This is a genomic window from Leptotrichia sp. oral taxon 221 (genome assembly GCF_018128245.1).
Lineage (GTDB): Bacteria > Fusobacteriota > Fusobacteriia > Fusobacteriales > Leptotrichiaceae > JABCPH02.
Genome location: NZ_CP072378.1, coordinates 346,029 through 403,699, shown reverse-complemented (window position 1 = coordinate 403,699; position 57,671 = coordinate 346,029). Strand labels below are relative to the sequence as shown.

Genomic DNA, 57,671 nt, shown 5'->3' with positions numbered 1-57,671 from the left:
TATAATTTTTTATCATATATTTTTCTCCTCTTTTATTTTTACTCTATTTTCCAATCGTTCTAACTATATAACCTGCTCCAATTCTACTTTTTACTTGTCTTTCCATCGCACTTAATGTACTTGGATTATCTGTCATAGCTGACATTACAACATAAACAGTACGTCCATTAACCGAAGATTTTTGGTATCTGAAGTTTCCTCCTAATTTTCTTACAGTAGCTTTTGCAGTTGATTCAGAGGCTAGTGATGCTACTTGTAAATATTTTTTTGGTCCTTTTTTAGCAGCGGCAGCTTTCTTAGCGGCTTCGGCTTTTGCTTTGGCAGCGGCTTCTTGTTGAGCTTTTTTAGCAGCAGCAATTTTTGCAGCTTCAGCTTGTTGTTGTGCTTTCTTTTCGGCAGCAGCTTTTGTAGCGGCGGCTTCAGCCTTTCTTTGTGCCTCTTGTTTTTCCCTTTTAGTCTCTAATTCTTGTTGCTCTTTCTTTCTAGCTTCTTCTTGTTTTTTTGCCTCTTCGTTCTTTTTAGCTTCCTCTTGTTTTTTTGCTTCCTCATTAGCTTGTTCGGAATTATTTTTTACTTGTTCAGTCGAATCATCCTTTTTCTGCCCATTATTTACTAAATCAACTTTTTTAGTATCTGAATCTTTAGAAGTTATGACCTGTGCAACATCCTTATTCGTTTGATCAACAGTCTGTTGAGGAACTGTCAAATTATTTTTATAATCTTGTGTCATATAAAAATCTTTTCTTCTAATTTTTATATCTTTTGTTATTTCTGAAGTCTCTTTCACAACTCTACTTTTATAATTAGAATATTCAACACCCGCATATGTTATTACTCCTATTATTCCAACTATTCTCAATATTTTAAATGGATTAATACGAAAACTCATCTCTTTTTAAATTTTTATAAATTTATACTTTTTATCTTCTCTAAAAATAAATCAACTTATTTCTTAAGAATTATTATAAATTATAAAAATTCTCTCTCCTTCCTTTTTATTGTTCTAAATTGCAATATTAAATGCAATATTTTTTTATTTCCTAAAATCTAATTTTATCACAATATTTTTTACATCATCATAAAATTTATCTTAAAATTTCCTTCACTAATTTTTTTGAATTTTTTGCAGCTAATTCTACAAATTTGTTGTATTCCATTCCTGACTCATCTGTTATTGAATCAGAAATCGATCTAATTATTAAAAATCCTTTTCCTAATCTTGTACAAACTTGTGCCACAGCTCCACTTTCCATATCCACACAAAGTGCTGAAAAATCACTTCCCAACGAAATTTTCACATCTTTTTTACTCACAAACTGATCACCTGTCAAAATTCTTCCAAAAAACAATCTTTCCTTGCTCTCCCTAAGCGATTTTACCTTTTCAATTAACTCTTTATCTCCTTCAAATGCCCACTCTTTCATTTGAGGAATTTGCCCTAATTTGTATCCAAACTCAGTCGCATCAACATCATGCTGAACAACATCTGTTCCAATAACAATATCTCCAACATTCAATTCCTTATTAAGCGACCCAGCAACCCCAGAAAAAATAACCTTTTCTACATCAAATATATTAATCAAAAGTGTCGCAGTCAAAGCCGCATTCACCTTCCCAATCCCAGATTGCACAAAAACAATATCTTTTTCGCAAAGTTTTCCTTTATAAAATGATATCCCTCCAATTTCTTCTTGAGTAACATCTGTCATTTCTTTTTTTATCTCAATCGCTTCCTGATCTACAGCACCGATTATTCCTATCATTTCTTCTCCTCTCGTTTTTCCTATTCGTTTTTTCTATGTCATAAACTTTTCTTTAAAATTATTATTTCAATTTTTTTAGTCTAATCTAATTTTATTTTTGAAACTTTTTCATTGTGTATATTATAATAAATATTTCGTTTTTAGTAAACCATAAATTGCAATATTAAATACAACATTTGATAATTTTCTTAAAATTAATTTCATTACTGTATATTTTATAGTAAAACTGCTTTAAAACTAAACTCAAAGAACATGACTATTTTACTAAACTCTTAAATTTACATAATTTAAATAGTTTTGAGTATAAAATTGAAAGAGACTGTACTTCATAAAATCAACTTTATGAAACAGTCTCTTTTTAAATAATTATCTAAATTTTTAATAACTCATCTTAAATCCTAGTCCGCCTCTAATATTTTTACCTTTAGTATCATATCCTAAATTCGCTGTTAATCCAAATCTTACACTATCAATTCCAAAATTTAAGTCAAATTTTCCATTTCCTTTTCTATCTTCCTTTTCATTTCTCAAATTATACCAATCTGCTGTAGTATAACGAACTCTAGCCTGATTTAATCTATTAAGTTTTCCAAGTTCATTTTCATATGCTGCCGAAAGCCCGACTGATAAATTGGTATTTACTGACAATGGTTGAATATATTTAAACTCCGCTCCAATTTCAGGCTTAACTGAGAAATAATCATTTCCTTTAACTTCCAAGTTTATTTGACCATTATCTTCTTTTATGTCTGTAAATCGTCCATATTCCATTTTTAAAGCTCCATAAGGTCGCAAATGAATTTTTTCAGACAATCTTATATCATAGCCTAATTCATTTTTTAAAGCTGCTCCATAGGTGTAATAATTAGCTTTAGACTCAAATGTATCATCTACAACCCAGAATTTACGGTGCATACTATTTATTCCACCAAATACATCTCCTGAAATTATCCATTTTAATGAACTATTTTGATCATTTTTTGGCCATATTGTTTTAAATATTCCAGCTTTAATCATTGTATCTTGTTCAGTCGATTTTCCTAAATCTTTAAACTTAAATTGATTTGTAACTGCTCCAGCATACCATCCAGAATCATTTCCAGTTTTGGATGTTTTGCCTTCGTGAACATAAGCTACTCCATAGGCATCACTGTCATAGTCCACAACTCCAGCTGTATCTGTTTTATACTGATCTCTCATTCCAAATAGATTAATCTTGTCATTTTTGTCAAATGAATTTTCCCAATCTTTCTGTAAATATCCAATTTCCTTGTCTAATTCATTTCCAGTCGCATTAATTCGTTGCTGAGTATTCGAATATTCGTAACCTTTCATTTCATTTACAGCTTGTTTAAATATGTGTGTTTCATCTTTTCTTATATCATTTAATCTATTAAAAATTTGTTTTTCTCTAGAATTGACATCTTCAACACCATATCTTTGTTCAAGTCCATCTAAGAAATTTCTATTATCGGTATCATTTTCATTTGCAAAATTAGTATAAGGAATTTTTATCATATATACAGTTTTTATCGGTGCTGTCACATTTCCTGATTCTACTAAATATGCTTTCCAAGTCAAACTTGCTGAATCTGCATTTACCTTAGCTCCAGTTGGTATATCGCTTCCTAAAGTATTGTTGTATGGTTGTAAAATATTATCTCCTATTTGGATCGCTTTTGCATTTAAAGAATTAGTAACTTCTGTTCCCATTATTAAATTTATGTCTGTAATTCCTGATAAATTACTCAAACCTTGTATAGGATTTGTATGATTTATTCCTGAAGTATCCACATACATTTCTACACTTGAATCATTTATTACATAATTATGATTATCACCTGGTAAATTTCTTCCTGGTACTTGTGGCAAAATTACATTTCCATCATCTATTAATGGTTCAACTTGTACAGCCGGTATCGGTATTGATACTGGACTTGGATGCGCTGGTGTTTTTACTACTGATTTTTCTGCTACTGTCATACTAACTGCCGTTCCAAGTGAAGATGCGTTTGTTGAAGTATTACTGCTTCCTCCTTGAATTTGGTATGCACTGGCTACGTCAGTATACACCCCAGTATTACCACTTCCAACAATTTTTATTATTCCATAATTTTTAATAATTCCTCCATTTTTGACGACTACACCTTTTATTCCAGTTCCAGTTCCACTTGCAGTTGGCGTTGTCTGAATTGTTCCATAATTTTCTCCAGTAGCATGATTGTCAATGTACATTCCAACTGTATCATCGCCTTTCAAATTAATAGTTCCTCTGTTTATTGCTTTTGCACTAGAACCTGAAGCATACATTCCAACACTGTTATTTTCTGTAACATTGATATTTCCATAATTTTCTACTGTTCCACTTCCTGTTGCCATTCCAACTCCATATTTTCCAGTTGCCACATTACTTGGACCAACTTCAATTGTTCCATAATTTTGTCCAATTCCTTGAGATGAATAAATTCCAATATTTCCAGCTCCTGATTTCAAATTAATATCTCCACGATTTACAAAATCTTGAGATGAATAGATTCCATAGCTGTTGCTTCCATCTGTCACAAGTTTTGATTCTGTTTCAATTTTTCCACCTAAACTTTGTGGTGCTTTTGAATAGATGTAAACTGAATTTTCTCCTATATGAATATCATTCGGTGCTTTTGTTTTTATATCCGTCTTAGTATTTGAAGCTGTTATCAAATATCCAACTGAATCCGTCCCAACTTTCATATCTAAATTTCCTTTAACAATCGTAGGTTTTGGAGCTACAGTAGCATCGTCAATGTATATTCCTACTGCATTGTTATTTGCTACAATAATTTTTCCTCCAGTAAGATCGACATCTGGTCCTTGAGAGTAAATTCCTACTCCGTCATTTCCTACATTTATCGTACCACCATTCATTTCTATGTTTCTAGCAAAAATACCATATGAAGATTGTCCAATATTTATTATACTGTCTCTTACTATTCTACTTCCATTCTCAAATTCCAACATATATACTTTTGTTTCTGGATCATCTCCATACATTCCTATCGATTCATTTCCAGGAGAAGTTGGAGCAACATTTATTATCGCAAAATTTTTCAAATCAGTATTATTTGTTCCATACATTCCAAATGATTGTGTACCAAGTACATTAATTATTCCAGATTGAACGACATGGGTATTAGGATCTTCACCTTCATAATTTGTAACAGCACCAAAATTAGATCCCATTCCAATTGCATGATTATTTCCATATATTGTAATAGTCCCTTCATTTACACCGACAAGCCAGGCTTTAGATGTAGATGGAATAGATTTTATTGTCGGATCGATACTGTTATTTTTTGTAAATATTCCAACTGCTCCATCACCATACATTGAAATTTCTCCCCATGGTAAATTCATAATATCTATTTTCCCAAAATTTTCTCGATGTAAAGCACTATTAAAATAAGGTTCATTAGATGGATCTATAGCTAAACCTGTAGAAGAGTCTATTTTATACGAAAGTCCCAAAATTCCAAATGAGTTTTTACCACCAACACGTATTGGACCAGAACTTACCATATTTGAATTATTTGTTCCATACATTCCAACTGCTCCATCATTAGGTGTTACTGTTACACCTGGCACACTACTATACTCTACTTCTAATTTACCAGCATTATAATTATTAAGCCAACCATAATCAGCTAAAAATCCTATTCCACCTTGTCCAGCATCTGTTCTGTCAACAAAAACTTTACCTTTATTACCAATTTCTGTTGTACTATTATCAACTGATTTTGAACTTCCAGCAATTGCAAGTCCCACTGGTGCTAAAAATCTATCGTCTATCGCATTCATTTGAGCCGTATTTAATTCAGCTTTTACTGAACCAAATGCCTCCACATGCAATCTTGAATTTTGGTACAATGATCTTTTTGTAAATACCTCGCTATCTGAATCACTTATTAAATTTGCCTTATCAACTGCTGATTTTATTTGAATTGTAGCATCATCCACCAAAGCATATTTATAATTTGTTTTTCCATTTGAACTTGTAATATTTACATTATTTCCCCTAAGCAACTGACTTTTCAAGCTATCATTACCAGCCTTATTTTCTATATCTATAACAATAGGTGTTACAGAATTTCGTAAATCTGCAATCACTACATCATCAGAAAGCACATCAATATTAGTATTGTTAAAATTTACAACATTTGGTCTAGCTTGATCAAAAACGTATCCAATGGCTTTTCCGTCTAAAACCAATGTCGCATCTTTCATATTAATTGCATTTGTAGAACTACTTGTACTATCAGTATATAGTGCGTACCCCTTTCCTTTATATTCTACTTTGCTACCTTCTAAATCAATTTTTGCATTATTGATTGAAACCGTATTCATTGGACTATCTGTCACTTTTATCCAGTTTTTTTGTGCATTAATGACACCACCATTTTCAGCGAGAAGTCCGAATTTTGTATATTTATTAGTTTGAGAATCTATTCCACCTATTATGGAAACATCTGGCGTTGAAGAGAGGGAAGTTTTGTTCATTGTTATTATTTCACCATTATTTGCATGAACTGCTCCAGCATTACTGTTATCGTTGTTATTAATACTGTTGTTGTTATCATTATTGCTATGATCTGTCACTGTTTTTTTATATAAAGGATCTGTACTCCTAATATATTTAACATCTTTTACTTTATCTCCATGCCCCTTGTAATGTCCTTGCCAATTATTGTAAAATCCATTTATTCCATATTGCCAACCTCCCCAAGTTGTTTTAATTGAAGTATTTCTCGCTATTGGCTGAATTTCAATATCATTTCCTTCTGAAAAGTGATTAACTGACGCACTTCTTCCTATTGCACCAGTTAATAAAAATGTGATAAGTGCTGAATCTGTATATTTAAAATCTTTTACTCTTTTAGCAAACGATTTTAATTCTTTACTAAATTCCTTTAAATTGTTTGTCATCTTTCTTCCTTTCTAAAAATCAAAAAAATTTGTTAAAATTCTACATTCTTTCATTACAGTTCAATTTTTTTAATTTTTAAAGATAAAATACTAACTTTACCTTTATACTGACCTTTCTTTAATTATATAAAAGTTTTTTAAAAAAGTAAACTTTTTTTTACTGATATTTTAATAAAATAAAAAACAGGATGATAAAATACCACCCTGTACCATAATAATATTATTTTTTGAGTTTACACAAAATTTTATACCCTTTTATTTTTTAAAAATTTTACCAGCTTTATCTGCTAAATCTTTTGCACCTTCTGTTGCTTTGTCTGCCAAGTCTTTGGCTCCTTCAGTAACATTTTTTACGATTTTATTATCTTCTAAATGTTTTGCTGCATCTGTTGCTTTATCCGCTAGGTCTTTTGCACCTTCAGCAATATTTTTCACAATTTTGTTATCTCCTAAATGTTTTGCCGCATCTGTTGCTTTATCTGCCAAATCTTTTGCACCTTCTGTTACGTTTTTTACAACATCTCCGTCTGCAACGTCTTTCACTTTGTCTACTGCTTTATCAGTTAATTCTTTTCCTTCTTTTAATAATTTATCAAACATAGTTTTTCCCTCCAAAGCTTAAATTATACAATAATTACCAAACTTTTTAAAATTCAAATATATTACTTGTATAATTAATTATACTATATTTTTCAAAAAAAGTATATAATTATTTTCAATTTTACAAAAAAATTTAAAATGATTCATAAAAAAAGGAGAGCCATTTAGCTCCCTAAAAATTATTTTACAAATGATAAAATTGTCGGTATAACAATTACGAATAAAATTGTACTTGTTGTTACCACATTTGTAGCGTATTTTACATCTCCTTTAGCTTCGTGAACTAAAATTGGCAATACTGCAAATACTGGTGCAGTAGCTTGTATCATGTATGTTTTTCTATCTAAAGCTGTAAAATCATTTGAAACAGCAGCATTTAACATTATTAATGCCATCATCACAGCTGCTGACAAAACAAATCTACAAACTAAAGCTAATATTGTATCTCTATCAAAATGAATACTATGAAGTCCAGCATCTGCCAAAACTATTCCTATATACATCAATGACAATGGTGTAACAATACTTCCAATATAATTCAATGTCGAAGAAATAAATTCAGGAACTGGTATTCTAAATCCTAAAAATATTAATGCTATTACAAATCCTACTAATGGTGGAGATAACAATTTTCTCCAGTCAAATCCTTTTTTCCCTAAATTTTCACTATCATAAATAGGATCGTTTGCAACAAAAAATGCTCCCAATGTCCAAATCGATACCGTATTAGTAATGTAGTACATCAAATAATATGGCATACTTGCTTCACCAAATAAAGCTACGTTTAACGGCATTCCTATAAAAATTGTATTAGCATTAACTACGGCATTTATAAATACCCCTCGTCTACCACTTCTAATTTTAAAAACTTTTATCAATAAAATTGCAACAACATAACCGATAATTACTGAAGCAAAAGTATATATTAATCTATCTGATAATTTTAATAATTCTTCTAACTTTAAATATTTTAAAACTGAATAAAATATTGAAGCAGGTAATGCTACATTTGTTATCAATTTTGAAATATTCGCACTAAAACTGTCATGAAACCAATTTTTCTTTCTTAGAACATATCCTAATCCTATAATAAAAACTATTCCAAATATGCTCGTAAGTGATGTTAAAAATATCATCCGTCACCAACTCTTTCTATATTTTTTAGTAAAAAAGACTGGGAGGATCCCAGCCTATTTATTTTTATATCAACTATTTTTTAATCCAAGGCATTAATTTTCTTAATTCCGCTCCAACTTTTTCCACTCCGTGATTAGCAAACTCTTCTCTTTTTTCTTTTAAGAATGGTTGTCCTGCTTTGTAATCTGCTAAGAAATCATCAGCAAATTTACCACTTTGGATGTCTTTTAAAACACCTCTCATAGCTTCTTTAGTTGCAGGTGTAATAATTTTTGGTCCTGTGATGTAATCTCCATATTCAGCTGTATTTGAAATAGAATTTCTCATTGTCGCAAGTCCACCTTCGTAGATTAAGTCAACGATCAATTTCATTTCATGAATACATTCAAAGTAAGCATTTACTGGGTCATATCCAGCTTCTGTCAATACTTCAAATCCAACTTTCATAAGTTCTACAACTCCACCACATAATACTACTTGTTCTCCAAATAAGTCAGTTTCAGTTTCTTGTTTGAATGTAGTTTCTAGAATTCCTGATCTTCCTCCACCAATTGCTGATGCCCAAGCTTTAGCTACTTCCATAGCATCTCCTGCTGCATCTTTTTCTACAGCTACTAAACAAGGTACTCCACTTCCTTCTTGGAAAGTTCTTCTTACTAAGTGTCCAGGTCCTTTTGGTGCAACCATAAATACACTTATATCTTCTCTTGGAACAATTTTTTTGAAATGAATGTTAAATCCGTGTCCAAATGCAATGTATGCTCCTTCTTTTAAGTTTGGTGCGATATCTTTTGCATAAGTTTCTGCTTGTAATTCATCTGGAATTAAGATCATAACGATGTCAGCACCTTTTACAGCATCTGCAGTTTCTTTTACTGTAAATCCAGCTTCTTCTGCTGCTGACCAAGATTTAGAACCTTTTCTAAGTCCAACAGTTACATCAAATCCACCTTCTTTTAAATTTAATGCATGAGCATGTCCTTGAGATCCATACCCTAAAACTGTAATTTTTTTACCTTCCAATTTACTTAAATCGCAATCAGCATCGTAGTAAACTGTTGTTCCTAAAATATTTCCTGCCATTTTTATAATCCTCCTAAATTTTGTATGTATATATTATACACTTTTTAAAAATATTTGCAAATATTTTTTTTTTAGGTATTAATATATTTTATATATTTTTAATTTTTTTATCCTTTTTATGTAACAATTTATGTTCTTCACTATTCATGTAGTCTTCATGATTATGCTCGTGTCTTTCTTCTGATATAAAATGACTATGACCATGCTCATGAGTAATAACATGCGTATGTATTGTCCCATCATGTGTATGAACTATTATGTGTGAATGGCTATGACTATGATATTTAACCATTGTATCATATACAACAAATGCACTTCCAATTAACATAAAAATAAGTCCAACAAAGTACAGCAAAGTAAGTTTTTCTCCATTTACTACAAACGCTAAGAAAGTACCTACAAATGGAGCTACAGCATAATATGCACTAGTTTTTGCAGCACCTAAATCTCTTTGTGCTCTGATATACATAAAAATACTGAGTCCATATGCTACAAATCCAAGTAACAAAGCAATTGATATATATCTAATTTCAGGAATACTTTCTCCTAAAATGAGAGCAACTATAAACGAACCACCACCAGAAAAAAATCCTTTTAAAGTAACAATTTCATAAGTACTTTTATCTGAAAGTTTTCTAGTACAATTATTTTCAAGTCCCCAACAACAAGTTGCTAATATTACAAATAATGAACCTAAAGAAAATTTGAAACTTTCAGCTCCTTCAAATGAAAGAACTATACTTGATATTGTAATAAAACCAATAGCAATCCATAACTTTGATGTTACTTTTTCCTTAAATACTAGAAGAGCAATAAGGGTTGTTGCTACAATTTCAAAATTACCAAGCAATGAAGCATTTGAAGCTGAACCAATATTTATACCAATCATTAGGAATATAGGTGCCGCAATATCAAGAACAATCATTCCAATAGTATATGGAAGATCTGACTTAGTTAATTTTTCATGCTTTTCCTCATCTTTTCTATGAAATAAGTACATAATACCTACACCAATTCCTGCTCCTAGATATAGAAAAGATGCCATAAATGTAGGCGAAATCTTATTCAAAAGTATTTTAGAAAATGGTGTATTGATTGCATAAAAAATAGCTGCGAGTAATGCTAAAATTACTGCCATAAATTTTCTGCTTTTATCCATCTAAATAAATCAACTCCTTCTAAGTGATTACTGAATTTACTTCACAATCAACCAAGGTCTATCATTTTCCCAAACAACTTTTACTGGCATCTCAAACATTTCCGATAAAACTTCATCTGTCAAAATGTCTTTTTTTCTACCTTTTGCAAAAACTTTACCATCCTTTAAAAGTGTCACATGAGTTATCGCTGGAATCACTTCCTCGATTTGATGTGTCACATAAATAAATGGAATCGCATTTTCATTTTTAGAATTTTTTTCCAAAACAGACAATAAATATTCTCGAGATTTTACATCCAATCCTGAACAAGGTTCGTCTAAAATCAATAAATCTGGCTCATTCATAAATGCCCGTGCAAGTAATGTCCGTCTTTGCTCACCTTGTGACAATGTTGCAAAATATTTATCCTTAATGTAAGTTATCCCAAAATCTTCAATTATTTTTTCAGCTTTTTTCCTATCTTCATCCGTCACTTCTTGATAAATTCCAATCGAATTAAATTTCCCAGAAATTACAATATCTTTTAATTTTTGCGAATTTAATGTACTCAAAAAATTATTCAAAGTAGAACTCACAAAACCAACTCTATCTCGAATTTTTGTCCAAGCATAATTTCCAAATTTATGCCCAAAAACTCGCACTTCTCCTGAAGTTGGAAAAGTGTAGGCTGGAATCATTCCCAAAAGGGTAGATTTCCCAGAACCATTTAATCCTAACAAAGCCCAGTTTTCTCCTTTATTTATGTGCCAGTCAACACCTTTTAAAATTTCTCTTCCTTCTCGTCTGAAAGTTATGTTTTCGTAATGTAAAATTTCTTCCATAAAAAACCATCCTTTCTTTTTTGTTATTGTTTATAAAAATTATTTTTCGATTATTTACATAAAATTAATTTTGAGAAAATTTAAAAAAGTAAATTATATTCTATTAGCAATTTCAGTTCCCATTTCAGCCGTTCCAACTTTTTTCATTCCATCAGTATAAATATCTACTGTTCTGAATCCATCTTCCAACACTTCTTCGATTGCTTTTTCAATTGCATCTGCTTCTTTTGTCAAGTTAAATGCGTATCTTAACATCATTGCTGCTGATAAAATTGTTGCAATTGGATTTGCTATATTTTGTCCTGCAATGTCTGGTGCTGAACCGTGGCTTGGCTCATAAAGTCCAACTTTTCCGTCTCCTAAACTTGCTGATGGCAACATTCCTAAAGATCCTGTAAGCATTGAAGCTTCATCTGATAAAATATCTCCAAACATATTGTCTGTTAAAATTACATCAAATTGTCTTGGATTTGCAATTAATTGCATTGCAGCATTATCCACATACATGTGTGAAACTTCCACTTCTGGATAATCTTTTGCAAGTTCATTTACTGTTTTTCTCCACAATTTTGAAGTATCTAAAACATTATGTTTATCCACACTTGTAATTTTTTTCCCTCTTAATTTTGCAATTTCAAATGCTTTTTTTGCAATTCTTTCAATTTCCCCTTTTGTATATGGCAATGTGTCAACAGCTTTTTCATCAGAATATTCTCTAGGTCCAAAATAAATTCCTCCTGTAAGCTCTCTAACTATCATTACATCTAGCCCTTCTCCAATTATTTCATCCTTCAATGGACTAGCACTTTTCAATTGTTTAAACAAAACCGCTGGTCTTAAATTTGTGTAAACTCCCAAGTCTTTTCTTATCGCAAGAAGCCCTTTTTCAGGTCTTTTATCAGGTTCAACATTATCCCATTTAGGCCCTCCAACTGATCCCAACAAAATCGAGTCACTTTCTTTACAAATTTTCGCAGTTTCTTCAGAATAAGGAATCCCATATTTATCAATAGATTCTCCTCCCAAATATCCTTGCGTATACTCAAATTTATGCCCAAATTTCTCTCCAATTTTATTCAAAACTTTTACCGCTTCATCAACGATTTCTGGACCAATTCCGTCCCCTTTTAATAATGCAATTTTGTAGTTCATTTTTTTTACTTCCTTTCTTTTTATATTTAAAATTTTTATTACTTTTTTTAATTTTTATCAATCTTTTTCATTAACTTCTTTATATGCTTCTCTTATACTTTGTAAATTGATTATTCCCATATTAAAAATTTCTTCTAATTTTTCATTTTTCAATTTTTCATCATCTTCATTTTTTATTTTTTCTATTGGCTTTATTGTTTTAGTCGATATATTTGTTTCTATTCCTCTATTTACAATATTTAATTTATTATCATTTAACATTTCCAATAATTTGTCAATAAAATCAAAATATTTATTATAAACTTTTTCAATAAAATTTAATTCTTTGAAAATCTCAGAATTATTATTTTTGGATATTTCTAACTGTATTTTTAAATTTTCTAGATATTCTTTATAGAATTTTTTTAAAGGATTTCTATTATTATAAATATGGAAATGAAATAAAAATCTTTCCATATTTTCTATTATCTTATATAAAGTATCTTTACTTATTTTTATTTTATCCTTCAAAAAATATTCAATAATTTTATCAGATAATTCTGATTTCTTTATATCACTTTTTAAAAATGCTTCTATGTAAACATTTGATATTTTATCTTTATCATCGTACAAAATCATATCTAGAAACCTTTCCTGTTCTTCTATTGTTCCTAAAATAATAACTGCTTCCATTGCACTAATACCTGGAGGGATTCCTAAATAAAAAAGTGTATTTCCATTACTATCATGATAAAACTCATTAAATATTTTATCAAAATCATTTCTTATTTCTTCAATATGTTCTTTCTTTAAACTTTCCTTGAATTTTCGATAAAATTTTTCCTTAGCAGATAAATATTCTTTATTTCCTAAATATGTCAATTTTTTTATTGCCTTTTCAATTTTATCTATTCTTTCTTTGACTTTATAATCTTTATTATCTAAGTACAAAGGATAATTAAATAATGTATATATTAATAAATTTTCTGTTTCAACAGAATAATTTTCATTATTTTTCAAAAATTGTTCTATTATATCTAATTTTTCTTCAATAAGAAGATTATTACTTTTTTCTCCTATTTTATTTAAATAATAATTTATATGACTATTTCCAAAAAAATTGTCATCAAAAAAAATTCTTTTATCATTTATATCTTTATAATTACCATAATATTTATTCTCATTAGATAGGATATTTGATTTATTTTTAACAATATTTTCTAACAAATCCAAATCCTCTAATGTCAAATTTATATCCTTATTTTCAAAATTTAATTTTATTGGAAATATTTCTACAAAGCTCTTTGAAGTATTTTCTATTTTTTCATAAAATTCATCATAATACAAATTTTTCAAAAAAACATATGCAATAAGTAACCTCTTTTCAATTTTCCATTCAGAATTTAACTTTAAAAAATTGGACACTTCTTCTATAAAATTTTTTATCATTCTCGGAGAAAATTCTAAAGAGCCTATTTCTATTTCCCCTTTTACTAAAATTTCAAAATCATAATTAAATTGAAATACATCCCTCATTTTTTGATATTCTTTTGGATATATATATATATCTTTCTTTTCAATTATATATAAAAATTTGAAATCTTCTTCATTCAAATTATTTGATGTTATTTCTTTTTTTAATAATTCTATAAATGGTATATTTGTTATTTTTCTAGTTACAGGAATATATTTTTCTAAATAGTTTCTATTATATTTTTCATTTATATTTTTTAAATTTTGAGAATTAAATAATACTAATATTTTTATATTTTTAATTGAAAAATCACTTATAAACGATAATATTCTTTCAATTTTTTCTGTATCATTTACTCTATCAATATCATCAAAGACTAAAATTATTGTCTTATTTAGTTTTTCTATAACTTCTTTAAAATACTCTATTTCATCAATTACAATATTTTGTGATAATAATTCACTTATACCTCCAAAAAATTTATTATCTATAGTTTTCAAAAAAGTGTTACTTAATTTTTCAAAACTAACTGTAAATATAGAATTTTTACTCAATATTTTCCTAATTTTTTTTAGAATATATGAATAAATTTCTTCTTTTTCAAGTAACATACATCTAATTTTTATTATTTCAAATTTTTTATAATCTAATTCTTCAATAGCTTTTTCTACAATAAAAGTTTTTCCTGTTCCATATTCCGAATCAATTCCCAATGTGTAAATATTTTTATTATCATTATTCGTTAAAAAATTTAAAACAAATTCTTTATCTTTTTCTCTATTTTTATAAAGTTTTTCATCGCTCTTTTCAATATTTTCAGTTTTTTTATATATTTTAATTACAATTAAAATCAAAAAATAAATTCCTATAATCCCAACAATTAAGTATGTATTCCAATTATTTATTCTTTTCATAAAACTATTTATATCTGATATAAATACTTGTATATTATTTAAAATTTTAATAAGAAAAAATAATAAAGTTGAAATCCCATATAGTATTAATATATTCTTTTTAGATTTTTTATCTACTACATAATTCCATAAAAATATAAATAACATAGTTATTAAGTAGTACCAATCAAAAAAATGTAATGTTTTATTTGTATATGTATAATTAAAAATATATGAGCTTATATAAATAATCAATACTAAAAACAAATTTTTTTTGTACATATTTTTCCCTTTAAATTCTAGTCTTTAATTTCTCTAAACCCTGAATCCTCAAATAATTCTTCAGCACTATTATACCCTTTTCTTTCAATTTTACCACTCAAAATATCATCAGTTTCCTGCATTGCCTTTAAAGTTTCTTTATTAGGAACTTTCAACTCAAACGGAATCCCCTGCTCCAAAATACACTTCTTCAAAAATAAATTCATAGCTGTACTCATATTAATCCCCATTTTCTTAAACAGAGTTTCTGCTTCCTTTTTCACATTTTCATCAACTCTTGCTGTTACTGTAGCCATTTTTACCACTCCTTTGTAATACTTTTGTTATACAATGTAATTATATTACTAAATAGTGCAAAAATCAATATTTTAATTAACTTTTTCAAAAAAAATTTACTTTTTTCATTTTTTAAAATCTATTAATCTATTTTCTATCAAATAATTTATATTTTCAACTAACCAATTCTTATTAAATCTATAAAAAATATCAATTCTAAAAGCTTTACTTTCATTATCTAATTTAAAATATAATTTATATCTCATTATTTTTTTTACTAATTTTAAAACCTTTACTTCTTCCCGTGGAACTATTTTCCTTATTTTACCTATATTTGAAAGTTGTATTCCTGAAGATATTTTTAATGTTACATCACACGAAAATATTTCTATATTGTCTTTCTTAAATAAAACTATAATACTTTCTCTTAAATCCTCGTTAACATCATAAATAAGTTTTTTATCAAAACGCATTTTTTTTTCAGGAAAAAAACACAAATAATTTCTGTCATGCTCAATATTATTTTCATTAAAATAATTTTCTATTATTTTATTCCATTCTTTGATAGTTCGCATAATTTTTTATCTCCTAGTCATCTGAAAATTTTTTGTTAAATCCAAGCATACTGCAACTCATAGCACTTTCTGTAATAATTCCCTTTAACTGAAGTTTCAAGATTTTTATTTCTTCTAAAATTCCGATTACAGCTTTTTTTGTAAAACTGATAAGCTCTCTTACACCAGCCACTTCTTCTCCAGCTGACTAATTCTCCATTTTTTACAAACACATCAAATGGTAAATCTTTTGAACTTATTTTAGAAAATTTTTCTTTTTCTCGCTTTCTATACTCAATTCCTTTTGACCACATAGACATCTCCTTTTTTTCAGATTATATCTGAAACTTGAAATTTATTTTCTAGCTCGTATTTTCTACTTTTACATCCACAATTTCCCAATTTTTCATTTTCAATCAAATTTCTGAAATCAAATTATCTGCTATTTAACAATCCCTTTTGAAATCACATCCAAATCCCCATCACTAAACTGAATATTCGTTTTCGCCCCTGTATCAGCTAGTATTTTTTGTGCAATCATTGTTGTCAACGGATAAATAATATTAAAATGGTTTCCACCAGTTATTTCATATGATTTAAATGGAAGCTGATATTTATCTGCAACTTTTTGCATAACTCTATAAACTGGCTGACTATCATCTTTTCCCTCAAAATGAAATGTTGGACTTGTGATTGAACGCATATATCTTAATGATGAGCGAACCGCTATTTCTCTAGGGTTTGTTCTATCAAATGGAGGATTCATTCCAGCGTAATCATATTTTTCTAATGACATAAGTTCTGTTGCCGCTCCCATTGCAAAAACTGCTCTAAATCCTTTTGAATATTCACTTAATAAGACTGCTTTTGTCCCACCTGTACTATGCCCAACAAGATAAATTCTATTTGGATCAACATAAGGCAGTGAAGCGACATACTTCCTAGCTTCTTCTAAATCTTCAATTTCTCCATAAAACATCTCAAATTTACCAGGATTGTTATTTTCAGCACGTGCACTTGGGACAAATAGAACAAATTCATCTCTTTTAAATGCATCTGCTCTTTGATAATTATCTTTTGGAGCCTCTTTTCCCCAGATTTCCATTGTTCCACCAAATCCACCATTTAAATACATTATTACTGGATACTTTTTACCATCATTTTTTGGAGTGATATATCCTTCCATTTCCCCAATTTTTGTTGGATATTTTACTAATTCCACTCCACTATTTTTAGGCGGTGCAGCCAATTTACCGTCTGGTTCAAATTCCGACTGGCCCTCAATCAAAGTTGTCTTAAAATTTTTATGTGCTTCTTCCAAAGTTTCTCCATATATTTCAACTCCAAAACTGTCATCAATTTCTTTACTATTTTTTTCACTCTTTTGAACTTCTGTATTTGCGTTTGAATTTTTACCTCCGTTCCCGCAAGATACTACAAAAGTTGCTAAAATTAGCAATAAAAGTAATATTTTTTTCATAAAGTCACCTTTCTTTTTTTATTTATTGTTCCAACATTCTTCTTTTGCCCACTCTTTCAGCTAATTTTTCAAAGTATCCACTTTCAATCAAATTATTTCTGTTCTGTATCCACCATGCTTTTCCATTAATTTGGGCAAAATTTATTATTTCTTTTTTTATTTTATCCCCAATTCTTACTGATATTGTCAATTTATAGTTTACGATTCCTTTTTTTAAATCAATTTTTTCTATATCATCAACATCTATTCTTGTTAAAAGCCCTTTAATTCCACCAAGCATCCCAACTTCGAAAAACAATATTTCATTCTCCTTAAAAAGTATATAACACGGCTTCATCCCTGCTTTCATAATCAATCCAATAAGCCCCATCATCAAAAATGAATTCAAATTTCTTTCTCTTTTAATACCATAAATAAAATTTTTATCATATTCTATCCCATTTTGCTTGAAATATTCTTCTACTTTCAACTGTTCTTTTGATTTTTCTGCCATCTTTTAAATTTTCCTTTCTAATTTTTATTCTATTATTTCAATAAACAACTTCCTTCTCAGCAGCATCATTAACCTTTTTAGTCAATTTCCCATCCTCATCATAAAATTCATCATGATATAAGTTTTTCAAAAAGACATATGAAATAAATAGTTTCTATTATATTTTTCACTTATATTTTTTAAATTTTGTGAATTAAGTTGAAATCCCATATAGGATTAACATATTCTTTTTAGATTTTTTATCTACTACATAATTCCATAAACATATAAATAAAATAGTTATTAAATAGTACCAATCTAAAAAATGTAATATTTTATTTGTATATATATAATTAAAAATATATGAACTTATATAAATAATCAATACTAAAAACAAATTTTTTTTGTACATATTTCTTCTTTTAACCTCTAATTTTTCATTTTTAAACCCCTAAATCCTCAAATAATTCTTCAGCACTATTATACCCTTTTCTTTCAATTTTACCACTCAAAATATCTTCAGTTTCCTGCATTGCCTTTAAAGTTTCTTTATTAGGAACTTTCAACTCAAACGGAATACCCTGCTCCAAAATACACTTCTTCAAAAATAAATTCATCGCTGTACTCATATTAAGCCCCATTTTCTTAAACAAAGTTTCCGCTTCCTTTTTCACATTTTCATCAACTCTAGCTGTTACTGTAGCCATTTTTACCACTCCTTTGTAATACTTTTGTTATACAATGTAATTATATTACTAAATGGTATAAAAATCAATTTTTTTATTAAAAATTTATCCTGCAAAATCTCCACCTGAAAATTCTCCATTTATATTTCCGTATACAAACATTATATGTCCGCTAAATATTAATTCATCTATATCAAACAACGAAACATTGAAATTGCCATCTTCATTTAATGTTATAGAATTTACATAAATCAATTTTTTAAATGCTTCTAGCGACAATTCTTCATCATTTACCATTTTTTCAGCTTCTTCTTTTCCAACTATTTCAGCTAAATCTTCAATTAAACCAGGCATATCTTCATCTTCATAATCTGCCGACGGCTCCCACCAATACTGAGCATCTTCAAGAATATATTCTCCTGCCGCATCTTTTATCTTTTTATCCCATTCTTTAGAATTTTCAACCAATATTTTCAAATTCTCCAACTTTTCCCTAATTTCATCAATTTCTTTTTCAAAATCCTCAAAATTCAAATCTACTTCAATATTTTTACCATTCCACAAAACTTTTAAATAACTGTTCTTTTTAGAATCCTTTTTAAGACTTTCCATTATTTCCTCAACATTTATCTCTTTTAAAATTTTATTTTTCAAATTCAAATTCTCCTTCTTGTTATATTTTTTATTTTTTATTCAAATTTTTTCCATTTTAAATTATTAAATAAAATCTCTACTCTTCTATTACTATATTTCCCTTGATCTGTTTCATTTAAATCAACTGGATTTTCTTCTCCTTTACCACTTATTTCTCCAATTGAAATAGTATCTTTTAAACCAAATTCTCTAAATAATCTAGCAACATTTCTAGCCCTTATCAACGATAATTTTTGATTATATTTTTTTGTCCCATTTGAATCAGTGTGCCCTATAAAATCTACAGTTCCACTTTCTCCAAATTCATTTAATACATTCACAATTTCTTTGAGTTCTGATATTTCATTCTCGTTTATTATTTTTCCATCAACTTTAAAACCTCTTAAAACACATTTTTTCTCTGTCGTACTACAAGGTCCTCCTAACATTGAAAAAGAGATACTCACAATTGTAAATATACAAAAAACAATAATTTTTTTCATAAAATTCCTCCAATTTAAAACAAATCCTAATGTGTCTCTATTCTCAAAATATCAAAACCAAGATATTTTTTTCAATTTTATAAATTAAGAGCCAATCAGACTGAATATGACATTCTCTAAATCCTTTGTAATACTTTTGCTATACAATGTAATCATATTCCTAAATATTGTAAAACTTAATATTTCCCATTATTTCTTCTAAAAAAATTAATAAGTGTAACAATTACATATCCAAAACTGAAAATAAAAAGAAAATATTTTAACGCTAAGATTATTACTAAAATTAGAGTAATGAGCCATTTTCGTTCTTTTGGAAGATAATCAAATATTTTTGTTGGTACCTTAAATGGAATTGTACTTATCATTAAAATTGATGCAATTACAATGATTGCAATGAAAAATTTTAGATTAAAAAAATTAATTTCTAAATTTTTTTCAATCGCATTACACACTAAAATATACGAACAAATCATTCCTGCTGCATTTGGTATTGGCATACCAACAAAATCAGACTTTTCGCTAGAAGAAATTGTATCAATATTGAATCTTGCTAATCTAATTACTCCACAAATAGCATAAACGAATGAAATGAGAACCACGAATATGCTTCCGTTCATTTCTTTTTCCAAGAGAAAATATATTAGCAATGCTGGTGCCAAACCAAAAGAAAATGCATCACAAAAAGAATCAAATTCCTTTCCAAATTCAGTAAAAGCATTAAATTTTCTAGCAACTTGACCATCAATACTATCAAAAAACATTGCTAAAATTATAAACCAAATACTTGTAACAAAATTTCCCTTAATTGATTCTAAAATGCTCAAATAACCCATAAATATATTTCCAGCAGTAACAATATTCGGTATCAAAACTTCTTTTTTTATCATATTCTAATCCTCGCTTTATTCAGAAAGTTTTTTCTTTTCTCGTTTCCTCTATTCAATTCCTTTTTACTACATAAACTTTCGTTTCTTCAAAAAAATGTGCCTGAAAACTCAAAATATTGAATTTAACAACTTTTACAAAAATTACATTTTCTTTTTCCAAATTTTTCTATTATTTTACAGTTCCCAAACACATTTTATTCTTTAATCCATAAAAAATTCTTCTATTTCTCCATCAAATTTAAGATTCTCACAATCTTTATCGACTATTTATGACTTTCCTCATACTTCCTAATCTCATTTTCATGCTGCAAAGTCAACCCAATCGAATCCAACCCCTTAAGCAATCTTTGTTTCCAGCTTTCTTCCAACTCAAAAACATATTCTTTTCCATTCGCAATCAATTTATTGTTTTCCAAATCAACTGTAACTTTCGCATCTCCAGGTAATTTTGATAATTCGATTCTATCTGCTTCTGGCAATGTTATTGGCAAATGTCCGTTATTTAACCAGTTCATGTAAAAAATTCCTGAATATCCTCCAGCCACAATTACATGAATTCCATAATCTTGCAATGCCCAAGCAGCGTGTTCTCTACTCGATCCACAACCAAAATTTTCTCCAGTAATCAAAATTGTTCCATTTTTGTATTCTGGCTTATTCAAATTAAAATCCATATTGTCAGACCCGTCTTCGTTATATCTCCACTCATCGAAAACATGTTTTCCAAATCCTGTTTTTTCAATACTTTTCAAGTATTGTTTTGGAATTAATTGATCTGTATCTATGTTATTATTCATTATTGGAACAATTGTTCCTTCATATTTTGTAAATGGTTTCATATTTTATTCTCCTTGTTTTTTTTATTTTGATTTTTATGGTCTAAGGTATCTTGTTTTACTATAAACTTTTTCTTCTGAAGTATATACAATAAAATTTAAAAATGATGCCGCCAATTTATTTTCTTCCCATTTTTTAAATGCAGAAGTTTCAACTACAAAATCATAAGTACCTATTCCTTTTGATTTAAAAAAATGGTGATCACTTCTTTTCTGTATTGGAAACGATATTTTTAATATTTTCTATACTATTTTTTATTTTTCCCATTGCATATCTCCTAAAAAATTACTTTTATTCTAATAATTATACACAAAATAATAAACAAATAAATATAATAATTACTTTTTATTTTTAAATTGCATATTTTCCTTAAAAAAAATATTATTATTATAATATCAATAAAATATACTTTTACTATAAATGAAAACATATAAAATAATGAATAAATAATAAAATTAAACATAAAAAATTTTAAATATATGTACTTTATAGCAGAAATTAATAAAAGAATATCAAAATATTTTTTTAGGTTCTTATTTTTTAAATTCATTTTTATAATATAAAGTATTAAAATTATGAAAAATATTGATAAAATTTTAACTATTAAAAAATTTTCATTATCCAAAAAAAGAAGATCTCTTTGAAGATATAATCCTGTTGCACTTTGAAATACCAATTTTTCATAATCTATTTTCATTTTGTTATCAAAAATATTAATTGAATTTAAAATTGAATAAATTAAAATTAGCATTGTACTGGTAAAAATATCAAAATTGTAAAGAATCAATATTAAACATAATATAATAAAAATTAATATCTTGCTAAAATTCATCAATTTTACTTTCATGATATATCGTTTCCTTTATACTAAAATTCCTATTTCACTTCATCCAATTCTCTAACATCCACAAATTTTCCATAAATTGCCGCTGCTGCTGCCATTGCTGGACTTACTAAGTGAGTTCTTGCTCCTTTTCCTTGTCTTCCTTCAAAGTTTCTGTTTGAAGTTGACGCACAATGTTCTCCGCTTGGAATTAAGTCTGGGTTCATTCCTAAGCAAGTTGAGCATCCAGCTTCTCTCCACTCAAATCCTGCGTCTTTGAATATTTGTGCGATTCCGTTTTTTTCAGCTGCTTTTTTAACAAGTTGTGATCCTGGAACGACTACTGCTGTAATGTTTGGAGCAACTTTCTTCCCTTTTACAATTTTTGCTGCAATTTCTAAGTCTGCTAACCTTCCATTTGTGCAAGATCCGATAAATACATGTTTTAATGGAATGTCGTAAGGTGATCCTCCTGGTGTAAGTCCCATGTAGTTGTACGCTCTTTCGTAGTTTACATCTTTAATTTCAGGGAATCTTTCACTTATTCCAATTCCCATTTCAGGGTTTGTTCCCCAAGTTACTTGTGGTTCAAGGTTTGAAACATCAACTTTTATGTATTTGTCAAATGCATCTACAGAATCCGTGTACAATTCTTTCCATTCAGCCACTTTTTTATCAAATTCTTCGCCTTTTGGTGCAAATCTTCTTCCTCTTACATATTCAAAAGTAGTTTCGTCAGGTGCGATAATTCCTGATTTTCCTCCTCCTTCAATTGCCATGTTACAAATAGTCATTCTTCCTTCCATTGACATATTTCTAATTGTATCTCCAAAAAATTCAAATGCATACCCATTTCCTAGCCCAATTCCGTAAGTTTTAATAATATGTAAAATTATATCCTTCGCATAAACACCTTTTTGCAATTCACCAGTTATTTCAATTCCCATTGTTTTTGGTTTCTTTTGCCAAATTGTCTGTGTCGCCAAAACATGTTCCACTTCACTTGTTCCAATTCCAAATGCCAAAGCTCCAAAAGCTCCATGAGTCGCAGTATGGCTATCTCCACAAACTACAGTTTTTCCAGGCTGTGTCAACCCTTGTTCAGGTCCAACCATATGCACAATTCCATTATTTTCATTAAACATATCAACCAACTCAATTCCAAATTCTTTACAGTTTGCCGACAATGCATCCAACTGTGCCTTTGAAACTTTATCTTTAATATTCATTCTGTCAGCCATAATTGTTGGCGTATTGTGATCCATTGTTCCAAATGTCAAGTCAGGTCTTCTAACCTTTCTCCCTGCAATTCTCAATCCTGAAAACGCTTGTGGCGAAGTAACTTCATGAATCAAGTGCAAATCAATATACAAAAGTTGTGCTTCTCCAGGTTCTCCTGTAATCACATGTTTTTCCCAAACTTTATCAAACAAAGTTTTTGGGTTTTTCTCTTTATTTTTAATTTCTGACATTTTTTCTCCTCCGATTTTCTCTCCAAATTTTTTATTTATATTTTTTTATTTATTAACCTATTTAAAATTGTTCCATTCGTTTCTTTTCAAATTCTTGCAATTCCTTCACTTTATCTAAAATAATATCTGCATTTTGTTCCCTTAAATAGTTCATATACAATGCTCTATCATTTTTTTCAATCACAATCAGTCAACATATAGTCAATTGCCTTTTTGTGATTCAAAACTTCAAAAACCTCACGAATACTCTTACCTCCGGGTATAGTTGTTTTTATATCCATTTTCCCAACTTTCTATTTTCTGTCTACCCAATAAAATCAATAACAATCCCAATTGTAGAAAACATCTGAAAAGTCCCTATTTTTTAATTTTTCACGATTAATAAAGAAATTCATCACTCCACAATCTCCAATCATTATTTCTTTTCCACTATTAATTTGAAATAACAAAGTATCGTATTCATTCATTTCATCGCCTTTTCTTGGTTCAGATTGTGTGAAAAATGGAAATCCATTACATTTTGTACCAATATTTTCTTCATAAAATTCATATCCATAAATTTCTTCCACTTCTTCAGACAATTTATCTTTTTCATCAAATTTAAAATTTTCTTCTTCCCATACTTTTTCAAATAAAATATCTAAAAAATCATAGTCTAAATTCTCTTTTTGTTTTCCCAAAGAAAATTCCATTTTGCAAGGATGATGTGCTATCAAAAAATCCCATGCCGAGTCATATTTGTAAGGATTATATATTTTCTTAAACTCATCTTCCAAATAGTAATCTTCAATTTTCTCATAATAAATTATATCAAAACCATTCCGATTTGTACTGTTGTCAAAATCTAATCCCATCAAGTCATCTCCCAAAACCCAAAATTGCAAAATTCCTTCTTTTGGAAAATCTTCTAGACCTTTTAAGTCAGCACAATTTATCTGTGCAAGAAACATAAACTGTTTCCCTTCTGAATTTGTTGGAATTTTACTTCCTTTTGGAATATATGGAATTCCTTCAATTTTACTGTCTGTTATTTTTATTTCCTTTGAAGTATTGACTGAAGCATTTGCAACAATCATTTCTTTTGCTGTTTCATAATACTTTTTTTTAATTTTTTCAAAAATCTCTTTTGCTAACTTCTTTAATTCTTTATCTTCCATATCACACCACTTCCAAATTTTAATTAATTCTCTTCAACTCAAAAATCACAATCTCAGGCTGTGCAAAAAATCGAATAAACATCTCAAGAAAAGCACCACCAACTCCAGAAGTAATATAAATTTTATGTCCGCCATACTCTTTCATTCCATAGCCATATTTTTTCTTATCCTTCACTGCCGACACAATAATTTTTCCAAAAAAAGTAACCTGTCCAGCGTGGGTGTGTCCTGCTAAAATCATATCAGTTTTTTCCTTTTCAGCTTCTGACATTTTCTCAAAATATTCAGGATTATGAGTTAAAAATAACACAAAATCTTCTTTTTTCGTACCTTCAAGAGCTTTTTTCGCATCAGGATTTCCATGCCACAAGTCAGTAACTCCAGCGATGTATATTTTCTCATTATTTATCGTTACTTTTCTATTTTCATTTGTAAGCAGATTAAATCCAATTTTTTTCATATTTTCAGCAGTTTCCTTTTCACCTGGATACTCATGATTTCCATAAATCGCATATACTCCAAGTTCAGGAATTTTAATATTTTTAGCATCTTCATAAAACTTAGGAATATTTTTCTCCCAAGTCGCATAATCTCCACCTAAAAGAATCATATCCTTTTTTTGTGCATTAATCAGTTCAATTGCCTTTTTCTGCTGCTTTCTATTAAACCGTGTCATCGTATCATACTGAAAATCCGCCACAAACAGCACTCTTTTCCCATCAAATTCTTTTGGAATATCTTTTGACTTTACCTCAATTGTCCTAATTTTAATATGCCTGTACTCATAATGAGCATAAATTAAAAATATCACAATTAGTCCCGCAAAAACCAACAGAAATTTAATAATCCAACTTTTTGCCTTCATTTTTTCTCCTTTTAAATAAAATAAATGTCGATTCAATTTCTATTCACTCACAAATTCCCCAACTTTTTCAAGAAATTTCTTTCTATCATCATCTTTTCCTTTTGCTCTTAAACTATAATGAATCCATTTTGTGTTTTTTATTCCGACTCCACCAAGATTCGCCTTTCTCATCGTCATTCCAAACCCCATTATATTTAATAAAAACTTTGGTGCTTCAGCCGTTGTAATCATTTTAGCCGATTTTATTGGCAAAAGTCCTTTTATTCCATATTTCCCACTTTCATAAGCAAATCCTCTCAACATAACTTTATCCAAAAATCCTTTTAATATCGCAGGTAATGACATCCACCAAATCGGAAAAATTAATATTAATTCATCTGTATTTTTCAAAATTTCCTGATATTTCAAAACTAAAGGATCAGCACTTTTTCCTTGTGAATACAACTCCAAATCTTTTTCAGTCATCACAGGATTGAATCCATCTTTATTCAAATCTATAATCGTATATTTTTCTTTTGTTTCTTCCAACTTTTCCACTACTTTATCTAAAATTGCCTTATTAAAACTTCCATTCCATGGGTGTGAGAAAATTACTGTTTTCATTTTTAAATTTCCTTCTCTCCGTAATCAATTTTCTAATTAATATTCCACTTCATTATTATTTCTACTTTCAAACAATGTCTTCTGCCTTTCTATTTCATTTATTAATTCCTCTTCACTAGGCAAATAATTTACATATTTACTTGCAAAGAGGTTTTTATTATCATTCAAAACCGAATACTTTATAATAGTTCCGTCTGTTTCCGTACAAAGAAGAAGTCCTATTGTTGGATTATCATTTTCCTGTTTTTTTAAGTCATCATACATTCTTACATACATATCAAGTTGTCCAATATCCTGATGTGTTAATTTTTCAGTTTTTAATTCCACTATAACAAAACATTTCAAAATATAGTTATAAAATACCAAATCAATATAAAAATCTGAATTTTCTGTACGAATATGCTGTTGCCTTTCCACAAATGCAAAACCTTTTCCAAGTTCCATCATAAACTTTTGAATATCATCTGTTAATGCTTTTTCTAATTCATTTTCTGTATAAGACATATTTGTTGGTAAATCTAGAAACTCCAAAACTACTGGATTTTTTATAAATTCTTCTGCTTGTAGTTTTTTTGTCTTCTCTTTCATTTCATTTTCGACAATTTTTTTATCAATACTTGCAACAATACGATTATAGTAAAGTGTAGATATATTCCTATCCAAAGTTCTTACAGACCACATATTTTCTGCTGCTTCTGTTAAATAAAATATTCTAGCCTTCTCATCAGAAACTCTTAAAACTTTTTGAATGTGTGTCCAAGTTAATTTGGAAATCAGTGATTTCCATTTTTCATAATCTGAAAATAGTATATAAAACTGTCTAATATTCCGAATATTTCTTTCACCAAAACCTTTTCCAAATTCTTCTGTCAATTCTTTTGATAAATTTTTGATAATTTCTTTCCCGTATTCTGCTCTTTCTCTTCCACTCTGTTCTTCTTCTACAATTCTTCTTCCAATTTCCCAATATGCTTCCACCATCGCCGAATTTACAGCGGTATATGCTTTTTGTCTAGCATTTTTAAGTATTTTCTTTATTTCATTAATGTAATTATTTGATATTTCCATCAAAATCCCCTCCCTTTTAAAATTACTTATTATAAAGTCTGTTTATTCGATTTTTTTATAATCCTTTAATCCATTTTTCTACATGATCAGCCACAATATCATTATTTAAATTCTGAAATATAAAATGATCATTCCCAAAAATACCTTCTTTTGGAAGTTCAAATAAAACTGAATTTCCGCCTTCATCATTGTAATTTTTTACAAAATTTTTACATTTTTCCAATCTTTCCTGCCAAATTGGAGTTGATAAAATTTTAGGATCTCCATTTTCAATGTAATCACCAAAATAAAATGCTATAGGTATTTTTTGTGCCAATAATTCTTTGTATTCTATACTATTTTCTGCTGCAGGTCCACCAGGTTCAATTGCAACTATTGCTTTTATATTTTTTGTATAAACAGGTGCTAACCAACCTGGAGATCCTCCTTGAGAATGGCTAATAAGTATAGATTTTTTACTTATTCTCTTGTATACTTCATCAATAGTGGCAGCAAGAGCCTTCGCAACAACTTCTTTATCAAAATCAAACCCTCTGTCAGATTTCATTCCTATATCAAGAGTCATTTGTCTGAAAAATTGGTCAATTGAGTATTCATCGTCTGAAAATTGCTAGTTTGTATTTAAAACTGCCCTATATAAATCAATATTTTTTTATTTACTCTTTTACTTTCAAAACTAAAGGATTTCCAAAAACAAAATATAGATTCATCACTATAACAAATAAAATCATATATAAAAAACCTTTACTAGCTTCTATTTTTAGTTTTATTTTCAAGAAAGCTCCAAGTAATGAAATTATAACTAAACATACAAAAAGTAAATATACTCTATAATTTTGTTTTATTTCAATTTCTGTAACTTCTTTTTCAATATTTATTTTTTGTTCAGAACTTTTAAAATACAAAGTTCGTACTTTAATTGTATGTTCTCCATAATCTACATTTTCAATTTCTTTTTTATTTTCTTTAAATTTTATAACTTTATCATCCAGAAAAAAATTCATTGAAGTATTTTTTTTACCTGATTTATCATTTATAACCAATTTAGGCATAATTTCTCACCTCTTCAAAAGAAAACTATTTATTATAAAGTCTATTTATCCCATTAATATAAGCCTTAATACTAGCCTCAACAACATCTGTACTTTGTCCTCTACCAATAAATCTGTTTCCATTTTTCTCAATTATAACGACAACCTGTGCCTGTGCATCTGTATCCCCTGTAATTGCTTCCAATTTATATTCTTCTAAGACAAAAGTGTCATTCACTGCTAAGTTTACTGCATTGTAAGCCGCATCAACTGGTCCATCTCCAAGAGCTTCTTTAACCAATTTTTCTCCATCCAAGTCGATTGTAACTGTAGCTTTTGGTTTTTTACCTTCCTGTCTTGAAATTTCAAAGTGAGTTAATTTGATTCTTCCTTCGATTTTTGCCGCATCTCCAGCAACTAATGCGATAATATCTTCATCTAAAACATATTTTTTCTTGTCTGCCAATTTTTTAAATTGTACAAATAATTCTTCCACTCTGTCACTTCCAACATGGTCAAATCCTAAAGATTCCAACTTTTGTATAAAAGCGTGTTTTCCTGAATGTTTTCCAAGTACCAAGCTGTCTGGATTTCTTCCTACAGATTCTGGACTCATAATTTCGTAAGTTTCAGGATTTGCTAAAACTCCGTGCTGATGGATTCCTGATTCATGAGCAAATGCGTTTGCTCCAACAATTGCTTTATTAGGCTGTGTTGCAACTCCTGTCAAAAGGCTTACTAATTTACTTGTTGGATAAATTTGCTTTGAATCAATGTTCGTGTAATATTCTTCAAATAAATCTTTTCTTGTTTTCAAAATCATTGCAATTTCCTCAAGTGAAGTATTTCCGGCTCTTTCTCCAAGTCCATTAATTGTACATTCAATTTGAGTTGCTCCAGCTTGAATTGCCGCAACTGAATTTGCTACAGAAAGTCCCAAGTCATCGTGACAATGCACAGAAATATCCACATTTTCAATTCCTTTTACATTTTTTTTCAAATAACTTATCAATTCAAACATTTCATTTGGAGTTCTGTAACCCACAGTATCAGGCACATTTAATGTAGTAGCTCCAGCTTTTATAGCTGTTTCATATACCTCCACCAAAAATTCTTTCTCTGTTCTAGTCGCATCTTCTGAAGAAAATTCAACATCATCAACAAATGATTTTGCAAGTTCCACCATTTCTCTTGTTCTTTCTACAATTTGCTCTTTTGTCATTTTCAGCTTAAACTCTCTGTGAATAGGCGAAGTCGCAATGAATGTATGAATTCTAGGTTTTGCCGCACCTTTTAGAGCCTCCCCTGCTGCTTCAATATCTTTTTTCACAGCTCTTGACAAACTACAAACTGTTGAATTTTTTACATTTTCAGCAATCATTTTTACAGCTTCAAAATCTCCAGGCGATGCCACAGCAAACCCAGCTTCAATTATATCCACTCCCAAACTTTCCAATTGTTTTGCAATTCTCAATTTTTCTTCAGCATTAAGATTAACTCTTGGTGTTTGTTCTCCATCTCGTAGTGTTGTATCGAATATTTTAATATGCTTTTTCATTGTCTTATTCTCCTTGTAAATTAATTTTCTTGTTTCGCTTTTTTATTTTCTATATCTCAATTTATCAAATTTAAAAATTTCTTTCAAAATATTCACTCTAAAAAAAGTTCACTTTAAAAACAAAAATTTACTATTTCTTCACAGCTTCAAATCTCAATCTTACATAATCAGCTATAATTTGTCCATTTTCATTTTTTTCAAGCTCTTTTTCCACTTTTTCAGCTATTTCATCAATCAATTTTTCGTGCATTTCTTTCGGAATATTCACAAAAGCAGGTGCAGAAAAGGTTTGTAGCCATCCTTTTATCCCTGTTGGAAGTAAAGTTGGACGAGAAAAACTTATCATTCTTTTTACTTTTAAGCCATATTTATTAAGTAATTCTGTTTCTTCTTTTTCTGTCGGAAAAAACCAGCATTTTACAGCTTTAAAATTATGTCTTCTTGCAACTTCAAACATTGCATTTTCTATTTTTTCCACATTTCCTTTGCAACCCATTTCGACCACAAATCGTCCACCTTTTTTGAGTGCTTTTGCCACACCTTCCAAAACTTTATCAGGATTTGTCATCCAATGAAGTGCCGCATTGGAAAAAATTGCATCAAATTCATTTTCAAAATTCATATTCTGTGCATCGCCTTGTATCGCATCAACTCCCAATTTTCTAGTCGCTTCAACAAATTTCTGACTTCCATCTAGTCCCAAAACTTTGCACCCATATTTTGAAATTTCCTTAGTCAATACACCATCTCCACAGCCTAAATCCAAAATATATTCATCCTTTTTCGGATTCAGCCATTTAATCAGTTCCTTTCCATAATCCGAAACAAACCGTGCATTTTTTTCATACTTTTCCTTTTCCCAATGCTGACTCACACTCATTTTCTGTACCTTCTTTCTGTGCTATTACAATATTTCTCTATTTTTAACAAAATAATAATCAATATTTATATTCATTGATACTCAATCCTAAAATCCCAAAATTCACTTCAAAATTTCTAAAATTCTACAATTTTTCTCCACGACTCATCGCTACAACCCCAGTTTTCGCAATTTCCAAAACTCCATAATTGTGCATAATTTCCACAAATCCACGCAATTTTTTCACATCTCCTGTAAGTTCAATAACTAATGAAGTTGGTGATACATCTAAAACTTTTCCTCTATAAATATCCGCAACTTGAACGATTTGTGCTCTAGTTTCTGGATCAGATTTCACTTTTATTAACATCAATTCTCTTCTGATAACATTTTCAACTGGGAAAACTTTTACTTTTACAACATCCACAATTTTATAAACTTGTTTTTGAATTTGATTTAATGTTTTGTCGTCTCCTTCTACTGTCATTGTCAATCTCGCATAACCAGGTTTATTTGTAACTCCTGCTGTCATTTTTAAAACAGAATATCCTCTTCTATTGAATAAAGACATTATTCTCGACACAATTCCATCAGTATTTTTTGCAATTATTAAAATTTCATGTTCTCTATTCATTTTCTAACACACCTTTCTTTCCGATCATTTGACTTACAGTTTTTCCTGCTGGAATCATCGGGAATACATTTTCTTCTTTTTCAACAACACATTCGATTAACACACCTTCATCAGATAATATTAAATCTTTCAATTTTGTTCTCAAGTCTTCTTTATTTGTCAATCTAGCATTTTTAATTCCATATGCTTCTGCAATTTTAATGAAATCTGGATTTATTTCCAAATCAACAAATGAATATCTTCTATCTTTAAACAATTCTTGCCATTGTCTAACCATTCCCAAGTAAGAATTGTTCAAGATAACAACTTTTACTGGTAAATTGTATTGTTTAATCATCATTAATTCTTGTAATGTCATTTGGAAACCACCATCTCCAACGATTAAAACAACTTTTTTATCAGGTGCTCCAATTTGTGCTCCAATTGCTGCAGGAAGTCCAAATCCCATTGTTCCAGCTCCTCCTGAAGTTACGATTGAATCAGGATTTTTGTAAGTGAAATATTGAGCAGCCCACATTTGATGTTGACCAACATCAGTTACAACAATTGTGTCCCCTTGCAAAATATCGTCAATCGCTTTTAGAACTTCTTGTGGAAGCAATTTATCTTCTCCAACTTCTCTATGTCCTAATGGATATTCTTTTTTCCATTCAACAACTTTTTTAACCCATTCCTCGTGAGTTTGTGGCTCAATTTCAGCATTAATATCAGTCAATACATATTTTAAATCCCCAACAATTGGCACATCAGCCCTTTTATTCTTATCAATTTCAGCTGGATCAATGTCAATGTGAATAACTTTTGCATTTTCAATAAATTTATTAGGATTTCCAGCAATTCTGTCATCAAATCTAATTCCAGCCGCAATTACTAAATCTGCCTCATCTGTCGCATAATTCGCCGGTACAGTTCCGTGCATTCCTAACATTCCAAGAGATAATTCGTGTGATTCAGGAAATGCTCCCAATCCAAGTAATGTCGTAGCCACAGGTGTTTGTGTCTTTTCAGCATAGTCAAACAATTCTTTCGACGCTTTCGATTTCAAAACTCCCGCTCCTGCAATTATCAACGGTTTTTTTGCTTCTTTTATCAATTTAATTGCTCTTTTAATTTGACCTTGATGTCCTTCATAAGTTGGTGAATATCCTTCCAATTCAATTTTTTCATCAAATAATCTCTCAAATTCTTCATATGGAATTTGATGAACTTGAATATCGTTTGGAATATCAATAAGAACTGGTCCTGGTCTACCTGTTGTCGCAATGTAGTAAGCCTCTTTTACAACTCTAGGTATTTCTTTTATATTTTGAATCAAATAATTACATTTTGTAATTGGCATTGTAATTCCAACTGTATCAGTTTCTTGGAAAGCATCTCTTCCCAATAAATTTGATCTAACTTGTCCAGTTATCGCAATCATTGGTACAGAATCCATATGTGCTGTCATTATTCCCGTAACCATATTTGTCGCACCAGGCCCTGAAGTCGCAAGACAAACTCCCACTTTTCCAGAAACTCTCGCATAACCATCTGCCGCATGTGACAATCCTTGCTCATGTCTTGCAAAATAGTAATTTATTTTGTCATAACTATAAATTTCATCAAATATTGGAATTACCGCTCCTCCCGGATATCCAAAAATATCTGTTATTCCTAATCTGTGTAGCGATTCTAGTAAAATTCTACCACCGTTTATCATCTTAGTTTCACTCATTGTTTCAACCACCTTTTCTTAATTTTTTATTTTCTAATCATCAATCATTGCTTGTGCATTCAATCTTCTAATTATATATCCTTTTTTCTCAAATTCTTGAGTTATTTTATTAATATGTTCTTCTCCATTTGTTTCAACTGTAACTTGTAATTCAACTTCATGGAATCTGTCTAAATTCTTAAACTGATTATGTTCAAGTCTAATTACATTCGCATTTTGTTCCGAAAGAATTTGCGATACAGCCACCAATTGTCCTGGTTTGTCAGGCAAATCAACCGCAAATGTAAAAATTCTTCCTCTAGCTACCAATCCTTTATTAATCATAGATGAAATAGTTAATACATCTATATTACCACCACTTATTATTGAAATTATCTTTTTCCCTGTAACATTCAATTTTTTCAATCCTGCCACAGCCAAAATTCCCGAATTTTCCGCAACAATTTTATGTTTTTCAACCAAAACCAAAAATGCCGCCATTAACTCATAATCAGATACAGTAACTATGTCATCTACATATTTTTCAATATAGTCAAATGTAATGTCACCAATTTTTTTAACAGCTGTTCCATCTGCAATTGTATTTGCTTCATCAAGTTCAACCACATGATGACTTTTTCTAGCCTCCAATGCACTCGCTGCACCTTCTGGCTCAACACCAATTATTTTTATCAATGGATTTTTTAATTTCGCAGCCGAAGCAATTCCTGAAATAAGTCCTCCTCCACCAATTGGCACCAAAATAATATCCGCATCAGGCAATTCCTCCAAAACTTCTAAAGCAATAGTTCCTTGCCCTTCAATTACATCTTCGTCATTAAACGGATGCACAAAAGTGTACCCTTCTTTTTCCTGCAATTTTTTTGCATACTCATAAGCCTCATCATAAACTTCCCCAGTTAAAATAACTTCCGCACCATATCTTCTAGTCGCTTCAACCTTAATAAGCGGCGTATGTTTAGGCATAACAATTACAGCCTTAATTCCTAATTTTTGAGCAGCTAATGCCACACCTTGTGCATGATTTCCAGCCGATGCTGCAATTACTCCCCTTTTTTTCTCTTCTTCCGTCAATTTCGCAATTTTATTATAAGCACCTCTTATTTTAAATGCACCTGTTCTTTGCAAATTTTCTGGTTTAATGTAAACTTCATTTCCAGTTTCATTGGAAAAAATGCTACTGTGAATCAATTTTGTTTTTGTAATCACAGTATTTAATCTTTCTCTTGCTTCTATAAAATCATATAGTTTATGCAATTTCGTCACCTTCTTAAAAAAATTTTTTTAAACTAATATTTTTTAACAAGGAGTTTTATTCTAAACTCCTTGTCATATTTTTAATACACACTATAATTCAATCTTGCTACTAATCTTCTAAAATTTCAATTGCTCCTCTATCTGCAGAAGACACATGCATAGCATATTTTTTCAAGTATCCTTTTACTTGAAGTTTAAATGGTTCCAATTTAGCTTTTCTAGCTTCAATTTCTTCATCAGAGATTTTAATATTAATTGATCTGTTTGGAATATCAATTTCCACAATATCTCCATTTTGAATAATCGCAATATTTCCACCTGAAGCAGCTTCTGGCGAAACGTGTCCAATCGAAGCACCTCTCGTAGCTCCAGAGAATCTTCCATCTGTAATTAACGCAACATCTTTATCAAGACCCATTCCTGCAATCATAGCTGTTGGCGATAACATTTCTCTCATTCCTGGTCCACCTTTTGGTCCTTCATATCTAATAATTACAACATCTCCTGCTACAATTTCTCCACCAACAATCGCTTTAACGGCTTCTTCTTCACTATTAAATACTTTTGCAGGTCCTGTATGTTGCAACATTTCTGGATCTACCGCACCTTCTTTAACAACACATCCATTTGGTGCCAAGTTCCCTTTCAATACAGCAATTCCTCCAGTTTTGTAAGCTGGTTTATCCCAAGGTTTAATTACATCGTCATCATTAATGAATGCATCTTTTGCCAATTCTCCTTGTGTTTGCAATGCTACAGTTTTTGCATCTCCATGCAATCTTTCATTTTCAAGCAATCTCTTCATAACTCCAGTAACTCCACCAGCTCTATACAAGTCTTCAATGAAGTATTCTCCTGATGGTGACAATTTACAAATTTGACGAGTTTTTTGCGCAATTTCATTAAAGTCACTTAAAGTCAAGTCAATTCCAGCTTCATGAGCAATCGCAGGTAAATGTAACGCTGTATTAGAAGATCCTCCAAGTGCCATATCTACTGCAACCGCATTTTCAAATGCTTCTCTTGTTAAAATATCACTTGGTCTTAAATCTGCTTTTAAAACTTCCATAATTTGCATTCCCGCTTTTTTAGCAAGTCTTGCTCTTTCTGAAAATACAGCTGGAACAGTTCCATTTCCTGGAAGTCCCATTCCAAGTGCTTCTGTTAAGCAGTTCATAGTATTTGCAGTATACATTCCTGCACATGATCCACAAGTCGGACAAGCCATTTCTTCTACAGAATTTAATTCTTTTCTAGTAATTTGCCCAGTGTTATAAGCTCCAACCGCTTCAAATACATTACTTAATCCAATTTTTTTACCTTTATAAACTCCTGCAAGCATTGCTCCTCCACTTACAAATATTGAAGGTATATTCAATCTTGCCGCAGCAATCAACATTCCAGGCACTACTTTATCACAACTTGGCATAAACACAATCGCATCAAATGGAGTAGCCATAGCAACCGCTTCAATCGAATCTGCAATTATATTTCTCGTAACCAACGAATATTTCATCCCAATATGATTCATCGCAAGTCCATCACAAATTCCAATTGTATTAAATTCCATTGGAACTCCTCCAGCCATTCTAATTCCATCTTTTACCGATTGAACCAAGTTTTTCAAATGAACATGCCCTGGTATTATTTCATTAAATGAGTTCGCAATCCCAATTATTGGTTTTTCCATTTCATCTCCTATGAAACCTAACCCTTTTAACAATGATCTATGTGGTGCTCTTGCTGCACCTTTTGTTAAATTATCACTTCTTCCTTTTCCATTTCCTGACATTTTGATTTCACTCTCCTGTTTTATATTTTTTGTTTTATATTTTGTTTTTTAACATTATACACTATATCGAAAAAACTTGCAAAATAAAAAGGCGACCCTTTTGAATCGCCTTAAAAGTTAAATTTAACTTTTAATCATTAATATTTGATACAGCATAAATGATTTCGAGTAAAAATGTTAATTTATTATTCTAAAAATTAATTAGAATAATATTTAGCAACTTCCACTGACTTACAAACTGAATCATTCATATAGACTTTTAAGGCACTATATTTATTATTTTGTTTTGTAATAATTTCCAGTTGAATAATCAGTAATAGTATGACTAATAATAACATTTTTCCTCCTAATTTTAATTTGTTCAATTCTTAAGTTTATTTTATCAAAAAAATATTATAATGTAAAATATAGGTTTTTTATATCAACCATATATTTTATTAATAGTTTTTGCTAAAAACTATAAGAAATATTGTAGTAAATAGGATTCGACTCTTTTGGCATACCTTTTGATCTTTTTAAAGGTCTTGAAAAAGTTAACGACATATTTAAATTGTTCTTATTATACTTAACTCCCGCAGCCATTCCTGCTATTTTATCCACAAAATCTAAATCTTTATCTTTAGATATTCCAAAATCCAATCCTATAAATGGAGAAAAACTTTTATTTAATAAAGTTAATGTATTATTTATATAAATACCTTTGTCTCCAGAAACAGAACTTTCTTTAAATCCTCTGACTGTATACTCACTTCCAATATCAAATTTATTTCTCGAAAGCAATCTGTCGTCTGAATAGGAAGCACCTATATTTAATTTGTAATTTGCCGCTTGATTTTTAGTTAACATAAAATTTTTATTTAAAAGAAAATCAAAATTGTATTTGTCAAATTCTTTTTTATAAGATTTTTTCACTGAATCTTTGTCATCACCAGCACCTCCGAACCACTTTAAACCACGTTCATAACCAAAAGAAGCGTACATCGCTCCATTTTCAATTTTATGAAAATAATTTATCTGTGCCAGTAAATTCGTGTATTTTTGGCTACTTACATCAACGACTAAATCTTCAAAAGAATTTTTTGTTTTATTTAATTTTATCCCAAGATCTCCGCTCCATTTAGTAGTTTGATTTCTAAAAAATGTTTTTGATAAAGTAAAATTTTGCTTCAATACTTCATTTTTACTAACATAATTTCCATTCAATCCTTCAACTAAATTCTTACTTTTAGACGCACTCATATCATATCTAAAATTGTAATATCCAAATGGAATATTATATGACAAAAAATACACATCTTCTCTATTATCTTTGCTTTTCTTAGTTAATCTTTTATAAAATCCCAAATTTAATACATCACTTAAACCTAGTAAATTATCTCTTGAAAGTTGTATTCCCAATTGTTCACGTCCATAATCCTTATATTGACCATTATTTAAAAACACATATCCGCCAATCTGCTTTTCTCTTTTTTTATTCACAAGCAATGTTGAATACCCTTCTTTATCTGAAGCTACTATATCAACTGTTGCACTCGTTAATCCTGTATTCATATTTTCAATTACTTGATCTACATCGAATATATTTAAAACTTTCCCTTTTTTATTAGAAAATACAACATTAGAATTTGTTGCAACATATCCTTTTTTTACTTCTAAAACAAGATTCTTATTTTTAATATCAAGCGTATTTATCGTAACAATTGTCGTAATATACCCTTTTTTCAAATAATAATTCGACATTTCCTTTACTAAATTTAAAATATCTTTTTTTGTTACATTCCTATTTTTATATTTTTCCATTATATTTTTTTGGAAAGAAGAAATTTTCTTCTCTCCAATCAAACTAATTGTATTAAATACATAACTTTCTAAATTCTCATTATTTTCTATAGCACTTTCAGTTTTATTATTTTCTATTCTAGTGTTATTATCTAGTTTTTTTAACTCATTTTCAATATTTTGTTTTTTTTGAAGTTCATTGAAATTGTCTAAAACTCTATCACTATCCGATTGATTTTTAACTACTGAAAAACTATTTATTGAAATTATAGAAATCATCGAAAAAAATATTTTCTTAATTTTCATTATTTTTCTCCATTAAAAACTTTTTTTAATTTTTCTTCAGTAATAACATCTTTAATCGGTTTTGTTTCAATCGAAATTTCAGTTTTATCTTCTCTATTCGCATTTATAATTCCAACATTCGCTTTAAACGGATCTATATTTCCATTTAATTTAAAGTTTTCACCATTAGTTCCTATCGAAGTTGAAGCATTAATTCCACCTTCTATTTCAAATGTTACATCTTTTTTATTATTTTCATTTCCGTTAACTACAAGATTAGCCTTTTGATTATTTGCTTTTAATAATCCTCCTGTATTGTTAACATCACCTTTTACTACTCCATTAAAGTTATTCGAAGCCACTATTCCTGTTTGTGACTCAACATTAATTCCACCTTTTGCAGTATACGATAAGTTTCCAGAAACTGAACCATCTACTAATATTACTGTGTTAGAAGACGCTCCTACTCCTGCATCAAAATTTACTCCTAATCCTCTGCTATCTTCATATGTCTTAGTTTTCGTATTTGTAACATTAAGATTATTTGTATCTAAATTAACATTATTAGCAGTTAATTTTGCTCCATTTAAATTAGTATCTTTCTCAGTTTTTATCACTAAATTATTTGCTTCAACAACTGAATCTTTTCCACTATTATTTAATTTTGTGCTTCCTGTATATCCAGCGTTCACACCTAATCCTACTTTTGCATTAGCTCCGTCTTTAATATTAACTCCTATTTTTTCTGTTACTGTTAAACCAGCTTTTACTCCATCAGTTTCTTCAAATTTTTGTTTTTCTCCTGCTGAAATATTCAAATTATTTTTACTATCTAACATTACATCATTTGCTTTTATGTTTGTTCCAACTAAATTTATATCGCCTTTTGTGCTTTCTAATGAAACTTTTCCACTATCTGAAGTAATCGAGTTTGTATTTTTCGATGTTTCTTTATTAATTGTATGAGTGTAATCTAAAGAAACATTTTGTTTTGAAACTACATTTAAAATATCTTTTGTAGCTAATTCTGGGAAACTTTCTGCTGTTTTTTTGATGTTTTTTGCTGTTTCTACTACTTTTTCTGCTTGTGAAATATCATTGCTTTTTATGATATCTTTAATAGTGTGTGTGTCTTTAACAATACTATTTATTTTATTTGCTGCTTCATTTGATATATCAACTGTTTGAGTTATACCAGCATTAAAGTTATTTCCTTTTTTTGTTTCGCTATTTTGATATTTTGTTGTTTCAATATCGCTACCTTTTAAGATAACATCTTTTTTCCCAGCAATATCTACACCACCAATATCCAATGTTCCTTTTGAACCAATTTCAACATCATCATTTTTTGAAATTATTGTACCATTTTCCCATTTTTTAGAATCAACTTTTTCATTTGACACATTTAATTTAACTCCAACACTTCCGTTAGCAATATCACCAAGATAATCTTTATTTGGTGTCAATAAATCTTTTACGCTTGAAACTGAACTGCTTGATTCATTTGTCAACGTATTTATGCTTCCACTTGCTCCTACTCCAGCTATACCAACTTTTCCAGAAGCCACAATTCCTACAGTTACATTTGTCGTATTAGAAACTTTTTCATTAGCTACTGCCTTATTGATAATATTTCCATCTGATTTTATAACTACTTTACCATTTCCTTCTATTTTAGCTCCAGAATTTTCAATATCTCCTTTAGAAATAAATACTACATTTTCTCCCTTAATTGAACTTCCATTAGAAGTTTTTTCTTTGCTGTCTACAGAAGTATATCTTGTCGAACTTCCCATAGAAAAATCTGTTAATTTATTTACTTTTTTCTCAATACCTTCGTTCAACGTAGTTTTTCCGTCAACATCTAAAACTAAATCTTTTCCAGAATTTATAGCACTTCCTTTTACTCCTAAATTTTTAGCTGAAACATAAAGATTTTTTCCAGATATTACATTACTTGCTTCAGATGATGTAGTCGATGTTTCAGAATTTGTGTATCGAACTAATTTGTAAGTTTCTTTATCTTTTCCTCTAAAATCATCTGTTGCTTTTTCATATGAAACATTTTCTCTGTTTGAAACATTTAAATTTTCTCCCACGTTTATTACAACTGTACTATTTTTATCATTTCCTGTAACTGTACTATTTTTAATATCCATATTTTTATTAACATTTATCAATATGTTATCTCCATTTATTTGTGAATTATTTGAAACAATAGCACCTTTTGAAACAGTAGAATATCTATGGTCATTTAATGTTTTTTTGTTTCCTTCAATATGTTTTTCTTCATAAGATGAATTTAACAATTGTTGACTGTCAATTCCTAAACTTTCCGCATCAATTCTAGTATTTCCTGTAATGTCTGCTCCTTTTAATTGAACATTGTTTCCTTTTACATTTACAAGATTCCCTTCTAATGAAGTTTTTTTAGATACTTCTTGGTTCCCTTTTCCATTCGTATTTATCGCTGTTTCTAAATTAATATCTTTTTTAGCATCAACTAATACATTTTTTCCAGTCACTTTAGTTCCAAATAAATCGATATCATTTTTCGAAACAATAACTGTGTCGTCTCCTGATTTTATATTTGTATTCCCAGAAATAATTTTATTTCCATTTATTAAAATATTTTTTCCAGCTTCAATTGAATTGTTTGAATTTCCTAATGTAATTTCATTTGACATTCCTTCTGCTGTATTATTTCCAACAACAACATTTTTAGATTTTTGATTAGTTTTATTTCCTAACTCAATATTTCCACCTTGTAAAACGATGTTTTCTTTTGCTGAAATTAAAGTATTTGCATTTGTATTTAAAGTGATTTTCCCTTCTGTGTTCCATTCAGATGGATTTTTTATAGTATTTCTTGCTCTCCAATCTTCTCCTAAAACAGAATTTAAAACAAGATTTAAAGTAGGATTTTCCACTTGTTTCAATGCATCGTAATATCCACTATTTTTAGGACTTTGTGCAATAATTTTTAAAGCATCTAATAAACTACCATCATTTAAAGCATTTCTTCCATTAAAATATCCATTATTTACTAAACTTCTATGTTCCCAACGTAAATTAACTTTTATTAATGGCAACAAATCGTTAATAGCAACTTCTTTTTGTAAATCTTTAGATACTACATCTCCTTTTAACACAATATTTTTCCCAGCTTCTATTTTTCCACCGATATTTTCTATAGAACGATTTTCTCCTGTTGTATTACGATTGATTTCCACATTATTTCCAGCCACAATTTTAGCTTCTTTTACTGTCAATTTATCCAAATCTTCTATATTTACATCATTTATATTTACTGAATGATCATAATAAATAATTCCTCTTCGTCTATGTAATTTTGTGTCTCCTTCTTTTGTTGTTACTTTTTCACTTCCATTCAAAACACTTCTATTAACTACTTTATCAGCTTCCAATGACACATTTTTCTTAGCTTCTATTGTTCCACCAATATTTTCTAAATTTCCTTTAACAAGAATATCTATATCATTTTCTGAATAAATAGCTCCTTCGTGTTTCACTCCAGCTCCTTTTTCTGTACTAATAATATTTATATTATTTCCATACATCGAACCTAGAGAACTTCCATTAATCGCATAACTAGGGGCCTCACTGTCCACTTTCACGCTTTCAATATTCCCAGTATTCAAATCAACTTTATTTGTCCCTGTAATTATATTTATATTAGTCTTTTTATTTGAAGCATTATTAATTCCACCATTAATATTAACTGTTCTAGAAATTAATCCAAAATAATCAGAATCTGTAGTAACTCCTTTTTCTCCTATATTTAAACTACTATTCAATGATTTAGAAGTATCTAATACTAAATTTCCTCCTTCTAAATTCACTCGACCTGTACTTAAGTTTAAAGCACCTGTGTTTATAAAGTTTGCACCATTTACATTGATTCCATTTTCATTTGCAATTATTAAATCAGATTTTGCTCCAAATACTTCAATTCCTCCATTTAAATTTGAAGCATTATTCCCTTTTACTTCATTTAAAATTACTTTCGCATTATTTGTTAAATTCGTATTGGCAGTAACTTTTCCACCTAAAACCGAATTTCCATCGACCTTACTATTATTTAAAATTACTCCGTTATTTTCACCTACATTAAATTCATTATATTTGTTATGAGAAAGTCCGTTGCTATTTGGATTGACAATATTTATTACATCTGTCCCATTTTCACTCAGACCTTTATTTAATCCATTTTCATTTTGAATAACAATATTATTCGCTTCTCTTGTTCTCAAATCCCTTGCAACTGCATTTTGTGAAACGATACCTATACCACCTGTTAGCAAAAAACTTATTAATGTCCCTCTTGTAAATGTTAAAGTTTTTGTTCTTTTGCTGTATGCTTTTATTTTCTTTTCAATCATTTTTAAATTATTGCTCATTTTTTCTCTCTTTCTACTAAAAAAATTAATCCAATTTATAATTTTTATCGTTTCAAACTTTTACTCATACATAAATCCCTTTTAAAAAATGTTTTGATAGGAAAAGTCCTCTTATTCGGAAGACTTATCCCTTATTATTTTGGTGCTTTATTTTTATCAAAAACTAAAAATTCCATCTCAATCCTGTTGTAATTACATTATTATTAGTTTTCTTACTATTTATTTTAGCATCGTAGTTTACATACCAAGCCATTCTTGGATTAAATTCAGTCAATGCTCCTATTCCTGCCCAAGTTTGAGATTTTTCCAATCCAATTCCTTTTACAGTAAAGTCTGTTCCTGGCAATCCTGAATAACTTGCTTTAAAGCTCAAGTCCTCATCATTAAAGGCTCTTTGGTGTGTCACATATCCTTGTAACGTTGTTTTTACTCCATTTTTCCATTTAATTCCTTGAGAAGCTCTCACTCCAACCAATCCACTTGTTTGGCTAAACGTTTTTTTGTCAGCAGTCAATCCAAATTGGCTATTTTCCTCGCTAAATGCACCACGTGTAACACTGTCATGACTTACTCCAACAAATGGTGTCAATGTAAAGTCATTTTTCTTTAAGTCATACCCTGTTTCAAGGTATCCAGATAAAACTTTATCCTTATGATTAATTTTTGCAACACTTCTATCTGTGTCAGATAAAATAATTTCTCTTTCTACATCAGAGTCTACAATTCCATATCCGATTCTTCCTTGAGCATACCAAGGATTATTTTTATTTCCGACTCTTCCATAAAGCGAAGCTCCTATTCCATCAGCTTTTGAAGTTCCTCCATGTCTGTTGAAATCAGCTTGAGCTTTAGAATAATTTATTGCAGCTCCTACGATTACATTGTCTCCTATTTTCTTATCTACTCCGACTTGTGCAGCATAAGTTTTTGTTTTTGCCTCTCCAAATCCATCTTGAGCTAATTTTCCAGTTCCATGAATTCCACTGAACCAAACTCCTCCATTTTGATTGTTTAATGTTCCTAACATCGTTAATCTATTTGTCAAATCTTTGTTTACAGTTTCAGAATTTTGGAATGTCAATGCTTGTGCTGAACCATAAATTTGTCCAGATAAACTATCTAAAGCTGCTGCTTTTGTAGAAGTCGCCAATGTATTTTGTAATACTGCTGCCTGTTTTGATAATGGTTCATTTGTAGCCTTAACAACTCCTCCATTTTCATCAATTTTCTCATCTAAAGCAGTAAATGATTTTTCTAAATTACTTGCAACATTGCTCCAAATCTCATCTTTATGATCACTAGTTTCTGCAACATATTCTTCAACATTTTTTCTGCTTAATGTCGCTTTTATTTCATTTTCTCCAACTTTTTCAACTTTTCCATTCAATAATCCACTAGTTTCAACATTAGAGAAATTACCTTTTATTCCTGTTCCAGACGTAATCGCATTAGTTTGGATTCCTTTTTTAGTTACGTATTGAGTTTCTCCATTTTTTTCTGCTGACAATTCTAATGTCGAATTATTCAAATCAACTTCTCCAGAAACTTTCATTTCTGAACCAAGAGTAGAAATTAATCTCGAATCAGCTGAAGCTACATATCCTCCATTAACAAAAGTATTTCCATTGTTAACTACTGTTCCACCATTGCTAATTCCATTTTCCAATCTTGTATTATTAGTTGCCAACGTTCCGTTTCTTCCAACATTTACTTTTGAAGTATACGATTTTCCATTTATTACAACCGCTCCTTCATTCAACGTTGTATTTCCTTTAAATGTACTCGCTCCATTTAACACTAATGTTCCAGCTCCATTTTTTACAAGTCCTACATCTCCTGTAATATCATTGTCAAAACTATAAGTTCCTGCTGTTACATTCATTTTAGCATCTCCACCGTCAGCTGTTAATCTACTATCAAATGCTGCAGGCCCTTTTGTAGCCTTTTCCACATCTAATAATCCCCAACCGTAAACATCATCTACTCCTGCTTCTCCAATATCAGTTGCAGTTGATAAAATTGTTTGTTTTATTAGGTTTCCATCCATCCAAGGATATTTTTGTTTAACTAACGCTGCTGTCCCTGTAACTGCTGGTGCTGCAAATGAAGATCCTGAAGAAATCATTCTTCTACCATTAATATCAAAAACATAATCTGCCATCGCAGAAACTGTCCAGTTTTTAGAAACTCCAGCTCTCGAATATGGCTCTCTATTTTGCCAAAAAAAATCTCTCAACTGCCCACCATTTCTAGCGGCAAGTCCTACAACATTAATCCATCCTTTTTCTAAATCTTTTTCAAAGTAAGGCAATCCACCTTGTAGCGATGAATTAGCATCTCCTCTTTCGTTTCCTGCAGCCCAAATAAATAATGAACCGTCATTTTCTTTATTAATTTTATCTTTCCAAAATCTTAACACATCTTGATCCACTTGATGTCCGTAATAATTTGAAGAATATCTACGATTTGGATCATTATGAAATTCTGTTACTTGACTATCAATCCCAAAAGATTGGTTAAATATTCTAGCTCCTTGATTATACAATGAATTGTAGTGATCAGCAGTCGCTTTTATTCCACTTCTACCATTACGAGTTATCGTAACATCTGTTCCAACAATTCTCGCATTAGGTGCAATTCCATTCGCAGTATTTCCTGCAATCATTTCTGATACCTCAATACCATGTGTCGCATCACTAGGTGCATAATTGTTAGAACGAACATTTGTGAAACGATTCCCAAATTTATTTTGTAAATCTCTTTGCATTGATGGATTATTAAATCCTGAATCTAATACTCCAACAATAACTCCTGAACCATCTATTCCTTTCTCAACATTTCTCTTATTATTCGGATCATTCGAATCATATCCTCTCGTTCTGTCATTCCATCTTATTCCACCTACAGGAATATTTGGAGCAACAGGTTTATTAGGTGTTGCGATTGGATTAGTTGGTTTTATAATTATTGGACCGTCATTAATTGGTTGCGTTTCAACTGGTGGTACCACTATCGGATTTTCCACCACAGGCGGTTGTGGTTTTGGTTGCACCACTATTGGTTGTGTTGGTTCCGTCGGTTTCGGTTGCACCACTATTGGTTGTGTCGGTTCCGTCGGTTTCGGTTGTACCACTATTGGTTGTGTCGGTTCCGTTGGTTTTGGTTGTACCACTATTGGTTGCGTTGGCTCTGTTGGTTTCGGTTCTGTTACTATTGGTCGTGTTGGTTCTATTGGCTTCGGTTGTGTAACTATCGGTTGTGTTGGTCTCGTTGGAGTTCCAGTTACTATCGTTCTAACCGTCGTTTTCCCATTAATTGTCGTATAAATAGTAGTCGTCGTTACACCATTTTCGGTTTTTGTAACATATCTTGTAGATGTATAATTATTTGTAGGCGTTGTTCCAGTAATTGGTCTGTATATTGGATTGTAATAATTATTTCCTACATAATAATTTCCATAATTTGTTCTGTACCCTGAACTATAACCAGTTCTTGATGTACTTCCATATGATGAAGTTCCATAAGAATAGGTACTCCTTGATGTTGGTAACGATGAAGGCTTCAATATCTGTTCTGCTTTTGCTTGTACTGCTGAAAACATCGACATTACTGTCATCGCCTTTACTAATTTATTTTTCATTAATTCACTCCTTTTAATTATGATCTCTCGACCATAATACCTTTCCAATGTAGTTATACTATTTTATCCTCGCGCAAGAATATTTTGCTCGTCAATTCTATCAAAAGTTTTATACAAATTTCATTATCTTATATTAGAACTTTTGATAATCAAAAGTTAGAAAAAGAAGAATTTTATTTTAAAGATAACAGAAAAATATTTTAAATGTTAAAATGTAGTATTAGAGATTTGTGAATAAAGTATCTATGCTTTGTGAAAAAATGTTATTTTATAGTATCTAGCGATGTATAAGAAAAAAAAGACGATTCTAACACGAATCGTCTTAAAACTATATCTTAATTACAAACCTTGTCATATGAAATATAATCATTTTTAAATAATTCTAACAATTTATTACTTAAAACTAATTAGAAACTCCATCTTAAACCTGTTGTAAATACATTATTATTATTTTTATTACTTCTCAATTTAGCATCATAGTTTACATACCAAGCCATTCTTGGATTAAATTCAGTTAATGCTCCTACTCCTACCCAAGTTTGAGATTTTTCTAATCCAATTCCTTTTACAGTAAAGTTTGTTCCAGGTAATCCTGTATAATGTGCATCAAAACTCAAATCTTCATCATTAAATGCTCTTTGGTGTGTTACATATCCTTGTAATGTTGTTTTAGCTCCATTATTAAATCTTACTGCTTTTCCTACTCTCAATCCTACTAATCCTGAAGTTTGATCATAAGTTTTCTTATCTGCTGTCAATCCAAATTGGCTATTTGTTTCTGAGAAAGCTCCTCTTCTAACTGAATCATGACTCAATCCAACAAATGGTGTTACAACAAAGTCTCCTTCTTTATTTTTCAAGTCATACCCTGTTTCCAAGTATCCAGAAACAACTCTGTCATTGTGATTTATTTTTTGTCTAGAAACATCAGTACTACTCAAAAGAATATCTCTTTCAACATCAGTATCTACAAATCCTACTCCAATTCTTCCTTGCAAGTATAGTGGATTATTTTTATTTCCTAATCTTCCATACAATGATGTTGCAAAACTGTCAGCATCTGATTTTCCACCATATCTATCAAATTTGACATCTGCTCTAGAGTAAGCCAAAGCTGCTCCTAATATTAAATTATCTCCGAATTTTCTATCAATTCCAACTTGACCACCGTATGTATGAGTATCACCTTTTGCGTATCCATCTTGTTTCAATCTACCTTTTGAACCAATTCCAGACAACCACAATCCAAATTTTTCTTTTGAATCATCCAATGTTCCCAACATTACCAATCTATTAGTCAAATCTTTATTAATTGTTTGAGATTGTTCAAATGTTAATGCTTGTGATGATGCATAAATTTGTCCAGACAAACTATCTAGAGTTGACAATGCTGAATGTGAAGACATTGTTTGTAATTTAGCCGCTGCTTTCTTAAATTCTTTTACACTTTCATCATTATTATTTTCAACTTTTTCATCTAAATCTTTCAATGATGCTTCAAGACCTTCAGCTGTATCTTTTTGCATTTGATCTCCATCAATTTCTTTAACATACTCGTTTACATTTTTTCTGCTAACTTTTACATCAACTGAATTACCATCTTGCGTTTTTTCAGATTTCAATGCTTCTGTTGTCGTAACTGTTGGATTTCCTGTTACTTCAGTATCAGATGTAATTACATTTACTTTTTTACCTTTTGCAGTTACGTATTGTGCTTCTCCATCTTTTTCTGCCTTAATTGCTATTGTTGAATTTCCTAATTCAGCTTTTCCTTTTACATTAATTCTAGAATCTAAATCACTTTCAATTTTTGAATTATCAGTAGCTACATAGCTAGACAATGTTGTATTTCCAGTATTCGAAATTGTTCCAGAATTTGTTACATTTCCAGATACATTCGCATTTTGTGTTGATAAAGTGGCATTTTGTGCAACAGCTACAGAAGAAGATCTATATCCACCATTTATATATAAGTGTGAACCACTTGCAACAGACGTATTACCTGTAAATGTTGAATTTCCTGTTAATTTTAACGTACCATTTCCTGTTAATGTCAATCCTGCGTCTCCAGAAATATCATTTGAGAATACATAAGTTCCACCATCAGTAATATTAACTGAAACTGCATCTCCTAAAGCTAATCTCTTATCAAACAATGCTGGTCCATTCAACGCTTTATCAATATTTAAAAGTCCCCAACCATAAACATCATCTACACCTGGATCTCCAATATCAGTTGCTGTAGATAAAATTGTTTGTCTTAATAAACTTCCATCCATAAATGGATATTTTTGTTTAATTAATGCTGCTGTCCCTGATACTGTTGCTGTTGCATTCGAACTTCCAAAAGTAACTACATTTGTACCACCTATTGTTGTTGTATAATCAGCAATTGCTGATACTGTCCAGTTTTTAGCTGCTCCTGCATGAGAATATGGTTGTAAATTATTCCATGACAAGTTCATATTTCCCTTATTCGCATCAGTTCCCTTTTGAGTTAATCCTACTACATTCAACCAACCTTGTTGTAATGAAGGTTCCCAATGTGGCAATGTTCCTTGCAATGTTGAATAAGTTTGTGACGAATTATTTCCAGCAGCCCATACTAATAATGAACCATTATTTACTGCTTTTTTATAAAAGTCCAATATATCTGTTCCAACTGCATATCCAAAATAATTTGAAGATGTTGTGTCTGTAGTAAATCCAGCCAATGATCCTTCACTTCCGAATGATTGATTGTAAATTCTTACACCTTTATTGTACAATGTTTCGTACATTGCAGCTGTTGGATTAATTGACGATGAAGAACCACTTACTACTGTCGCATCTGCTGCTACGATCGAAACACCTTTTGCTACTCCTGAAGTTGTTCCTCCAACTAATTTTGCGATTATAACCCCATGGTTATCTGTTGGTAAAGTTGTATTTGTTGTATTAACATTTTCATATCTAGTTCCTAATTCACTTGTTAAATCACCAGAATATGCTGAATTATTAAATCCTGTATCGATTATTCCTACTTTTACCCCACTACCATTATATGCTGTATTTGTGTGGTTATGAGGATTTGAAGCGTTGTATCCTGTACTACCATTCCATTGTATGTTTCCACTTGAATTGAATGCCGCGTTTACTCCTCCGTTTATCGAAGTTGCATAAGTTGGTTCTTCTTTTTTTGTAACTGTTGGATTTGTTGGAGTAGGGGTAGGGGTATTTGTTGTAGAACCTCCTCCACCTCCACCGCCACCACAACTAACTAAAAGAGCGGCTAATCCTATTAGACATAGTCCTTTTTTATTGTTCATAATAACTCTCTCTCCTTTTTTATACAAAATATAATCGAATATGCTTATAAATTCAAATATTAATTTTTTGTTGTCCAGCAAGAAAGTTACAGTAAAATCCTCAATTTAATATTTCTTAATTTTTTCACACAATATTATATTTTTATTTTAGTCTCACCTTTTCATCTTAATATTACTACTTTTTTAAATAAAAATCAATACTATTTTTTAGTTTTGTTTATAATTTTATTTATTTTTATTTTGAAACTCAATTCTCTCTATTTTTCTATCTTTTTTACCATTAATTACTAAAAATTATTTCGTATTACAAGCTCCAATAAATCTATCAAAAATCTTTTTCATATCTTCATTTCCACGAGTAGACATCATTTCAGGGTGCCATTGAACTCCATAAAAAAATGGATGATTTTTATTTTGAAATGCTTCAACAACTCCATCAGACGCTTTTGCAATCGGTGTTAACCCTTTTCCCATATCTTTAATCATTTGATGATGAAACGAATTTACTCTTGCTTTTTCTCCAAAAATTTCATACAAAATATTATCCTTTTCCAAAATATCGATATTATGAGTTGGCAATTGCTGTAACCAAGTTTGTCTATGTTGAATTTTTGTGTCAATGTACGAGATATCTTGGTAAAGTGTTCCACCGTAATAAACATTCGCCAACTGTAATCCACGACAAATACCTAAAATCGGTTTCTCAGTCTTCAAAAACTCCTCTAAAATCGCCAATTCAAACGCATCTCTCTCAGGCGTAATACTCCCAACATTCTGCAAACAATCCTCACCATAAAGCACTGGATCTGGATCTCCTCCTCCTGCTAACAACAATCCATCCAAATGCTGAATCTGCTCTCTAATAACTTCCAAATTTTCATGAACTGGCAACACAAACGGAATTCCTCCCGATTCCATTACCGCTTTACTATAATCCATCGAAACACTTGTTAAGTAAGAATTTTGTCTTTCTGGATTATTTTCGTAAGATGATGTTATTCCTATTACTGGTTTTCTCATTTTTTTCTTCCCTTCTGTAAATTAAATCAAAATTATTATTTTCTATTTTTTTAACAATATACTCTTTTCTATTATTCAAAACTTTCAAATAAAACTTCAAGCAAATAAATTCAATTACATTCTCAATCATTCTATTTTCCTATTATTTATCTGCTCTCAATTTTTTGTAAAACTCAACAAAATTTCCATATGTTACCATATCAATTTCCTTTTGCGAATACCCTCTATTTTTCAAGGCTTTTGCAATATTTTTTATTTCAGTAACATCTTTTACACCTAAAAGTCCTTCTGGATCCTCTCCCTCAGGCGTATAATATTCACCCAAATCAAGTCCAAATCCGATCTTATCCAACCCAATTCGTTCCGCAACATATTCCATGTGATTTAACAATGTTTCAAGATTTTTTTCTTCAGGATTTTGACTCACAAAACCGTGATAACTATTCATTCCAACCATTCCACCACGCTCTTTTATAACAGCTAATTGATCGTCAGTTAAATTTCTCATCGCAGGACAAAGAACTCTTGAATTTGAATGTGTCGCTACAAATGGTTTTTTCGCATGTTTTGCCACATCCCAAAATGTTTTATCATTAGCATGTGAAAGATCCAACACAATTCCCAATTCCTCAATAATTTTAACCGCTTCAATCCCTAAGTCAGTCAATCCACGATTTGGATCTCCTTTTTGCCCAGTTGCAAAAGCATTTGTCTCATTCCAAGTCAATCCAATATGCCGAACGCCCAACTGCTCCAACAAATAAATATAATCCAATTTATCACCAATCCCAGGTAATCCTTCAATCCCAAGCATAACCGCAAACTTATTTAATTCCCTAGCTTTCTCAAAATCATCAGCCTCTTTAATTATATGAATAATGTCCCTTGCTCGATGAACTTCTTCCGTCATAATTCTCAAATTTTTAAAAAAATCCTCTTCTGGCGTCTGTGTCTTCATCGCATTTTGATAAATCACAAAAATTCCACCAGTAAGTCCACCTTCCTCAAATTTTTCTTTATATTTATTTCTAATTACATCTTTATTCCCTTTTTCATATTGCCAAAGTGTATCAGTCCACACATCAGCGTGCATATCAAAAAACATTCTTTTCTCCTCTCTCTTAATTTATTTATTCATCACAAAAAGAATCAAGAAAACTCTCTAAAGTCCTCTATTTCTCAAATGAAATTTCTTTAGTCTTCACATTAATTTTACAAGTCGCTCCTAAAGGAACTGTTGCCAAAAATGGTTTCGCATGACCACTTTCAAAATTGTAAATTACTGGCTTGTCATAATCTTTGAAAAAATCTTTTAACATTTCCATCACACCATAATTTTCATCATATTTATTTCCACAATCAGCAAAATTCCCAAAAATTATCGCTTTACACTCATTAAGTTTTCCACAATTCTTCAAATGAGTCAACATTCTATGAATCGAACCAACTGGCTCTTCCACATCCTCTAAAAACAAAATTTTATCTTTTACATCAATTTCATACCAAGTTCCTAATGTTGTAGCAATTATCGCTAAATTTCCACCTGTTATAATCCCTTCAACTTCATCAAAATTATTATTTCCAGTTTCCAAAACAGAAATTTCGATATAATCTGGATTTTTGTGAATCCATTTTTCATTTTCCAATGCTTTCAAAAACGAATTTTTCGTATAATCATTAAAATTCTCAAACATATTTGATTTCACCATAGGCCCATGATATGTACCCAAATCACACTTCTGATTAAAAACAACATGCAAATTAGTAACATCACTATATCCAACAAAAACTTTCGGATTATTTCTTATCAACTCATAATCAATTTTATCCAACATAAGCGACGCACTATATCCTCCTTTCGCACAAATTATCCCCTTTATATCCTCTCTCGAAAAAGCCTCGTGCAAGTCAGCCACCCTAATTTCGGGACTTCCAGCCATATATCCACCATAACTCTCCCTCAAACTATTTCCAAAAACAGGATTAAAACCCAAATCTTTTATCGCCTTCTCACACTTCTCCAAATCCTCTGGAAAAATCGGTGACGACGGACAAAACACAAATACATTGTCCCCTTTTTTCAACGCTTCAGGAAATTTCATTTTACCACAAATTCCTTTCTATATAATCTTAATTTTTTTATTTTTTAGCAATTTTTATAATTTTATCATATTATTATGTTTTTTTTAAGACTTAATGTACTAGAAATTTTAAAAAGAAAATATAATGCTAAGTCTTTTTTGTTTCTTTTTACAACAACAAAAATAAAAAGAAATTTCTAATAATTTTTTAAAAATAGTATTTATTATTTTCAATTTTTAGTGTATAATATAAGTCGAAAAATTAATAAAGGAGTTATTATTTAAATGAAAATAGAAAATTTAGAGAAAAATACTTATGATGAAATGGTTTATAAATCTAATCCTTTTAGCTACTCAAGTCCACTTACTTTAGAGGCTTGTGGTACACTTTTTGGTTTGGAACCTGCGAGTTCTACAAAAAATTCTAGAATCTTAGAATTAGGATGTTCTTTTGGTGGAAACATTATTACTCAAGCATTGTATTATCCTGACAATTACTATGTTGGAGTGGATTTAACTGAAGAACAAATAAATACTGGAAAAAAAATGATTGAAAAAATGGGATTGAAAAATATCGAATTACATCAAAAAGATATTATGGAAATTGACGAAAGTTTTGGAAAATTTGATTACATTATTACTCACGGAGTTTTTTCATGGATTCCAGATGCTGTAAAAGATAAAATGATATCAATTTGCAACACTAACCTAAATGAAAATGGATTAGCATACATTTCTTACAATACTCTTCCTGGTTGGAAAGAAGGACAAAAAATTAGAGATATGATGCTTTATGTAAACAAATATTTTAAAGATGAAAGTTTACAAACTAAAACTGAAAGAGGAAAAGTTTTCTTAGAAATTATGATTGAACAAATGAAACTTTATACAGATATTTCTGAGAAGAAAAAAGAATTTATTGCACTTATGGAAAAAGTTTTAAAAATGCAAAACTATTACGTCGGACACGAATACTTAGAAGCAATTAACGATCCAATGTATTTTTCTGAATTTGCAGAAATGCTTGAAAAGAAAGGGTTAATACATGTTTCTGACATTAACTTGAGATTATCTTTCGCAAGTATTTACAAAAAAGAAACTAAAGATAGAATCGAACAATTATCGGGTGGAAACCATATTATTAAAGAACAATGTATCGACTTCATTTTAGATACTCAATTTAGAAAATCTTTAATTTGTAAAAAAAGTCAAGCTGAAAAATTGAATTTTACAGAATCTATTAACAATGAAATTTTTGATAAATTCTACTACATCCCTGAATATTCTGAACAAGAAATCAACAATTTTCCAGAAGTTTCAGAATTAACAAAAAAATTATTGGAAGAAAAAAATATTTTCCAAGTATCAGTTGTTAAAGATTTCTACAAAGAAAAAGGACTTTCAGATGAAGAAATTGAAGAAAAATTAAAAAAATTCAGAGCATTCTTATTAGTAAATATGATTGATGGAAAAGTATCTTACTACTGCTCTAACTTTGAAAAAGTAAAATTTGAAGAAAACAAAGTTTACGTTCCAGAAAAATTCATTAAATATCTTGATACAATCGTTGACGAAAGCAACACATTTATTGGTGCTTCTAATTACAGAAACCAACTTATTAATGGCTTAAACGCAATCGATGTTATCGTGATAAAAGCATTGAAAGAACCAACTACTAAAAAGAATCTTTTAAAAGCATTGAAAGATGTACCTATTTACAGACACACTGATGAAGGAAGTTTTGAAGTGCCAGCTGAAGAATATCTTGAAGAAGCACTTAAAAAATTTGAAAATTTACATTATTTTGTAAAAAAATAGGAATAATTGATACTATATAAATTATAATGTTATACAACAATTTATTGAATTGTATAATAAATTGTAATAAATTCAAAATATTTCATTATATAATTTATTAAATACATAAGTTTTATATATCATTGTATTTAAAACTTATATACGAAACATATTGATTTTTTATAAAAAATTTGTTATTATAAATACATAGAAAAAATAACATAAAAAATTAAAGTGAAAAAAATAAAATTTATAAAAATGAAATGTGAGGAGGAAGTATTATGAAATTAGTTACTAGGATAAGGGACAACAGAAGAATAACAATTTATTTTTTGCAATCCTTTATTATTGCTAATTTTTAATATTTCTTTTGAATAGATAAATGAAGTCAATAATCTTAGGGTTATTGGCTTTTTATTTTTATCAGAAAAATTATTTTTTAAAAATGAGAAGCCTGTAAATATTACGGGCTTTTTTGTTACTAATTTTAGTAAAATTTTGTAAAAAATTTAGCTACGAGTTTATTAAATTTGAAAATATTTGATTAAGTGAGTTCTACTTAAATTATTGAATTTAAAAAATGAAACGAAAAATGGAGGAAAAAATATGATAAAAGCAGGAATTGTAGGAGCAACAGGTTATGCTGGACAGCAATTATTATGGATTTTAAATAATCACAAAGAGGTTGAAATAGAATTTATTTCATCGCATTCATTTGCGGGGGAAAATATTGGAGATATTTATAAAAATTATAAGAAATATTTTGAGAAAAAATTGATTTCGATTGAAGAAGTTAAGGAGAATTTGGAGAAAATTGATGTTTTATTTTTAGCTTTACCTCATGGAATGTCGGAAGATATGACGAAATTGGCTTTGGAAAAAGATGTAAAAGTTATAGATTTGGGAGCGGATTTTAGATTGGATGATTCAGAGATTTATGAAAAATGGTACAAAGTGAAACATAATTATCCAGAAATCAATAAAAATGCAGTTTACGGGCTTCCTGAAATTCACAAAGAAGAAATTAAAAATACGAAGGTTGTGGCTTCGCCTGGATGTTATCCCACTTCTGCTATTTTAGGCGTGGCACCGTTATTAAAAAATGGACTTGTTGATACGAAAAAAATTATTGTTGATTCGAAGTCAGGAGTTTCGGGAGCTGGAAGAAGTGCTAAATTGGATTTAATTTATGCTGAAGTTAATGAAAATTTTAAGGCTTATAACATTTTGAAACATAGACACACGCCTGAAATAAAGCAAGAGATGGATAAATTATCGAATGGGGATATTAATTTAGTATTTACTCCGCACTTGTTACCAATAAATAGAGGGATTCTTTCGACAATTTATTTGGATGTGAAGGATGAATTTAAGGAAAGTTTGACAGAAGAAAAAATTTATGAAATTTATAATGAATTTTATAAAAATGAGTATTTTGTGAGAGTTACTGAAAATTTGCCAGAGATAAAAAATGTGAAAAATAGTAATATTTGTGAGATTGGTGTTCGATATGACAAGGAATATGGAAACATTGTTATTGTATCGGCCATTGATAATTTGATAAAAGGTGCTGGTGGACAGGCGGTTCAGAGTATGAATATTTTATTTGGATTTGAAGAAAAAGAAGGATTGGAATTTTTGTCGATGTATTTATAAAAATATTTTGTTAATAAGACTTTATTAATAGGAATTTTACAGATAAAAAAGAAAGGAGCGTGTGATTCATAATTTTTATAAAATAATTAAAAATTATTTATCATACAAAAAGTTATATGAAAATAATAGAAAATGGAACGATTACTGATGTTAAAGGAATTAAAGCAACTGGAATATCAGCAAAATTGAAAAAAAGTGGAAAAAAAGATATGGCTTTGATTTATAGTGAGGAAAAAGCGGTTTCAGCTGCGGTTTTTACAAAAAATTTGGCAAAGGCTGCACCAATTATTTTGGATATTGAGCATGTAAAAAATAATAATACACAAGCGATTATTGTAAATAGTGGAAATGCAAATTCTTGTACGGGGGATACTGGACTTGCGAATGCGAAAAAAATGACCGAGATCGTTGCAAATAAATTAGGATTGAGTGCTGAGGAAGTTTTAGTTCAGTCCACTGGAATTATCGGAGTTCAGCTTGATATGGAAAAAATTGAAAACGGAATTAATCAAGTAGTGGAAAATTTGTCAGAAGATGGCGGAATTGATGCGGCTACTGCGATTATGACTACCGACACCTTTGTTAAGCAGATTTGCTTGGAAATTGAGATTGCTGGGAAAAAGGTGAAAGTAGCTGGAATGTGTAAAGGTTCTGGAATGATCCATCCAAATATGGCGACAATGCTTTCATTTACTGTAACTGATGTAAATATTGAAAAATCTTTGTTGCAAAAAATGTTTTCTGAAATTGCTGACAACACTTTCAATATGATTTCAGTTGACGGAGATACGAGTACAAATGATATGGCTTGCGTTTTGGCGAACGGACTTGCAGGGAATGAAAAAATTGTTGATGAAAATTCAGCTGGATATGATGAGTTTAAAAAGGCGTTATACAAAGTGAATGAAGAATTGGCTAAATTAATTGCGAAAGATGGAGAAGGTGCAACAAAATTGATTCAAGTTACAACAAATGGAGCAAAAACATTGGAAGATGCGAAAAAAGTTTCAAAATCAGTTATCACTTCAAGTCTTTTTAAAGCGGCGGTTTTTGGTGGCGACCCAAACTGGGGAAGAATTCTGTGTGCGGTTGGATATTCAGAAGCTGATTTAATGATTGATAAAGTTAATATTTTCCTAAAAGCTGGAAATGATATGGTTCAAGTTGCGAAAAATGGTATGGCACAGGATTTTGATGTTCCAAAAGCTGAGAAAATTTTA

Annotated in this window: 46 protein-coding genes and 1 pseudogene (2 of these 47 cut by a window edge); 3 read left to right on the top strand and 44 right to left on the bottom strand. The window is 29.9% G+C overall.

Annotation, left to right across the window (positions count from 1 at the left end; translation table 11 throughout):
* The 44 genes and pseudogenes from J4863_RS01870 to J4863_RS01655 all read right to left on the bottom strand — a co-directional run.
* Positions 1-16, bottom strand: partial view of a bifunctional oligoribonuclease/PAP phosphatase NrnA gene (locus J4863_RS01870; protein ID WP_211618800.1) — the beginning only. Its footprint begins 983 nt before the window's first position; only the first 16 of its 999 coding nucleotides appear in the window; the start codon lies at positions 14-16; the stop codon falls past the left edge of the window.
* 27 nt (positions 17-43) lie between these two features.
* Positions 44-889 (bottom strand): sporulation protein, encoded by an 846-nt coding sequence (locus J4863_RS01865; protein ID WP_211618799.1) that lies wholly within the window; start codon positions 887-889, stop codon positions 44-46.
* A gap of 196 nt (positions 890-1,085) precedes the next feature.
* Positions 1,086-1,763, bottom strand: coding sequence for a 5'-methylthioadenosine/adenosylhomocysteine nucleosidase (locus J4863_RS01860; RefSeq protein ID WP_211618798.1), 678 nt, complete (start codon positions 1,761-1,763; stop codon positions 1,086-1,088).
* 378 nt (positions 1,764-2,141) lie between these two features.
* The gene (locus tag J4863_RS01855) at positions 2,142-6,722 is read right to left on the bottom strand and encodes an autotransporter domain-containing protein (RefSeq protein WP_211618797.1); all 4,581 of its coding nucleotides are present in this window, start codon (positions 6,720-6,722) and stop codon (positions 2,142-2,144) included.
* 255 nt (positions 6,723-6,977) lie between these two features.
* A complete protein-coding gene (locus J4863_RS01850) occupies positions 6,978-7,322 on the bottom strand; it encodes a hypothetical protein (RefSeq protein WP_249111544.1) in 345 nt (114 codons plus the stop codon).
* Between the two features lie 179 nt (positions 7,323-7,501).
* Positions 7,502-8,458, bottom strand: a complete 957-nt coding sequence (locus J4863_RS01845) for an AEC family transporter (protein ID WP_211618796.1) — start codon at positions 8,456-8,458, stop codon at positions 7,502-7,504.
* Positions 8,459-8,531: 73 nt separating this feature from the next.
* Positions 8,532-9,542, bottom strand: a complete 1,011-nt coding sequence (ilvC, locus tag J4863_RS01840; protein WP_211618795.1) for a ketol-acid reductoisomerase — start codon at positions 9,540-9,542, stop codon at positions 8,532-8,534.
* Between the two features lie 88 nt (positions 9,543-9,630).
* Positions 9,631-10,701 (bottom strand): DMT family transporter, encoded by a 1,071-nt coding sequence (locus J4863_RS01835; protein ID WP_211618794.1) that lies wholly within the window; start codon positions 10,699-10,701, stop codon positions 9,631-9,633.
* A gap of 36 nt (positions 10,702-10,737) precedes the next feature.
* A complete protein-coding gene (locus J4863_RS01830) occupies positions 10,738-11,523 on the bottom strand; it encodes an ABC transporter ATP-binding protein (protein ID WP_178938160.1) in 786 nt (261 codons plus the stop codon).
* A 93-nt stretch (positions 11,524-11,616) separates the two neighbouring features.
* Positions 11,617-12,675, bottom strand: a complete 1,059-nt coding sequence (gene leuB / locus J4863_RS01825; protein ID WP_211618793.1) for a 3-isopropylmalate dehydrogenase — start codon at positions 12,673-12,675, stop codon at positions 11,617-11,619.
* 57 nt (positions 12,676-12,732) lie between these two features.
* Positions 12,733-15,042, bottom strand: coding sequence for a P-loop NTPase fold protein (locus J4863_RS01820; protein WP_211618792.1), 2,310 nt, complete (start codon positions 15,040-15,042; stop codon positions 12,733-12,735).
* Between the two features lie 278 nt (positions 15,043-15,320).
* The gene (locus J4863_RS01815) at positions 15,321-15,599 is read right to left on the bottom strand and encodes a type II toxin-antitoxin system RelB/DinJ family antitoxin (protein ID WP_211618791.1); all 279 of its coding nucleotides are present in this window, start codon (positions 15,597-15,599) and stop codon (positions 15,321-15,323) included.
* 105 nt (positions 15,600-15,704) lie between these two features.
* Positions 15,705-16,154: a hypothetical protein gene (locus tag J4863_RS01810; RefSeq protein ID WP_211618790.1), complete on the bottom strand. Its 450-nt coding sequence runs from the start codon at positions 16,152-16,154 to the stop codon at positions 15,705-15,707.
* A gap of 35 nt (positions 16,155-16,189) precedes the next feature.
* A complete protein-coding gene (locus tag J4863_RS01805; protein ID WP_249111543.1) occupies positions 16,190-16,447 on the bottom strand; it encodes an endonuclease in 258 nt (85 codons plus the stop codon).
* Positions 16,448-16,575: 128 nt separating this feature from the next.
* Complete coding sequence (locus J4863_RS01800) at positions 16,576-17,613, bottom strand: S9 family peptidase (protein WP_211618788.1); 1,038 nt, start codon at positions 17,611-17,613, stop codon at positions 16,576-16,578.
* A gap of 22 nt (positions 17,614-17,635) precedes the next feature.
* A complete protein-coding gene (locus tag J4863_RS01795; RefSeq protein ID WP_211618787.1) occupies positions 17,636-18,106 on the bottom strand; it encodes a hypothetical protein in 471 nt (156 codons plus the stop codon).
* Positions 18,107-18,528: 422 nt separating this feature from the next.
* Positions 18,529-18,792, bottom strand: a complete 264-nt coding sequence (locus tag J4863_RS01790) for a type II toxin-antitoxin system RelB/DinJ family antitoxin (protein ID WP_211618786.1) — start codon at positions 18,790-18,792, stop codon at positions 18,529-18,531.
* 84 nt (positions 18,793-18,876) lie between these two features.
* A complete protein-coding gene (locus J4863_RS01785) occupies positions 18,877-19,425 on the bottom strand; it encodes a DUF2262 domain-containing protein (protein WP_211618785.1) in 549 nt (182 codons plus the stop codon).
* Positions 19,426-19,460: 35 nt separating this feature from the next.
* Positions 19,461-19,907 (bottom strand): OmpA family protein, encoded by a 447-nt coding sequence (locus tag J4863_RS01780; RefSeq protein WP_211618784.1) that lies wholly within the window; start codon positions 19,905-19,907, stop codon positions 19,461-19,463.
* Positions 19,908-19,950: 43 nt separating this feature from the next.
* A pseudogene (locus tag J4863_RS01775) lies at positions 19,951-20,028 on the bottom strand (type II toxin-antitoxin system mRNA interferase toxin, RelE/StbE family); the annotation flags it as partial.
* A gap of 55 nt (positions 20,029-20,083) precedes the next feature.
* On the bottom strand, positions 20,084-20,794 hold the full coding sequence (gene pssA / locus J4863_RS01770; protein ID WP_211618783.1) for a CDP-diacylglycerol--serine O-phosphatidyltransferase: 711 nt from the start codon (positions 20,792-20,794) through the stop codon (positions 20,084-20,086).
* A 263-nt stretch (positions 20,795-21,057) separates the two neighbouring features.
* Positions 21,058-21,633: a 3-isopropylmalate dehydratase small subunit gene (gene leuD, locus J4863_RS01765; protein ID WP_211618782.1), complete on the bottom strand. Its 576-nt coding sequence runs from the start codon at positions 21,631-21,633 to the stop codon at positions 21,058-21,060.
* 874 nt (positions 21,634-22,507) lie between these two features.
* Positions 22,508-23,926: a 3-isopropylmalate dehydratase large subunit gene (gene leuC, locus J4863_RS01760; protein WP_211618781.1), complete on the bottom strand. Its 1,419-nt coding sequence runs from the start codon at positions 23,924-23,926 to the stop codon at positions 22,508-22,510.
* A 61-nt stretch (positions 23,927-23,987) separates the two neighbouring features.
* Entirely contained in the window at positions 23,988-24,110 is a 123-nt protein-coding gene (locus J4863_RS09480) for a hypothetical protein (RefSeq protein WP_256439012.1), read from the bottom strand.
* A gap of 133 nt (positions 24,111-24,243) precedes the next feature.
* Positions 24,244-25,083 (bottom strand): YwqG family protein, encoded by an 840-nt coding sequence (locus tag J4863_RS01750; RefSeq protein WP_211618780.1) that lies wholly within the window; start codon positions 25,081-25,083, stop codon positions 24,244-24,246.
* A 19-nt stretch (positions 25,084-25,102) separates the two neighbouring features.
* Entirely contained in the window at positions 25,103-25,948 is an 846-nt protein-coding gene (locus J4863_RS01745) for a metallophosphoesterase (protein ID WP_211618779.1), read from the bottom strand.
* Positions 25,949-25,987: 39 nt separating this feature from the next.
* On the bottom strand, positions 25,988-26,551 hold the full coding sequence (locus J4863_RS01740; RefSeq protein ID WP_211618778.1) for an NAD(P)H-dependent oxidoreductase: 564 nt from the start codon (positions 26,549-26,551) through the stop codon (positions 25,988-25,990).
* Between the two features lie 36 nt (positions 26,552-26,587).
* The gene (locus J4863_RS01735; RefSeq protein WP_211618777.1) at positions 26,588-27,619 is read right to left on the bottom strand and encodes a YhcG family protein; all 1,032 of its coding nucleotides are present in this window, start codon (positions 27,617-27,619) and stop codon (positions 26,588-26,590) included.
* 55 nt (positions 27,620-27,674) lie between these two features.
* Entirely contained in the window at positions 27,675-28,166 is a 492-nt protein-coding gene (locus J4863_RS01730) for a hypothetical protein (protein WP_211619371.1), read from the bottom strand.
* 109 nt (positions 28,167-28,275) lie between these two features.
* A complete protein-coding gene (locus tag J4863_RS01725) occupies positions 28,276-28,671 on the bottom strand; it encodes a hypothetical protein (RefSeq protein ID WP_211618776.1) in 396 nt (131 codons plus the stop codon).
* A gap of 25 nt (positions 28,672-28,696) precedes the next feature.
* Positions 28,697-30,229 carry a 2-isopropylmalate synthase gene (locus tag J4863_RS01720; protein ID WP_256439030.1) on the bottom strand — a complete coding sequence of 511 codons (1,533 nt, stop codon included), beginning with the start codon at positions 30,227-30,229 and terminating at the stop codon, positions 28,697-28,699.
* A 109-nt stretch (positions 30,230-30,338) separates the two neighbouring features.
* Positions 30,339-31,088 carry a class I SAM-dependent methyltransferase gene (locus J4863_RS01715; protein WP_211618774.1) on the bottom strand — a complete coding sequence of 250 codons (750 nt, stop codon included), beginning with the start codon at positions 31,086-31,088 and terminating at the stop codon, positions 30,339-30,341.
* A 124-nt stretch (positions 31,089-31,212) separates the two neighbouring features.
* A complete protein-coding gene (gene ilvN, locus J4863_RS01710) occupies positions 31,213-31,701 on the bottom strand; it encodes an acetolactate synthase small subunit (RefSeq protein WP_147004189.1) in 489 nt (162 codons plus the stop codon).
* Entirely contained in the window at positions 31,694-33,415 is a 1,722-nt protein-coding gene (gene ilvB / locus J4863_RS01705) for a biosynthetic-type acetolactate synthase large subunit (RefSeq protein ID WP_211618773.1), read from the bottom strand. Before ilvB ends, ilvN begins: the two co-directional genes overlap by 8 nt.
* Before the next feature lie 33 nt (positions 33,416-33,448).
* Positions 33,449-34,672, bottom strand: a complete 1,224-nt coding sequence (gene ilvA, locus J4863_RS01700; protein ID WP_211618772.1) for a threonine ammonia-lyase — start codon at positions 34,670-34,672, stop codon at positions 33,449-33,451.
* A 109-nt stretch (positions 34,673-34,781) separates the two neighbouring features.
* Positions 34,782-36,464 carry a dihydroxy-acid dehydratase gene (gene ilvD, locus J4863_RS01695; RefSeq protein WP_211618771.1) on the bottom strand — a complete coding sequence of 561 codons (1,683 nt, stop codon included), beginning with the start codon at positions 36,462-36,464 and terminating at the stop codon, positions 34,782-34,784.
* Positions 36,465-36,914: 450 nt separating this feature from the next.
* Positions 36,915-38,549: a ShlB/FhaC/HecB family hemolysin secretion/activation protein gene (locus J4863_RS01690; RefSeq protein ID WP_211618770.1), complete on the bottom strand. Its 1,635-nt coding sequence runs from the start codon at positions 38,547-38,549 to the stop codon at positions 36,915-36,917.
* Complete coding sequence (locus J4863_RS01685; protein WP_211618769.1) at positions 38,549-42,949, bottom strand: hemagglutinin repeat-containing protein; 4,401 nt, start codon at positions 42,947-42,949, stop codon at positions 38,549-38,551. Before J4863_RS01685 ends, J4863_RS01690 begins: the two co-directional genes overlap by 1 nt.
* A 163-nt stretch (positions 42,950-43,112) precedes the next feature.
* On the bottom strand, positions 43,113-46,589 hold the full coding sequence (locus J4863_RS01680; protein WP_211618768.1) for an autotransporter domain-containing protein: 3,477 nt from the start codon (positions 46,587-46,589) through the stop codon (positions 43,113-43,115).
* A gap of 407 nt (positions 46,590-46,996) precedes the next feature.
* Positions 46,997-49,897 (bottom strand): autotransporter domain-containing protein, encoded by a 2,901-nt coding sequence (locus J4863_RS01675; RefSeq protein WP_211618767.1) that lies wholly within the window; start codon positions 49,895-49,897, stop codon positions 46,997-46,999.
* 294 nt (positions 49,898-50,191) lie between these two features.
* Positions 50,192-50,917, bottom strand: coding sequence for a gamma-glutamyl-gamma-aminobutyrate hydrolase family protein (locus J4863_RS01670; RefSeq protein ID WP_211618766.1), 726 nt, complete (start codon positions 50,915-50,917; stop codon positions 50,192-50,194).
* The gene (locus J4863_RS01665) at positions 50,874-51,047 is read right to left on the bottom strand and encodes a hypothetical protein (RefSeq protein WP_211618765.1); all 174 of its coding nucleotides are present in this window, start codon (positions 51,045-51,047) and stop codon (positions 50,874-50,876) included. Before J4863_RS01665 ends, J4863_RS01670 begins: the two co-directional genes overlap by 44 nt.
* 12 nt (positions 51,048-51,059) lie before the next feature.
* On the bottom strand, positions 51,060-52,022 hold the full coding sequence (locus tag J4863_RS01660) for a dipeptidase (RefSeq protein WP_211618764.1): 963 nt from the start codon (positions 52,020-52,022) through the stop codon (positions 51,060-51,062).
* A 67-nt stretch (positions 52,023-52,089) separates the two neighbouring features.
* Positions 52,090-53,019, bottom strand: coding sequence for an LD-carboxypeptidase (locus J4863_RS01655; RefSeq protein WP_211618763.1), 930 nt, complete (start codon positions 53,017-53,019; stop codon positions 52,090-52,092).
* A 264-nt stretch (positions 53,020-53,283) separates the two neighbouring features.
* On the opposite strand from J4863_RS01655, the gene J4863_RS01650 reads away from it, so the two are divergent.
* From J4863_RS01650 to argJ, 3 genes are all read left to right on the top strand, one after another.
* Positions 53,284-54,816: a class I SAM-dependent methyltransferase gene (locus J4863_RS01650; protein WP_249111542.1), complete on the top strand. Its 1,533-nt coding sequence runs from the start codon at positions 53,284-53,286 to the stop codon at positions 54,814-54,816.
* A gap of 585 nt (positions 54,817-55,401) precedes the next feature.
* Positions 55,402-56,451 carry an N-acetyl-gamma-glutamyl-phosphate reductase gene (gene argC, locus J4863_RS01645; protein WP_211618762.1) on the top strand — a complete coding sequence of 350 codons (1,050 nt, stop codon included), beginning with the start codon at positions 55,402-55,404 and terminating at the stop codon, positions 56,449-56,451.
* A 116-nt stretch (positions 56,452-56,567) separates the two neighbouring features.
* A protein-coding gene (gene argJ, locus J4863_RS01640) for a bifunctional glutamate N-acetyltransferase/amino-acid acetyltransferase ArgJ (protein WP_211618761.1) crosses the window boundary here: on the top strand, positions 56,568-57,671 show its 5' portion. It continues 117 nt past the right edge of the window; the window shows 1,104 of its 1,221 coding nt (coding positions 1-1,104); it begins with the start codon at positions 56,568-56,570; its stop codon lies beyond the right edge, outside the window.

Excerpts from the sequence above, each read along its gene's own strand:
- leuD (WP_211618782.1), bottom strand. The coding sequence starts at position 21,633 with ATGAAACCATTTACAAAATATGAAGGAACAATTGTTCCAATAATGAAT.
- J4863_RS01805 (WP_249111543.1), bottom strand. The coding sequence starts at position 16,447 with ATGTGGTCAAAAGGAATTGAGTATAGAAAGCGAGAAAAAGAAAAATTT.
- J4863_RS01660 (WP_211618764.1), bottom strand. The coding sequence starts at position 52,022 with ATGTTTTTTGATATGCACGCTGATGTGTGGACTGATACACTTTGGCAA.
- J4863_RS01835 (WP_211618794.1), bottom strand. The coding sequence starts at position 10,701 with ATGGATAAAAGCAGAAAATTTATGGCAGTAATTTTAGCATTACTCGCA.
- J4863_RS01650 (WP_249111542.1), top strand. The coding sequence starts at position 53,284 with ATGAAAATAGAAAATTTAGAGAAAAATACTTATGATGAAATGGTTTAT.
- J4863_RS01810 (WP_211618790.1), bottom strand. The coding sequence starts at position 16,154 with ATGCGAACTATCAAAGAATGGAATAAAATAATAGAAAATTATTTTAAT.
- J4863_RS01675 (WP_211618767.1), bottom strand. The coding sequence starts at position 49,897 with ATGAACAATAAAAAAGGACTATGTCTAATAGGATTAGCCGCTCTTTTA.
- J4863_RS01750 (WP_211618780.1), bottom strand. The coding sequence starts at position 25,083 with ATGGAAGATAAAGAATTAAAGAAGTTAGCAAAAGAGATTTTTGAAAAA.
- J4863_RS01830 (WP_178938160.1), bottom strand. The coding sequence starts at position 11,523 with ATGGAAGAAATTTTACATTACGAAAACATAACTTTCAGACGAGAAGGA.
- J4863_RS01845 (WP_211618796.1), bottom strand. The coding sequence starts at position 8,458 with ATGATATTTTTAACATCACTTACGAGCATATTTGGAATAGTTTTTATT.
- J4863_RS01780 (WP_211618784.1), bottom strand. The coding sequence starts at position 19,907 with ATGAAAAAAATTATTGTTTTTTGTATATTTACAATTGTGAGTATCTCT.
- ilvB (WP_211618773.1), bottom strand. The coding sequence starts at position 33,415 with ATGAGTGAAACTAAGATGATAAACGGTGGTAGAATTTTACTAGAATCG.
- ilvN (WP_147004189.1), bottom strand. The coding sequence starts at position 31,701 with ATGAATAGAGAACATGAAATTTTAATAATTGCAAAAAATACTGATGGA.
- J4863_RS01690 (WP_211618770.1), bottom strand. The coding sequence starts at position 38,549 with ATGAAAATTAAGAAAATATTTTTTTCGATGATTTCTATAATTTCAATA.
- pssA (WP_211618783.1), bottom strand. The coding sequence starts at position 20,794 with ATGATAAAAAAAGAAGTTTTGATACCGAATATTGTTACTGCTGGAAAT.
- ilvC (WP_211618795.1), bottom strand. The coding sequence starts at position 9,542 with ATGGCAGGAAATATTTTAGGAACAACAGTTTACTACGATGCTGATTGC.
- J4863_RS01680 (WP_211618768.1), bottom strand. The coding sequence starts at position 46,589 with ATGAAAAATAAATTAGTAAAGGCGATGACAGTAATGTCGATGTTTTCA.
- J4863_RS01860 (WP_211618798.1), bottom strand. The coding sequence starts at position 1,763 with ATGATAGGAATAATCGGTGCTGTAGATCAGGAAGCGATTGAGATAAAA.
- J4863_RS01850 (WP_249111544.1), bottom strand. The coding sequence starts at position 7,322 with ATGTTTGATAAATTATTAAAAGAAGGAAAAGAATTAACTGATAAAGCA.
- J4863_RS01790 (WP_211618786.1), bottom strand. The coding sequence starts at position 18,792 with ATGGCTACAGTAACAGCTAGAGTTGATGAAAATGTGAAAAAGGAAGCG.
- J4863_RS01800 (WP_211618788.1), bottom strand. The coding sequence starts at position 17,613 with ATGAAAAAAATATTACTTTTATTGCTAATTTTAGCAACTTTTGTAGTA.
- J4863_RS01685 (WP_211618769.1), bottom strand. The coding sequence starts at position 42,949 with ATGAGCAATAATTTAAAAATGATTGAAAAGAAAATAAAAGCATACAGC.
- J4863_RS01715 (WP_211618774.1), bottom strand. The coding sequence starts at position 31,088 with ATGAGTGTGAGTCAGCATTGGGAAAAGGAAAAGTATGAAAAAAATGCA.
- J4863_RS01735 (WP_211618777.1), bottom strand. The coding sequence starts at position 27,619 with ATGGAAATATCAAATAATTACATTAATGAAATAAAGAAAATACTTAAA.
- argC (WP_211618762.1), top strand. The coding sequence starts at position 55,402 with ATGATAAAAGCAGGAATTGTAGGAGCAACAGGTTATGCTGGACAGCAA.
- leuC (WP_211618781.1), bottom strand. The coding sequence starts at position 23,926 with ATGTCAGAAATTAAAAATAAAGAGAAAAACCCAAAAACTTTGTTTGAT.
- J4863_RS01670 (WP_211618766.1), bottom strand. The coding sequence starts at position 50,917 with ATGAGAAAACCAGTAATAGGAATAACATCATCTTACGAAAATAATCCA.
- J4863_RS01855 (WP_211618797.1), bottom strand. The coding sequence starts at position 6,722 with ATGACAAACAATTTAAAGGAATTTAGTAAAGAATTAAAATCGTTTGCT.
- J4863_RS01655 (WP_211618763.1), bottom strand. The coding sequence starts at position 53,019 with ATGAAATTTCCTGAAGCGTTGAAAAAAGGGGACAATGTATTTGTGTTT.
- J4863_RS01725 (WP_211618776.1), bottom strand. The coding sequence starts at position 28,671 with ATGCCTAAATTGGTTATAAATGATAAATCAGGTAAAAAAAATACTTCA.
- leuB (WP_211618793.1), bottom strand. The coding sequence starts at position 12,675 with ATGAACTACAAAATTGCATTATTAAAAGGGGACGGAATTGGTCCAGAA.
- J4863_RS01795 (WP_211618787.1), bottom strand. The coding sequence starts at position 18,106 with ATGGCAGAAAAATCAAAAGAACAGTTGAAAGTAGAAGAATATTTCAAG.
- J4863_RS01815 (WP_211618791.1), bottom strand. The coding sequence starts at position 15,599 with ATGGCTACAGTAACAGCAAGAGTTGATGAAAATGTGAAAAAGGAAGCA.
- J4863_RS01740 (WP_211618778.1), bottom strand. The coding sequence starts at position 26,551 with ATGAAAACAGTAATTTTCTCACACCCATGGAATGGAAGTTTTAATAAG.
- J4863_RS01865 (WP_211618799.1), bottom strand. The coding sequence starts at position 889 with ATGAGTTTTCGTATTAATCCATTTAAAATATTGAGAATAGTTGGAATA.
- J4863_RS01745 (WP_211618779.1), bottom strand. The coding sequence starts at position 25,948 with ATGAAGGCAAAAAGTTGGATTATTAAATTTCTGTTGGTTTTTGCGGGA.
- J4863_RS01730 (WP_211619371.1), bottom strand. The coding sequence starts at position 28,166 with ATGAAATCTGACAGAGGGTTTGATTTTGATAAAGAAGTTGTTGCGAAG.
- J4863_RS01665 (WP_211618765.1), bottom strand. The coding sequence starts at position 51,047 with ATGATTGAGAATGTAATTGAATTTATTTGCTTGAAGTTTTATTTGAAA.
- ilvD (WP_211618771.1), bottom strand. The coding sequence starts at position 36,464 with ATGTCAGGAAATGGAAAAGGAAGAAGTGATAATTTAACAAAAGGTGCA.
- J4863_RS01820 (WP_211618792.1), bottom strand. The coding sequence starts at position 15,042 with ATGAAAAGAATAAATAATTGGAATACATACTTAATTGTTGGGATTATA.